57 protein-coding genes and 1 pseudogene (2 of these 58 cut by a window edge) are annotated in these 57,671 nt (G+C 42.2%); 47 read left to right on the top strand and 11 right to left on the bottom strand.

The genetic code is table 11. The features are described 5' to 3' along the window. The 9 genes from L870_RS16395 to L870_RS18260 all read left to right on the top strand — a co-directional run. On the top strand, nt 1–1,224 hold the 3' end of the coding sequence (locus tag L870_RS16395; RefSeq protein ID WP_051411364.1) for a CotH kinase family protein. Its footprint begins 1,908 nt before the window's first position; 1,224 of the gene's 3,132 nt are visible here — the last part of the coding sequence; its start codon lies off the left edge, out of view; the stop codon is at nt 1,222–1,224. A 212-nt stretch (nt 1,225–1,436) separates the two neighbouring features. After that, nucleotides 1,437–4,445: a glycoside hydrolase family 9 protein gene (locus L870_RS16390; RefSeq protein ID WP_028516832.1), complete on the top strand. Its 3,009-nt coding sequence runs from the start codon at nt 1,437–1,439 to the stop codon at nt 4,443–4,445. A gap of 408 nt (nt 4,446–4,853) precedes the next feature. Continuing rightward, complete coding sequence (locus tag L870_RS0102740) at nt 4,854–5,417, top strand: TetR/AcrR family transcriptional regulator C-terminal domain-containing protein (protein ID WP_028516831.1); 564 nt, start codon at nt 4,854–4,856, stop codon at nt 5,415–5,417. Nucleotides 5,418–5,563: 146 nt separating this feature from the next. Next, on the top strand, nt 5,564–6,022 hold the full coding sequence (locus L870_RS0102735; RefSeq protein ID WP_028516830.1) for a ferritin-like domain-containing protein: 459 nt from the start codon (nt 5,564–5,566) through the stop codon (nt 6,020–6,022). A gap of 5 nt (nt 6,023–6,027) precedes the next feature. Further along, nucleotides 6,028–6,423, top strand: coding sequence for a pyridoxamine 5'-phosphate oxidase family protein (locus L870_RS0102730; protein ID WP_028516829.1), 396 nt, complete (start codon nt 6,028–6,030; stop codon nt 6,421–6,423). A gap of 12 nt (nt 6,424–6,435) precedes the next feature. After that, complete coding sequence (locus L870_RS0102725) at nt 6,436–6,618, top strand: HTH domain-containing protein (RefSeq protein ID WP_028516828.1); 183 nt, start codon at nt 6,436–6,438, stop codon at nt 6,616–6,618. 57 nt (nt 6,619–6,675) lie between these two features. Continuing rightward, nucleotides 6,676–7,617 (top strand): MBL fold metallo-hydrolase, encoded by a 942-nt coding sequence (locus L870_RS19845; RefSeq protein WP_028516827.1) that lies wholly within the window; start codon nt 6,676–6,678, stop codon nt 7,615–7,617. Nucleotides 7,618–8,070: 453 nt separating this feature from the next. Beyond that, nucleotides 8,071–8,781, top strand: coding sequence for a type II secretion system protein (locus L870_RS18265; protein WP_051411363.1), 711 nt, complete (start codon nt 8,071–8,073; stop codon nt 8,779–8,781). A 477-nt stretch (nt 8,782–9,258) separates the two neighbouring features. Continuing rightward, nucleotides 9,259–12,381, top strand: coding sequence for a carbohydrate binding domain-containing protein (locus L870_RS18260; RefSeq protein WP_051411361.1), 3,123 nt, complete (start codon nt 9,259–9,261; stop codon nt 12,379–12,381). Between the two features lie 118 nt (nt 12,382–12,499). Here the strand turns inward: L870_RS18260 and L870_RS0102705 are convergent, their stop codons facing one another. The 5 genes from L870_RS0102705 to L870_RS0102685 all read right to left on the bottom strand — a co-directional run bounded on the left by L870_RS0102705 (nt 12,500) and on the right by L870_RS0102685 (nt 16,753). Next, nucleotides 12,500–13,114, bottom strand: coding sequence for a hypothetical protein (locus L870_RS0102705; RefSeq protein ID WP_028516826.1), 615 nt, complete (start codon nt 13,112–13,114; stop codon nt 12,500–12,502). Between the two features lie 48 nt (nt 13,115–13,162). Then, on the bottom strand, nt 13,163–13,612 hold the full coding sequence (locus L870_RS0102700) for a DUF3021 family protein (protein WP_242836474.1): 450 nt from the start codon (nt 13,610–13,612) through the stop codon (nt 13,163–13,165). Continuing rightward, nucleotides 13,609–14,058, bottom strand: a complete 450-nt coding sequence (locus tag L870_RS0102695; RefSeq protein ID WP_028516824.1) for a LytTR family DNA-binding domain-containing protein — start codon at nt 14,056–14,058, stop codon at nt 13,609–13,611. Before L870_RS0102695 ends, L870_RS0102700 begins: the two co-directional genes overlap by 4 nt. Nucleotides 14,059–14,109: 51 nt before the next feature. Next, a complete protein-coding gene (locus L870_RS0102690; protein WP_028516823.1) occupies nt 14,110–14,883 on the bottom strand; it encodes an MBL fold metallo-hydrolase in 774 nt (257 codons plus the stop codon). A gap of 145 nt (nt 14,884–15,028) precedes the next feature. Beyond that, nucleotides 15,029–16,753 (bottom strand): substrate-binding domain-containing protein, encoded by a 1,725-nt coding sequence (locus L870_RS0102685; protein WP_028516822.1) that lies wholly within the window; start codon nt 16,751–16,753, stop codon nt 15,029–15,031. Nucleotides 16,754–17,050: 297 nt separating this feature from the next. Here L870_RS0102685 and L870_RS0102680 point away from each other — a divergent pair, with 297 nt between their 5' ends. From L870_RS0102680 to L870_RS0102620, 12 genes are all read left to right on the top strand, one after another. Continuing rightward, nucleotides 17,051–18,337 carry a hypothetical protein gene (locus tag L870_RS0102680; protein ID WP_028516821.1) on the top strand — a complete coding sequence of 429 codons (1,287 nt, stop codon included), beginning with the start codon at nt 17,051–17,053 and terminating at the stop codon, nt 18,335–18,337. Nucleotides 18,338–18,738: 401 nt separating this feature from the next. After that, nucleotides 18,739–20,397 (top strand): alpha/beta hydrolase-fold protein, encoded by a 1,659-nt coding sequence (locus L870_RS18255; RefSeq protein ID WP_051411359.1) that lies wholly within the window; start codon nt 18,739–18,741, stop codon nt 20,395–20,397. A 270-nt stretch (nt 20,398–20,667) separates the two neighbouring features. Continuing rightward, nucleotides 20,668–20,970 (top strand): hypothetical protein, encoded by a 303-nt coding sequence (locus L870_RS0102670; protein WP_028516820.1) that lies wholly within the window; start codon nt 20,668–20,670, stop codon nt 20,968–20,970. A gap of 61 nt (nt 20,971–21,031) precedes the next feature. After that, a complete protein-coding gene (locus tag L870_RS0102665) occupies nt 21,032–22,057 on the top strand; it encodes a metal ABC transporter substrate-binding protein (RefSeq protein ID WP_051411357.1) in 1,026 nt (341 codons plus the stop codon). A 375-nt stretch (nt 22,058–22,432) separates the two neighbouring features. Further along, nucleotides 22,433–26,257 carry a leucine-rich repeat protein gene (locus tag L870_RS0102655; protein ID WP_028516818.1) on the top strand — a complete coding sequence of 1,275 codons (3,825 nt, stop codon included), beginning with the start codon at nt 22,433–22,435 and terminating at the stop codon, nt 26,255–26,257. A gap of 207 nt (nt 26,258–26,464) precedes the next feature. After that, nucleotides 26,465–27,460: a dockerin type I repeat-containing protein gene (locus L870_RS20180; RefSeq protein ID WP_028516817.1), complete on the top strand. Its 996-nt coding sequence runs from the start codon at nt 26,465–26,467 to the stop codon at nt 27,458–27,460. A 478-nt stretch (nt 27,461–27,938) separates the two neighbouring features. Continuing rightward, nucleotides 27,939–28,862, top strand: coding sequence for an ABC transporter substrate-binding protein (locus tag L870_RS0102645; RefSeq protein WP_028516816.1), 924 nt, complete (start codon nt 27,939–27,941; stop codon nt 28,860–28,862). Between the two features lie 15 nt (nt 28,863–28,877). Then, nucleotides 28,878–29,639, top strand: a complete 762-nt coding sequence (locus L870_RS0102640; RefSeq protein ID WP_028516815.1) for an ABC transporter permease — start codon at nt 28,878–28,880, stop codon at nt 29,637–29,639. Next, on the top strand, nt 29,639–30,409 hold the full coding sequence (locus tag L870_RS0102635; protein WP_028516814.1) for an ABC transporter ATP-binding protein: 771 nt from the start codon (nt 29,639–29,641) through the stop codon (nt 30,407–30,409). The genes L870_RS0102640 and L870_RS0102635 overlap by 1 nt, the downstream gene beginning before the upstream one ends. Before the next feature lie 105 nt (nt 30,410–30,514). Further along, nucleotides 30,515–32,638, top strand: coding sequence for an anaerobic carbon-monoxide dehydrogenase catalytic subunit (gene cooS / locus L870_RS0102630; RefSeq protein ID WP_028516813.1), 2,124 nt, complete (start codon nt 30,515–30,517; stop codon nt 32,636–32,638). 12 nt (nt 32,639–32,650) lie between these two features. Further along, nucleotides 32,651–33,043 (top strand): hypothetical protein, encoded by a 393-nt coding sequence (locus tag L870_RS0102625; RefSeq protein WP_028516812.1) that lies wholly within the window; start codon nt 32,651–32,653, stop codon nt 33,041–33,043. Beyond that, nucleotides 33,040–33,366: a hypothetical protein gene (locus L870_RS0102620; RefSeq protein ID WP_028516811.1), complete on the top strand. Its 327-nt coding sequence runs from the start codon at nt 33,040–33,042 to the stop codon at nt 33,364–33,366. Before L870_RS0102625 ends, L870_RS0102620 begins: the two co-directional genes overlap by 4 nt. 29 nt (nt 33,367–33,395) lie before the next feature. Here the strand turns inward: L870_RS0102620 and L870_RS0102615 are convergent, their stop codons facing one another. After that, nucleotides 33,396–34,001 (bottom strand): class I SAM-dependent methyltransferase, encoded by a 606-nt coding sequence (locus L870_RS0102615; RefSeq protein WP_037270964.1) that lies wholly within the window; start codon nt 33,999–34,001, stop codon nt 33,396–33,398. A gap of 271 nt (nt 34,002–34,272) precedes the next feature. Between L870_RS0102615 and epsC the strand changes: the two genes are divergently transcribed. From epsC to cysK, 12 genes are all read left to right on the top strand, one after another. Beyond that, nucleotides 34,273–35,217, top strand: coding sequence for a serine O-acetyltransferase EpsC (gene epsC / locus L870_RS0102610; protein ID WP_028516809.1), 945 nt, complete (start codon nt 34,273–34,275; stop codon nt 35,215–35,217). 198 nt (nt 35,218–35,415) lie between these two features. After that, complete coding sequence (locus tag L870_RS0102605) at nt 35,416–36,873, top strand: ubiquitin-like small modifier protein 1 (protein WP_080676324.1); 1,458 nt, start codon at nt 35,416–35,418, stop codon at nt 36,871–36,873. A 121-nt stretch (nt 36,874–36,994) separates the two neighbouring features. Next, nucleotides 36,995–37,948, top strand: a complete 954-nt coding sequence (locus L870_RS0102600) for a family 2A encapsulin nanocompartment shell protein (RefSeq protein ID WP_028516807.1) — start codon at nt 36,995–36,997, stop codon at nt 37,946–37,948. Then, nucleotides 37,935–39,656, top strand: a complete 1,722-nt coding sequence (locus tag L870_RS0102595; protein WP_028516806.1) for a cysteine desulfurase — start codon at nt 37,935–37,937, stop codon at nt 39,654–39,656. Before L870_RS0102600 ends, L870_RS0102595 begins: the two co-directional genes overlap by 14 nt. A 74-nt stretch (nt 39,657–39,730) precedes the next feature. Further along, nucleotides 39,731–40,957 (top strand): O-acetylhomoserine aminocarboxypropyltransferase/cysteine synthase family protein, encoded by a 1,227-nt coding sequence (locus L870_RS0102590; protein ID WP_028516805.1) that lies wholly within the window; start codon nt 39,731–39,733, stop codon nt 40,955–40,957. A 12-nt stretch (nt 40,958–40,969) separates the two neighbouring features. After that, nucleotides 40,970–41,215 carry a sulfurtransferase TusA family protein gene (locus tag L870_RS0102585; protein WP_028516804.1) on the top strand — a complete coding sequence of 82 codons (246 nt, stop codon included), beginning with the start codon at nt 40,970–40,972 and terminating at the stop codon, nt 41,213–41,215. Nucleotide 41,216: 1 nt separating this feature from the next. Beyond that, on the top strand, nt 41,217–41,534 hold the full coding sequence (locus L870_RS19685; protein WP_028516803.1) for a thioredoxin family protein: 318 nt from the start codon (nt 41,217–41,219) through the stop codon (nt 41,532–41,534). Beyond that, nucleotides 41,535–41,741, top strand: coding sequence for a sulfur carrier protein ThiS (gene thiS / locus L870_RS19680; RefSeq protein ID WP_028516802.1), 207 nt, complete (start codon nt 41,535–41,537; stop codon nt 41,739–41,741). Continuing rightward, the gene (locus tag L870_RS0102570) at nt 41,741–42,553 is read left to right on the top strand and encodes a HesA/MoeB/ThiF family protein (RefSeq protein ID WP_028516801.1); all 813 of its coding nucleotides are present in this window, start codon (nt 41,741–41,743) and stop codon (nt 42,551–42,553) included. The genes thiS and L870_RS0102570 overlap by 1 nt, the downstream gene beginning before the upstream one ends. Beyond that, nucleotides 42,550–42,963, top strand: coding sequence for a M67 family metallopeptidase (locus tag L870_RS0102565; protein ID WP_028516800.1), 414 nt, complete (start codon nt 42,550–42,552; stop codon nt 42,961–42,963). Before L870_RS0102570 ends, L870_RS0102565 begins: the two co-directional genes overlap by 4 nt. Nucleotides 42,964–42,967: 4 nt before the next feature. Further along, a complete protein-coding gene (locus L870_RS0102560; RefSeq protein ID WP_028516799.1) occupies nt 42,968–43,873 on the top strand; it encodes an NAD(P)/FAD-dependent oxidoreductase in 906 nt (301 codons plus the stop codon). A gap of 174 nt (nt 43,874–44,047) precedes the next feature. Further along, the gene (gene cysK, locus L870_RS0102555) at nt 44,048–44,980 is read left to right on the top strand and encodes a cysteine synthase A (protein WP_028516798.1); all 933 of its coding nucleotides are present in this window, start codon (nt 44,048–44,050) and stop codon (nt 44,978–44,980) included. Between the two features lie 98 nt (nt 44,981–45,078). On the opposite strand, the gene L870_RS0102550 is transcribed toward cysK, so the two are convergent. Together L870_RS0102550 and L870_RS19180 are read right to left on the bottom strand one after the other, a co-directional pair. Beyond that, entirely contained in the window at nt 45,079–45,525 is a 447-nt protein-coding gene (locus L870_RS0102550; protein WP_028516797.1) for an RrF2 family transcriptional regulator, read from the bottom strand. 406 nt (nt 45,526–45,931) lie between these two features. Continuing rightward, a pseudogene (locus L870_RS19180) lies at nt 45,932–46,054 on the bottom strand (tRNA threonylcarbamoyladenosine dehydratase); the annotation flags it as partial. Nucleotides 46,055–46,230: 176 nt separating this feature from the next. On the opposite strand from L870_RS19180, the gene L870_RS0102540 reads away from it, so the two are divergent. The 3 genes from L870_RS0102540 (at nt 46,231) to L870_RS0102530 (ending at nt 47,722) form a co-directional block, all read left to right on the top strand. Further along, entirely contained in the window at nt 46,231–46,473 is a 243-nt protein-coding gene (locus L870_RS0102540) for an ACT domain-containing protein (RefSeq protein ID WP_028516796.1), read from the top strand. Nucleotides 46,474–46,587: 114 nt separating this feature from the next. Then, nucleotides 46,588–46,797, top strand: a complete 210-nt coding sequence (locus tag L870_RS19175) for a hypothetical protein (RefSeq protein ID WP_028516795.1) — start codon at nt 46,588–46,590, stop codon at nt 46,795–46,797. Nucleotides 46,798–46,987: 190 nt separating this feature from the next. Continuing rightward, complete coding sequence (locus tag L870_RS0102530) at nt 46,988–47,722, top strand: N-acetylmuramoyl-L-alanine amidase (protein WP_028516794.1); 735 nt, start codon at nt 46,988–46,990, stop codon at nt 47,720–47,722. 111 nt (nt 47,723–47,833) lie between these two features. Here L870_RS0102530 and L870_RS0102525 read toward each other — a convergent pair whose 3' ends face one another. Next, nucleotides 47,834–48,094, bottom strand: coding sequence for a TIGR03905 family TSCPD domain-containing protein (locus L870_RS0102525; RefSeq protein WP_028516793.1), 261 nt, complete (start codon nt 48,092–48,094; stop codon nt 47,834–47,836). Between the two features lie 213 nt (nt 48,095–48,307). Here L870_RS0102525 and L870_RS16370 point away from each other — a divergent pair, with 213 nt between their 5' ends. Then, the gene (locus L870_RS16370; protein ID WP_037270960.1) at nt 48,308–49,279 is read left to right on the top strand and encodes a glycoside hydrolase family 25 protein; all 972 of its coding nucleotides are present in this window, start codon (nt 48,308–48,310) and stop codon (nt 49,277–49,279) included. A 146-nt stretch (nt 49,280–49,425) separates the two neighbouring features. Here the strand turns inward: L870_RS16370 and L870_RS0102515 are convergent, their stop codons facing one another. After that, nucleotides 49,426–49,671, bottom strand: a complete 246-nt coding sequence (locus L870_RS0102515) for an IreB family regulatory phosphoprotein (RefSeq protein WP_028516792.1) — start codon at nt 49,669–49,671, stop codon at nt 49,426–49,428. A 224-nt stretch (nt 49,672–49,895) separates the two neighbouring features. Continuing rightward, entirely contained in the window at nt 49,896–50,432 is a 537-nt protein-coding gene (locus tag L870_RS0102510; RefSeq protein WP_028516791.1) for a 4'-phosphopantetheinyl transferase family protein, read from the bottom strand. A 169-nt stretch (nt 50,433–50,601) separates the two neighbouring features. Here L870_RS0102510 and L870_RS0102505 point away from each other — a divergent pair, with 169 nt between their 5' ends. From L870_RS0102505 to L870_RS0102460, 10 genes are all read left to right on the top strand, one after another. Further along, a complete protein-coding gene (locus L870_RS0102505) occupies nt 50,602–50,817 on the top strand; it encodes a hypothetical protein (protein ID WP_028516790.1) in 216 nt (71 codons plus the stop codon). Nucleotides 50,818–50,831: 14 nt separating this feature from the next. Beyond that, nucleotides 50,832–51,050, top strand: a complete 219-nt coding sequence (locus L870_RS0102500) for a hypothetical protein (protein ID WP_028516789.1) — start codon at nt 50,832–50,834, stop codon at nt 51,048–51,050. An 18-nt stretch (nt 51,051–51,068) separates the two neighbouring features. Further along, nucleotides 51,069–51,491: a hypothetical protein gene (locus L870_RS0102495; protein WP_028516788.1), complete on the top strand. Its 423-nt coding sequence runs from the start codon at nt 51,069–51,071 to the stop codon at nt 51,489–51,491. Between the two features lie 15 nt (nt 51,492–51,506). After that, the gene (locus L870_RS0102490) at nt 51,507–51,722 is read left to right on the top strand and encodes a hypothetical protein (protein WP_028516787.1); all 216 of its coding nucleotides are present in this window, start codon (nt 51,507–51,509) and stop codon (nt 51,720–51,722) included. 32 nt (nt 51,723–51,754) lie between these two features. Next, nucleotides 51,755–52,027 (top strand): hypothetical protein, encoded by a 273-nt coding sequence (locus L870_RS0102485; RefSeq protein WP_028516786.1) that lies wholly within the window; start codon nt 51,755–51,757, stop codon nt 52,025–52,027. A 12-nt stretch (nt 52,028–52,039) separates the two neighbouring features. After that, complete coding sequence (locus L870_RS0102480) at nt 52,040–52,282, top strand: hypothetical protein (RefSeq protein WP_028516785.1); 243 nt, start codon at nt 52,040–52,042, stop codon at nt 52,280–52,282. A 42-nt stretch (nt 52,283–52,324) separates the two neighbouring features. Then, nucleotides 52,325–52,591: a hypothetical protein gene (locus tag L870_RS0102475; RefSeq protein ID WP_028516784.1), complete on the top strand. Its 267-nt coding sequence runs from the start codon at nt 52,325–52,327 to the stop codon at nt 52,589–52,591. 166 nt (nt 52,592–52,757) lie between these two features. After that, the gene (gene secA / locus L870_RS0102470) at nt 52,758–55,520 is read left to right on the top strand and encodes a preprotein translocase subunit SecA (RefSeq protein WP_028516783.1); all 2,763 of its coding nucleotides are present in this window, start codon (nt 52,758–52,760) and stop codon (nt 55,518–55,520) included. A gap of 97 nt (nt 55,521–55,617) precedes the next feature. Continuing rightward, nucleotides 55,618–56,592: a membrane lipoprotein lipid attachment site-containing protein gene (locus tag L870_RS0102465; protein WP_028516782.1), complete on the top strand. Its 975-nt coding sequence runs from the start codon at nt 55,618–55,620 to the stop codon at nt 56,590–56,592. A gap of 93 nt (nt 56,593–56,685) precedes the next feature. Beyond that, nucleotides 56,686–57,671, top strand: partial view of a hypothetical protein gene (locus tag L870_RS0102460; RefSeq protein ID WP_028516781.1) — the 5' portion only. Its footprint extends 193 nt past the window's final position; 986 of the gene's 1,179 nt are visible here — the first part of the coding sequence; the start codon lies at nt 56,686–56,688; its stop codon lies off the right edge, out of view.

Raw genomic sequence — 57,671 nt, 5'->3', positions numbered from 1 at the left:
CTTGCAAATTATAACTTTACTCCCGAAAGAACGAAAAAGGTCATAGAAAGCTACAGGAACAATTTCAGACAGCAGATAATTGATACATATTCACGTTTCCATTCGGGCAGCTTATCAGGCTCAAACGCCGAAAGACGCTTTGACGGCGATATTAATACCGTTATCGAGTTCTATGCTCAGCGTTATTCCCATGCTGAACGTACACTGCGTTCTGCTGCAAAGCTTTCTTCCGAGCCGCGCAGACTTACTGTAGTGAACTCTGCCGACAACGGAAGCATAAAGCTCAATACTCTTGAGCTCGGAAGGATAAGCAGCTGGAGCGGCAAATATCACACGGATTACGATATTTATATAAAGGCGCTTCCGCTTGAAGGCAAGACCTTCTCACACTGGAAGGTTAACGGCGCAAGGATAACAAACGGCGATACTACTACAGCTTCTATCAAGGTAAGACTTGAAGGCGATGCAACAGTAGAAGCAGTTTACGTAGGTTCTGAAAATGAACAGCCAACTACTACAACAACTACTATTAAAACTACCACAAAGACTTCAACAACTACCACAACCACAAAAACTACTTCAAAGACAACGACCAAGACAACTTCAAGCACACCGACTGTAACTACTTCATCATTCAAGCCGGGCATCGTATCTCTCGGCAAGGTTGTGCAGGCTGAAAAATATGACATAAAGTCTGGCATAGATACCGAAAACTGTTCAGAGGGCGGACTTGATGTTGCATATGCCGAGAACAATGACTATATCGGCTTCAAGGACATTGACCTTACAGGAGTAAAGAAGATCGACTTCCGTATTGGTTCAAACGGTGCAAGAGCACAGCTTGAAATACGAGTTGACGATCCTAACGGCAATGTTATAGGCAGAATGGATATCAAGAGCTCAGGCGGCTGGCAGACATGGAATACACAGGCTTGCTCGATACAGGAGACCAATGGCAAGCATGATATTTACTTTAAGTTTGTGGGCGGAGACGGTTATCTTTACAATATCAACTGGTGGAGAACGGATAAACGTGATGAGAAATACGCTCTCGGAGATGTCAACGGAGACGGAGAAGTTGATGTTTATGACCTTTGCGGTATGAAAAAAGCAATTGTAAACGGTGACGTAAAGAATTTCGGTGCCGCAGATATGAACGGCGATGATGTTATAAATGAGACCGATCTTGAACTGCTCAGAAAGTTCATCAAGGGCGAGTGTTGATCTGTTTTAACTAATAAAAGGCAGCTATGCTGCCTTTTATTTTTTATGTACCTGTTTCTTTTATTCTGCTTTTGAAAGTGAATTTTAAAAATGGAGATTTCTGATCACATTTTTACCAAAAGTCTTGCACTATTCAACAAAAAATCTTGACTATTCACTCTTAATAATGTATAATAATTGTATAATGCATATATTAAAGGGAGGGTTAAAAAATGCATAAAAAAACAAAAAAAATGATCTCAGGCATTATGTCAATGGCAATGTTAGCAACATCAACTGCTGCTTATCTTGCCCCCTTGCAGTCGTCGGCTGTTCAGGTACTTGGTGAAACTTCGTTTGAAAGTAAATCTTTGCCGTGGAATATCTGTTCAGCAAGTCCTGCAAGGCAAAATTTTGATATCAAGGACGGGACGTTCCATATCCAGATATTAGTGCCTACAGGTGCTGATAAGGAAAAATGGGATCTTCAGTTCAGGCACAGAAACTTGAATTTCAAACAGGGTCACGAGTACAAAGTAAGCTTTAAAGTCAAGGGAAACAGATATGGCATGGAGCTTTGCTCATATATCGGTGCTCTCAATGGTCAGGAAGAGTACTTCGAGCTTGACGGTGGATCAATGGATATGCACATGGGACCTGATATGGAAGGTCAGTGGCCGCAAAAAGCATTAAATCTCACAACTGAATGGCAGACAATTGAGGGTGTATTCAAGCCTACTAAAGATCTTGAGGGATGCCAGTGGGTATTCCAGTATGCAAGGGGTACACAGTATCAGGGAAATGCTAAGGAGGGCGATGAGATATGGTTCGATGATATGTCTATCGAGTGTCTCACCTGTGATGAGGATCCCGCCAATGCAGTCTGCGGCTGGCCTGCTGACAGCACTTTGGGCTTAACTATACCCAAAAGTGATGTGCGTCTTAATCAGGTCGGATATTACACAACAGCAGATAAAAAGGCTACATATGTTACCGAAAAGGATAAAGAAGCTATTGGTTTCGAGCTTGTCGACAAGGACGGTGAGACTGTATATACAGGTAAGAGCGAGCCTGCCGGATATGATGAGATGGCTGGTGAGTACTGCCATATAGTTGACTTTTCAAAGTTCAATACTCCCGGCGTATATAAAATAGTTATGGACGATAAGAAGGACGACGGTAAAAATATCAGTCATGAGTTCAGCATAGGTGATGACATCTATAAAAACGTCCTCAGAAACGCACTTAATTACTACTATCAGAAACGCTCGGGTTCTGATGTGGAAGCGAAGTATGTTACCTCAGGAGATAAGAATACTATTGCCCATAAGGACCCTTTTAAGAAAGATGTTGCATACGTTCAGTCAAGATGGCATAATGAATATTTTGTTCGTAGCTATTATGTAGATTCATCTATAGATAAATATGTCTCTCTGGACGTTTCCGGCGGTTGGTATGACCCGGACAATCATTGCAAGAGTATTTCAAGCGGCGGAAATACTGTATGGCTTCTTCAGAATATGTACGAAAGATCAAAGGAAAACGGAACTGAAGGCAAATGGGCTGATGGCAAGACCATTTCTGTTCCAAGCGAATACAGTATATCAGGCAAAAGTGTGAGCTGTGCAGGTACTCCCGATATCCTTGACGAAGCAAGATACGAACTTGAATTCATGTTCAGAATGATAGTTGATCCCGAAAAGGACAGCATATGGGGCGAAGAATATGCGGATTTTGTTTACGACAGGGTAAAGAACGTATATTACGAGCCTGTACCGTATTCTCCTTTGAATTACATCGGCGATTATGAGATGCCTCGTATTATTTGTCCGCCTACATACAGTGCTACGTTTAATATGATAGCCTGTGCAGCACAGGCTGCTCGTTTGTGGAAGGGAATTGATGATGACTTTGCGCAGGAATGCCTTGAACATGCAAAGAAATCATGGGAAGCCGTCATAAAATACAAAGCTGATTTTGAATACAAAGAAGGTATACACAGTGACGATGCATGGAGGTCAGATGTTCATTTTGTTCCTTTTACTTCCTATCATGATACTGATTCATACAATTCTGATGTTGATGATGATGCTTACTGGGCAGCTTGTGAGCTCTTTGCAACTACAGGCGACGAAACCTACTATGATTACCTGAAAGAATTCAAGAGCTTGGAAACATCTGATGAGGCTAAGCAGTGCTATGCTTTTGGTGTTCCGACCTATCTTCCTATGATCGAATCCGATGGTGAATTCTGTTCATTTGACAGAAACAATAAGATAGGCTGCGGAACTCTATCGCTTTATCTCAGCGATAAGACAACAGATGCTGATAAGGCAACGATAAAGAAAAACCTTACGTCTACCGCCAATAAGTATCTTGATCTTGAAAGCGATACGAAAAATAATGGCATGGGCGTTCCGTACAAGAATGTACAGTGGTATGACCCATACACCTATCCGCAAGATTCATATGCAGGCTACGGAATCGGCTCTAACAGTACAATTGCGAATAATGCTTTGATAATGGCATACGCTTATGATGCAACAGACGATAAAAAATACCTGAACGGAGCTTTGCAGGCTTTAGATTATATTTTCGGCAGAAACGGACTTGGTTTCTCATATGTTACAGGCTGCGGTTCATATCATGCGCAAAATCCTGTTGATGAATACTGGGGATATGAGCTTGACAAGAACTATCCGAAGGCTCCCGACGGAGTTATGGTAGGCGGCCCTTATACTTGGGTAGCTGACCAGTATGTACGCTCTTTGGGACTTGCTCCCGATAAAACATCTCCGCAGAAATGCTATGTTGATTCCATTGAAGCATGGTCGGTAAACAGTCCTGCTCTTGACTGGCAGGCAGGCTTGGTATGGAATATGGCGTTCTTTGAGGAGATACTGGATAATGCTCCCGAAGTGACGACCACAACGACCACGAATACAAGCACTGTTACTACTACAACTACGACTGTAACAACAACTGTGTCCACAACTGCTGTCACAACAGTTGATACACCTGTCCCAATGGTTATGAAAGGTGATGCTAACTGTGACGATCAGCTTGATATGAGCGATGTAGTTCTCATTATGCAGGCTCTTGCAAATCCGAATAAATATGGTGAAAACGGTACAGACAAGAACCATATTACTCCACAGGGTATAGCAAACGGTGATGTTACAGGTGACGGTCTGACTGTCGGTGATGCACAGGCTATACAGAAAATGTTACTTGGACTTTAATAAAAGTTCCGCATCTGCGGTTGGCTTCAGGCATGATATTATCTTTCAGCTTCTCCTTCAATAGTAATTTATTGCCTGAAGATGAGGATTAATTTTTATATCAAAATATTTTGGCGGCGAGTGTAGTATGAATTACACTCGCCGTTCTGCTTTTTATTTGTCAAATCCCACAAAAATTATTAATCGGCTTAGTATTAAAGTATTTTAATCTCAGCTTGTTCATTAATACATCTGTTTTTTCTGTACAGAATATAGTGATCGTTCGGTTGCATTTTCTTATTGTATCACGTTCCTTTCTTTGTGTGATTTTGATATCGGCGGCAAAATCGGGCTTGCTTTGGGGATAGATTGACTTATACAGCGACTTATGGTAAAATAATAAAAAAATAACTTTTCAAGGTGATAGCAATGAAAAGGAAAACCACAAAAGAGCTTCTTGCCGAATCTTTTCTTGAGCTTGTGCAGACAAAGCGTATCGACAGGATAACAATAACCGATATAACGAATAACTGTGGTATGTCGCAGCCAACCTTCTACAATCATTTCAAAGACAAGTACGATATGATCGTATGGATATATACAAACCATGTGCGTGAGATCATGTGTAGGATCGACAACAAGACTTTTCTGTGGAAGGATTGCCTGCTTGGTGCCGCCTTATACTATTCCGATAACTCCGAGTTTATCAAAAATGCTCTGAAACACACAAGCGGTCAGGATTCGTTCATTGAGAACGTCCGGAGAATCAATACAGCAGCTTTGAAAGCAGAAGTTCAGAAACACCTGATGACTGAGTATATCCCCGATGAGACCATGGGAATAATAAAGTTCTATTCTTATGGACTCGTGCAGTTTATGCTTGAATGGCTGCTTGGAGATATGCACTTCTCGCCGCAACAGGTCGCTGAAATATGGGATAAGAGCCTGCCCGAACCGCTGAAACAGTATCTATATCCCGCTGAAAATGATTGAATTTTTGTAATTTACCCCATTTTATAAAATCCTTTTGTAAAGTGGGGGGGATTTCTAAATTGACATATCCTGCCTTGTCTGTTAAGATTTTACTATGGCAGGCAGAAAGCTTGCCGAAAATCATAAATAAACGGAGGTATGTCATCATGGCAGATACAAAAAGAATTCTTGAAGGTTTACAGATCATAGTTACCGATCTCGCACAGCAGGCGGACGGTCACGCTATCCAGTCGAAGATATTCGCAGCACAGGGCTTTTCCAAGCTCGGAGCAAAGTACGCAGGACACGCAGCAGAAGAAAGAGGCTATGTTGACAAGTGCATCGACCGTATCCTCGATCTCGGCGGTGAAGTTAAGAACGGCGCGAAGAAAGAAGAACCCGTTTTCACTGATATTGTAGAGTATATCAAGTATGATCTCCAGACTTCTAAGGACGGTCTTGCTTGGCTGAAAACTCTGGTAGAGGAAGCAAGAGACGATTACTCCACCTTTGATATGCTGAAGACATATTATCAGGACGAGGAAGAAGACCTGTACTGGGCTGAGCAGCAGCTTGAACTGATCGAAAAGATCGGTCTCCAGAACTGGCTGAACCATCAGCTTTGATCGCAATGTTACCCGACAATGTAAAAAAGGTTTTCAATGAAAATCTTTGGTATATAGCGACCTGCGGTGATGAGCCGAATGTTGTTCCCGTCGGCTTCAAGCGTGTATGTGATGACGGAAAACTTGTGTTAGGCGCTCTTCTGCTTGAAACCACTCTGGAAAATATAAAGTCAAACGGCAAGGTCGCTGTTGCCTGTGCAAATCCGCTGACGGGCGAAGCCTACCAGATAAAGGGGACGGCGGAACTTGTGAATGAGGGCGAAGCCTATGAGCATTACTGTAAGCTTACGAAGGACACTTTCAAGGGCGCTATGGAACTCAAATGCGTAGTTCTGATCACGCCTGAAAGACTGATATGCGCTTCTTCCAACGAGCATAACAAAGAAGAAATCGAAATATAGGAGGTTACACAAATGGCAGAAAAGGAACAGATACTTGAAGCAATGAAAAAGGCTGGTGAACCGCTGAATGCAGGCAAGATCGCTGAGCTGACAGGTCTTGACCGCAAAGTGGTTGACAAAGCAATGGCTGATATGAAAAAAGACGGTTCTATTGTTTCTCCCGTAAGATGCAAGTGGGAGCCTGCTGAAAAGTAATATAAAAAGGCTGTCGGTATGACATCGGCAGCCTTTTCCGTAACAAGGAGGAAAACTATGGAGATCAAAGCAGTTAAATTCAGAAAAGACGGATTTTATACACAGCCTTTTGTTATGGGCGGTGAGGACGGTGCGGAGAAATATGACAAGAATATCCGTTATCGCGGCAGTTTGCAGAACTATCTGATTGACACAGGCGATGAAGTCATTCTTGTGGATACAGGTCTTCCTGCGGGAACGCCCGAAGAAGTGCCCGATGAGAACTCACCGATCTTTACAGGTAAGGATATTTGCAGCTATATGGAGGCTTTTGCAGCTCTCGGCTATCAGCCCGAACAGGTCACTAAGATTCTGCTGACTCATAAACACAACGACCATTCGGGCGAGTTAAAGTCTTTTCCCAACGCTAAGATATATGTGAACGAAGATGAAGTATCCGCAGCTGAATTGCAGGGGCTTGAAAACATAGTTACCGTGAAGTTTACGGACGGCGCATATCATAACTTCCCCGAAAGCCAGAAGATAGCCGAAGGCGTTTATCTTATCAAAGCGAAGGGACATACTAACGGCAACAGTATTATTATTGCCGAGAATGACGGACTGTTCTATATGCTTCACGGTGACATCACCTATGTGGACGAAGCGCTTTGTGAGAACAAGCTGTCTGTTGTATATGATGACTTATCTGCGGCTCGTGAAACTCTTGACCGTGTGCGTGAATTCGTAAGGAACAACCCGACTGTTTACTGTGGTACACATACACCGCAGGGCTATGAAAACCTTGAAGCAAAACGAATTATGGACTTGGATAATCCTGTGCCTACTGTTCTTGCAGAGGTGGATTTCTCGGAAAAGAAAGCGACAGGCAAATATGTATGTTCTATATGCGGTTATGTCTATGATCCTGCGGAGCATGACGGCGTTGCGTTCGAGGACTTGCCCGACGACTGGAAATGTCCGAGGTGCAAGCAGGGAAAGGATAAGTTCAATCCTGCGTAAAGGATACGCCCGAATCGGATAAGTTTCCGAGAAAGAACTGTATGCATTGCGATACGATAGAGTAACAAATCAGGAATATGATAAAATAGAGGCATTCGTTTTAGTGCCTCTGTTTTGTCCTGTTCAGTTCATTTTTTCAATATTTCCGACAATAGCAGCACACTTTGCGCAGCTTTTAATTCTTTTGAATCACTTCATATGAAAATTGTTTTTAACTTTTTGGAGATATTATACATATTTTGTATGCTAATTTATAAATTCCGGAATGTATAATATACGCTGATTTGCATTCGTTATTTTTTACAATCAGTAATGATGCGCACTGTTTAAAGCCACGAAAATACGCAGATATGGTGCAATGTTCATAAATTATACATCATTTTTGTTGAAATGTGTAGTATTATATAACTAAGGAATAATATGTTTATTTTGATAGAGAAGGAGGCTGCGGATATGAGAAAAACGAAAGGATTTACATTGATCGAGCTTATAGTAGTCCTTGCAATAATCGGCGTTCTTGGAGCCGTGGTCGTTCCTTCTATATTGGGATATATCAACTATGCCAAAAAGAAGGCTACCGTTGAAAACGGCAGAACCATCTATATGGCAGCTATGCAGGCGCTTGAGGACGAAGATGCGTATGCTTCTTTCTATACTCCCCAGAATAAATGGGTCGCTTATGAGGCAACTGCGGACGGTCATGTTATAAACACTACGACCGAGTACAAAGGCGTTTCGAGCACTTATTCACTGAGAATAGACAACCTTAACACACCTCTTGCTCAGGAAGGAAATTATCGTTTTACCGTTGTTGCAAGAGTTGACGGCTGCACACATTCCACAGGCAGTGACTGGAAGAATCCTTCGCATATTACTCACGTTTTCAGAACATGGGATTACTCGGACAAGAGATATAAAACATTCGTGCAGAGAATGTGTTCCGAGCTTGATATGAAAATGGGAGAGCAGAAGGGGGATAATTTCCAGGTTAAAATGCCTTATAATAAGCGTGAGGATGGCGGAAGCCTGCCGCTTGTACGCTGGCTGATAGTTTATCGTCTTGATGATCCAGCACAAGTAGAAGTCTGGGCAGGTGACGGCTATAAGAGCGAAAACGGTCCTGCATACCGAGTTTATCCTAATCCTGCAAGTAATTATAGATAATAACTGCGAGGCATAAAATAAGTGCAAAACCTATATGAACGCTTACGTTTTTTCGTAAGCGTTCATATTTTTTATCGGTACAGGTTAATAAAATGCTATTTGTTTTAGAAATAGGTAAAAATGTTGTCACAAATCAGTTAAAAACAGCAAAATATTGCGGTTTTGTTGACCGCTTATTGCTAAAATGTGACCAAAAATTGCCGAATTTGATATTACACCTTTACTTTTTTTGATATATATTGTATAGTTGTATTGAAGATATTGTGTAAATCTTACAAACAATTGTCATAAAAACAACTTTGGGTGTAATATGTTAAAACACAATAACCTGTTTCGTTTTTTCGCTTCGGAGATAAGTCAGTTCCCTCTATTCATTTGCATGACAAAAACTGATCGCTTTCCGATGCGGAGCATTGTACTGTTCTGGCTTTTTGGCATTAAGCTCGGAACCGTTAAAAAACAAAAGGAGTGATCGAAGTGAAAAGTTCAAGAGTAAAAAAGATCATCAGCGGAACCGTATCTGCAATGATGATCGCAGCAAGTATTCCGTTTTCATCTTCAGCTGCTGTCGGTAATATTGATACAGGCAGTGTTACAGGCGGCAATGTAGGCGGCGGCTTCGGAGGCTGGGGCGGCAACGGAGGCGGCATGGACTGGAGCGGCTTTGCAGGCGGCTTCAACGATACTAATAACACTATAGGCGCAGATGCAGGCAGCGGCGGAAATGCAAAGTCAGGTCTTAACGCTGAGATAAAGAACGATATGCCTACAACTGTTCCAAACGGAGCAGAGCAGACCAGCAAGTGCAAGGTCGAGAAAAAGACCTATATGTGTAAATTCACAGGCAAGCAGAAAACTTGTAATGTGATCCTGCCTCCTAACTATGATTCAAGTAAAAAATATCCTGTAATGTTCGTTCTCCACGGTATCATGGGCAGCGAAAACGACATGGTAAACGGTATGGGCGTACAGGAGCTTATGACAGGTCTTATGTCAAGCGGCAAGGCTGAGGAGTTCATCGTTGTAACACCTAATATGTTTACAAGTAAGACTATGAGCGGCCCGAGCGGTATCAACCAGCAGACCTGTGCAGAGTACGATAACTTCCTCTATGACGTTACAGACAGTCTTCTTCCTTTCATCAAGGAGAACTATCCAATAAAGGAAGGCAGAGAGAATACAGCTATCACAGGTTTCTCAATGGGCGGCCGTGAGGCTATCTACTGCGGACTTATGCGTCCTGACGTATTTGGCTACGTAGGCGGTGCTTGTCCTGCACCGGGTATTACACCGGGTTCGGATATGTATATGCAGCATCCGGGCTGTATGCAGGAGAGCGAAATGAAGTTCAGAGACGTTGGTCCCGAGCCTGCTGTATTTATGATCACAGGCGGCACAAATGACACAGTTGTTGGTACTTTCCCGTCACAGTACAGCAGTATACTTACAAAGAACGGCGTTGAGCACGTTTACCAGTCGATACCCGGCGGCGGACACGGTGCTGACTCTGTAAAGCCTCATCTCTATACATTCTTCAGATATGTTTTCAAGGGCAATGAGTCACAGACCGTTACAACCACAACAACAGCTACAACCACCACAACAACTACTACCACAGCAGCTCCTGTTGTTACAACAACTGTTGACATCAAGGCAGCACTTGAAGCTAAGGTATCAAAGTGGGGCGACGCTAACAACGACGGCGACGTTGATATGAGTGACGTAGTTCTCATAATGCAGTCACTTGCTAATCCTAATAAATACAAGCTTGGTGATCCGGGTATATATAATGCAGATGTAAGCGAAGCAGGCGGCGGTATCACTTCAAACGACGCACTTGCTATCCAGAAGTTCCTCTTGGGTACAGTTCCGAGACTCCCTGAGAGCTATTCAAGCAATGCTTCAGTAGGAACAACTCCTGCACAGACTACTACAACTACTGCTCCTGTAGTTACTGCAACTACAACTGCTCCTCCGGCAGCAAGCACTTTGATAAAAGAAAACTTTGATTCAGGTGTTGGCGACTGGACGGGCAGAGGCGGAGCTTCTGTTGCAGCATCAGATACTGCGTACTATGGCACTTCGGGCAAGTCACTCTTTGTTTCAGACAGAAGTGCAGAGTGGAACGGTGCAGCTATCGCACTTGGCTCTGACTTCAAGGCTGGTCAGACATACAGCGTAAGCTTAGGAGCTCTTCAGCTTTCAGGCAGCGATGCAACTATCCAGATCTCACTCCAGCAGGGAGGTAACGGCGGCGGAAGCGCTGTATATACATCTATCGCTAAGGCTTCATGCAAGAGCGGTGAGTGGACAAAGATCGAAAATACATCATTCACAGTGCCCGATAACGCAGGTGATATGACACTCTATGTTGAGACAGTTGAGTCCTCCGGCGATCTTATGGACTTCTACATCGACGATGTTCTGGTTGCAGCAGAGGGAACACAGTCCTCAGTTGTAACAGGCGGCACAGGTCTGGTTCCTGAGATAATCATTCCTGAAAAGCCTGATATCGACACATCAAAGTGGGACAACTATCAGGAGACAGCTTCTGCTCAGTATATTGACTTCTACAAGAGCTCGATAAAGCATTTCGGCAATACCTACAGACTTGACAGCAAGCTTGCAGCAGCTGAAGCTGGTTCACCTCTCACAATAGCTTACCTCGGCGGTTCCATCACAGAGGGCAAGAACTATACAACACCATTCTCAAATTATGTAAAGTCTACATTTGCAAAGGGCAGCTTCAAGGAGATCAATGCAGGCCTTTCAGGTACATCTTCAGTTGTAGGACTTGTCCGCAGCGAGCAGGAGATCGTTTCACAGAAGGCTGACATCATCTTCCTTGAATTCTCGGTTAACGACCATGAGGACATCATGTACAAGAAGTGCTTCGAGAGCTGTATCAAGAAGTTCCTTGATATGCCTAACGAGCCTGCTGTAATCGTTCTTATCACACGTGCAAAGGGCGGCTTCTCAAGCCAGTCACAGATGTATCCTATCGGTAAGAACTTCGATATCCCTGTAATCAGTATGGACGATGCTCTTACAAAGGCGTTCAACAGCGGATTCCTCCAGCCGGGCGACTATTACACAGATGAGTATCACCCGCATCAGAAGGGCGGACAGCTTGTTGCAGATTGTCTCGCATATTACTTCCGTCAGGCAATGAAGAGCGAGCATCTCTCAGCTTCATATGAGCTTCCTACAAAGGCTGTATATGGTATGGAGTATGCTAACTGCGTAAACGTAAATCCAAAGGATCTGGGTAACTTCAATGCAGGTTCATGGAGCGCAGGTTCAGGATATAACAGCAGCAAGTCACTCAACTACTCATACAACCTCAACGGCGGTAATCCGATGAAGTTCAAGACTCAGGGCAAGGGACTCATCATCGTATTCAAGGCTAACAGCAGCGGTATGGGCAGCATCAATGTTACTGTAAACGGCAAGACCACAAAGGTAAACGGCAACAAGCAGTACACATGGGGCGGTCCTGACGCAGAGCTTGGCTACTATCAGGAGACTTCTGGAGATCTCGATGTTTCAATCACAGGAAGCGGCAGCTTCACTATCTGGGGCATAGGTCTCATAAAGTAAGAAGTATTAAAGCTGAAATGTGAGCATAAACAGTTCACATTGAAATGATAATACGTCTTTTCAACGAAAAGTGAATATCAAGATAAAAAGGATATAAAGCAGCTGCTTTATATCCTTTTTAAATTATGTCGTATTTCAGTGCGTTATCGCCTGTGTTATAGTATCTGTGCCATGCAGAACGGTAGCACAGATATGCCTGATAAAGCTTAATGTCCTCATCGGGATCAATTTCGGGATTAGTTATCCAGAGCCCGCGTTTCCATTCATAGTTTGTTGCTTTATCATTGAGCTTGAATACCTTGCCCGAGAGAAGATAAAATATGATCTGTGAGCGGATCTTTGGAACAGCCCGAAAGTCCGCATCAGCACATTGAGTTAGTATCGAATACGGATTATTCTTTTCTTCCGTCCTGTCGTAATAATGCCTGTATTTCGCATCTGCGATATCATCAAAGCTGATTTTTCTGTGTCTCAGCAGCATTTTCACTTTGATATGGTCACTTTCAATGATCAATTTGGTACCGAATATTTTTTCGGCTATATACAATAATATGGATATTATCTCGGCTGCACCGCAAAGAATAAGTATTCCGAAGAATATTTTTGCAGGCAGCTCGTCAAATATTGTAAAACCCAAAAATATAAATAACAAAAGCGCTGCTGCGGCGATTCCCCACGGGATAATGATACCATACAGGAAGGCTCTTGTTTCATGTCTGATCCTGAATTTCATTTCTCTCACCTCAGTATATCAGTATTCTGAACTGACATGACATAAAGATCATGGTTTTTCTTTTTTTATCTGTTCATCATCGGAATAACGTTTTTTCAGCTGCTGATTCATCCATGCTGTGTGTTTTCTTGCCACAAGATAGTGTACGCTGCAAGTAAATACGTAAATAAATACAACAGCAACAAAGGTCAGGGATACGGACAGAGGAGTTATCCTGCACCAGCCGAACATTTTCAGCAGCATAACTGTAATTAAGAATATCAGCAGAAAATGTAGTCCCCACAGGATCGCTGATATCCTGCCGCTTTTAGGGTCAAAGCAAAGAAGCACGGCTGTTGGCAGAGCGGTAATAAAACCGCTGAAAAGTATCTGCCACAGTATAGCATTTCCCACTTGCTGTCCCGAGAATGTAAGATATACCGCAGCAGCTATTATAACAGCTGTAGTTATGTCAACAAAATAATGCAGCAGTGAAACAAAAAATTCCTTTATCATCATTCGACCTCCTCAATACCGAGCTTTGCTTTAAGACTGCGTACATACTGCCGCGAGATAAGGACTTTCTCGCCGTTTTTCAGATGAGCCTCAAGCTTGCCGCTGAAAAGCGGTGACAGGTATTCTATTTTTTCCATATTAACGATCATGGATTTTGAACAGCGTAAAAAATCCAAAGGATTGAAAAGCTCTTCAAGCTCATAAAGCTTATATTTTACTTCGTAGACATCTGAATGGCAATAAGCAAAAACGCGGTTTTCATTTGCTTCAAAATAGTATACGTCATAGTATTTCAGACGCACTATCTTGTCGTCAAGATATCCTGTGAGTTCAGTTTTAGCATTCTGAAATGAAAGCAGCATAGAGATGAGGCGCTGATCTGGTGAGGCGCACCTGACTATTACAACGTCTTCATCGTTGGGCTGAGGGGATTCGATTATTATTCTCATTATCTTCCTCCGCTTTAGTGTTTTTTAGTATATCAAGGCAAAATCATCTTGTCATATCTCAAGTGTGCTGCCGTGTTTAAGCTTATATACGGCTGCACGTTTTTTTATATATTCTTCAAATCCTGATGTGTCTATCTCCGAACTGAACGGTGGAAATGTGTCATCAAAATGCGTCAGCAGAACAGCCTTAGGCTTTAGCTTATCGCAGATATTCGCTGCAACTTCGCATATATTCTTTGCTCCCTGATATGGAAAAAAAGCAAGATCGACGCCTGTAGGATAATCAATATCCTCTGCAAGTGCGAGGCTGCCGAGTATAAGTATACGCTTTCCGTACACCTCTGCAAGATAACATAGAGTTTCTTTTTTTTCAAGGCAGGATGATATCTTCCGCAGCTTTCCTGTAATACCTTTCAGGTTTTTAATGACGCGCCTGCTGCATATCGCATTTAAAACATCAATGGCATTTAATCTGATATGTTTTCCTTTGTATGCAGTAATATGGATATCTCCTATGTTAAAGGAAGAGCCTGCTTTTATAAGGTGCAGATTTTTTTTACTTACGCCTTTTCTGCAAAGAGTCCTGTACGGAGCATTCGTGCAGTATACAGTAGTGTCGTTCCGCACGATCTCGCTGATACTGCTTATATGATCGAAATGGCCGTGTGACACAAGAATATGACTGCAATCGGCATAAGCGTTTGCTGCTATCTTTATCCTGCTGTCGGGAAATGGGAAAAACGGATCTATCAGGAGCTGTGAACTGCCTGCGGTAATTCTTACCGAAGCCGTTCCGTACCATGTGATATTTATTCTTTCATTCATAAACAAGCTCCTTTGCTGTATGTTCACAGCCTTGAGGGCATAATATATCCTCGCGTATTATTTGCATCATATATATGATAACACATATCCGAAACCAATGTCAATGCAGCTTACCCCGTTAAAAATGCAGCTTACCTGATCATCGTCAGGACTCAGCAAGTTTTTTCTTGAAGCTTTCACCGTACATTCTTGATACATGGAGCTCCTCCTTGGTGGAAAGAACGGCAAGAAGAGTGCGGTTGAAGCCGTTTTTGTATCCGACTGTACGTTTCATATTTATAAGTGTTGAGCGTGATATGCGGAAGAAATCCTTTTCCGAAAGCATTTCCTCAAGCTCGAACAAACGCTGTTTTATCTCGTACTTTCCGCTTTTCAGGGCTGCAAAGACCTTTTTTTCTCCCGATTCAAAGTACAGTATGTTTTCAAGCGGCACTTTTGTTATAGAGCCTTTATTTATCACCATGACCGCAGCAGCTGATTTTTTTGTATCAGTATCATGGCGGCTGACGTCTGGTTTTGCATCGTTCTTTTGGCTTTGAGCATATTCAGTATACTGCTGACGTATACGTAGCATCTCAACTCCTATGGCTAACCTGTTAGCGAACTGCTTGGCGTGAAGTGTATACACATTGGGTTCGGCATAGCCGATAGTCATAAAGCCGCAGATATGCTTGTCGAATATCAGCGGCAGAACGTGGATATTCTGTATCGGACCGAAGGAAACCATATCGGGGTATATAGCCGTGACAGGGAATACAGCTGTTTCGCCGTTGATAAGGTAATCCTTGAGGAAGATGCATTTTGCATTTTCGTCGTTCTGTCTCATAAGATTAACGCTTACGCTGATCTGATTGCGGATAAGGTATTTATGGTTTTTTATGAAGAGAGAAAGCTCCTCCTGTGAGTTGACTTTATACAGCTTTTCCTCAAAGCAGCTGTTTCTGAACTCCATGTCAGCTATTTCCTGTTTATGCAGTTCATCAAACTTTGCGCGGACATTCAGCTTACTTTTTCTGCCGCAGCCGCAGCTTTCACCTGTGATGACACAGTGATTTTTACGCTTCAGCTGTTCTGTATCCTTGCCTGTTATAAGTGAATGGAGCAGTGCAACAGCCTTCTGACCGCAGAAATGAGTATCTGCTGTAAGGGTAGTTATGGATACAGCAGGATTTGAAGCATATGGCGAATCATCAAATCCCGTAACGAGGATATCCTCGGGAACTCGAAGTCCCACGAAAAACAGCTGCTTTATCAGCGCGTATGCTATTTCATCGTTAAGGCAAACTATAGCGTCGGGTTTTTCAACTGTGCCGTATGCGATATCCTTTGCAATGGCTTCCGCACCGGATATCCAGTAGCCTCCGTAAAGGAGATTTTCCTCACCGCAGGGAAGTCCGTACCTGTTCATAACATTAATAAATCCGTCTATGCGTTCATCGGGGATACCTTTTTCGCCGCCGAGGCAGCAGACCGACTTACAGTCGTGTACTGTTATGAGATGCTCCACTACTTTTTCAAAGTTTTTCCTGTTTTCAAGGCCGATGACATTGGGAAGCATATTTGATTCGCCTATTACTACCACAGGGCAGTTGCAGTTTTCGCGCAGTGCTTTTTCAATGGGGGGGATAAGGCACTTATGCGTTGAAAAAGTGTGCTCCACAAAAATAATGCCGTCATATCTGTTATAGTCGATAAGACTGTATATCCATTCCTCATTGCCTGTATACAGTTCACTGGTCTGAGGCATTGAGAAAGTAAAGGTGCGGTATCCATAGTAGTTAGACTGATTTTGTATACCCATGATAAAGCCGTCATTGTGGTCGTTTTTGAAGTCTGAAAATATTACGGCGATTGATTTGTCTGATGACATAAAATACCTCCTTATATTATTTGTTGAGCAGAGTGCGGACAAGATACAGATTTATTTGACGAAGTGTACATTCTGAGCGATGAAGTGCATATATTGTCAGCTTGTCATATGGCTGGCAGCTTAGTTTTGTTTTTGTACATTTCGTCGCCGATTTATACCTTTTATCTGTGAAATAATCGTCTTATCCCGAAAATATTGAGTTATTACGTGGGGTATGTTAAACTATGATCACAGTCAGAGAACACAGAGTTCCCTGAAACGCGAAAAATATATCAATACAAATGGAGGAAAAACACTATGAAAAAACTGGCAAAAGTTATTGCAGCTATATCTGCTGCAGCAATTCTCACTGCCCCTGTAAATATGACAGCATATGCTTATACCATCAGTTCAAGAAACTTTAAAGACGGAAAGCCAATGGTAAACAAGAGTACAGACGCCGGAAAAGGACAGCGCTGGGATTATTTCAGTTATCAGGATGATCTTCCAAAATTAGAGCAGGGTTTTTTGGACTGGAAGGGGAACTATACATTTCTTGCGACCGTTGATACAAATGGAAACGAATACGGAAACTGTGATATGTTTGCAATGCTTGACCGTAATGTAGCATTAACACCAAACATTGCAAAAGCAAGAGATTATGTAGACAATATAACTGTAAAGAGCCAGAAAAATCTTTACTATGCAGTTGTTATGGAATATAATAACAATTCGTCAGAAGATTCATACAGGGGCACAAGCAAAGAAAACCGTATAAAATACGAGCTTGGAGATTATGCTCTCAGAATGCTTGAAGGTCCGTATTTACAGAATATTCTGAACAAAATGTACTGTGAGACATCTGACGAATTAAACTACAGCTACATGAAGAAAAACAACGGATATGACTGTATATATTATCTTGATAATTATTATATTGCAGGTATGAGACTTACAAGCTCGGATCCTTACACAAGATTTGAAGAGCCTGTTCTTGAGCCTCATCCGAGCGGAAGAGGATTCCGTACAAAGATAGAATGTCATATCAGTACACCTTACAGAGAAGGAGATGCTGTATTCGGTTCAACATCAGGTAATTACAGCTTTAATGTTCTGAGCAATGTAAAAATGACCTGCAACGGAAGCGGCACAAGCGGAAATTGTATTGATGACTATACCAAATTAAATATAGGTCAGCGCACAATTTCAGTGCCAAAGTCTGAGTTTGACAAGGAATATACACTTTATGCAGGCTTGATCGGCAGTTATGACCTTGAGACCAGAATAAGCGGAAATGTGAAGAGTCGTTTCCTTGAAAACGCATTTACAGCTGCAAAGGTAAGCAACGGTGTGCTAAATATTTATATCGGCAAAAAGACCGACTTCGGCGATCCTAAATGGGACAACGGAACAACTCAGGAACAGTTTGAGGTATTCTTCAGATGCGGCGGTAGAGATAATTTGGGACACAGCAGATGGGTAAGGAATCAGCTCAGCAGTGTAACTCAGGTTCGTTTCTACCGTGACTGTACACCAACTTATGCAGGCAGACAGTTCTATTCTTACACTCCGAGCAGCCTTCTTGACAGACTCAATAACGGCTGATATAAGGTGAAAAGAGTATAACATCAGCTTTGAAGCGTCATATGCATAAACCGAATTTGCTGTATAAATATATGATATCATAAATAAAAAACTGCTGTCAATGCAACTTACCCTATGAAAAAAGCATTTTACCCACTGAAAAATACAACTTACTCTTAAATAAAAAAGGCGGCTTATGCCGCCTTTTTATTTGCATAATAATTCATAGAGATCAGATATACAGAATTCTCATGTCAGCAGTTATCGATAACAAAATAAATATGTGAAAAATCCGTTTTTTATCCACCAAAGCTGAAAAAAATGGGTTTAAAAACGGTTTGAAATGTTATATTATATATAGTGGATTAATGTATATTTTTCGATTCTCAACACAATATGTTACATCAAAGGAGGAATAGACAATGAGTAGGTTAAGATCATTCAAGGCTGTGATTGCAGGTATTATGGCAGGAACAGTTTCGCTTTCTGCTGCTTTGACAATGCCTGCGGCTACATTGGCTCTTACACCTGATGCAAACGGCTTTTATTACCATGACACGTTTGAGAACGGTACAGACGACTGGGAAGGAAGAGGAGGCGCTTCTGTTTCCACAGGCGGTACAGCTTTTGCAGGCAGCAAGGCTCTAACAGTCACCGACAGAGGCAGTTCATGGCATGGTACACAGAAAGCTCTCGATGCAGACTCGTTCAAGGCAGGCGAGGAATACAGCTTCAGCGTTGCAGTTTCAGGTTCGGGCAATATGATGCTTTCGCTTCAGTATACAGATGCTTCCGGCAAAACGATTTATGACCATATTGCTGACGGGGAGTCCTCAGGCGATTATGTAAAGCTTTCAAATCAGGCTTATAATCTTCCCGAAGGCTCGGGATATATTCTTTATGTTGAGACAGAGAGCGGTACAGGCGATTTCAGTATAGACGAGGTCATCGTTGCAAAGGCAGGAGTACAGACAGATGTGAAGCCTGTTGACGTTATACGCGGAGATTTCGACTCGGACGGTGATATTACAGTTTTTGACCTTATTGAAGCAAGAAAGGCTCTGATAAGCTATATGTCAGGCTCGACCGCAGGTATAAGCATGGGAATCGCAGATGTTGACGGTGACGGCAGCTTTGCAGTAAATGATCTTGTCCTTCTTTCAAAGTTCGTTCTCGGACAGACAAAGGAGTTCCCGAAAATAGTTACGACCACAACTACTACAACCGCTCCTCCTGTGACTACAACTACGGTCGCAGTGGACTATATGGCAAGTATCCGCGACAAGATAACTGTAAATGTGCCTTCTTCCGTATTGAAAAATGCCGAGGGTACAGTAGAGCATATCACATATTTCTCCAAAAAGGCAAATCGCAATAAGGGAGCAAACGTATGGCTGCCGCCGGGATATGACAAGAGCAAGAAATATCCTGTATTCTATGTAAATCACGGCTACGGCGGCGATGAATCCTCAATGATGAACGGCATGGGTGTGCGTGAGATAGCTACAAATCTTATCAAGAGCGGCGAAGCAGAGCCGATGATAATTGTATTCACAAACCAGTATACAGACCCTCAGCATGAAAAGCAGACAGGTAACGGACAGGCAGATGTTCCCGGATACGATAATTTCGTTGAGGATCTTCCCGACAGTCTTATGCCTTATATCGAATCACACTATCCTGTAAAAACAGGACGCGAAAACACTGCCATAGCAGGATTTTCTATGGGTGGAAGAGAATCTCTCTACATAGGAATGAAGTGCTGTGACAAGATAGGATATATCGGCGGAGGCGCACCTGCTCCCGGTATCTTCCCGACAAAGGATCAGTTCATGACTCACCCCGGTGTTATGAGCAAGGACGAGATACGTATTGATCCGCCGTATTCGCCTTATCTGCTCATGATAGCAGGCGGAACCAGTGACAATATGGTCAATGATTTTCCGAAGCAGTACAGCGATCTGTTTACTCAGCACGGTACAGAGAATATTTACATTTCCGTACCCGGCGGCGGCCATGACAGCAGCACTGTAATTCCGCTTATGTATAACTTCATAAGATTTATATTTAAGGCAGTATAAAGAAAACAGGAGTATGTTCAATGGACATACTCCTGTTTTTATATTAGTACTTTAGCTTTTACGACAGTTACTGATAAGATGTTTTTTTGAATATGATAACCATTCTCAAATATGAAATGGCAGTGAAATTTCTTTTGAAGATATTGACATTTCAAATGCTTGTGATATAATATATAAGGCAAATATGAAAATGATTATCATTTTGATGCTTGAGACAAAATACTTTAATGGTATTGCATATATAAATACTGATTAAAAGGAGATAGTCCTTTGAAAAAGAACATAAACAAGGGCATTGTTTTTATAATGCCGTTTATATTGATGCTTGTACTTATAAGCTCCGCTTTTTTTATAGCTCAGAACATTGATCATCAATGTGAAGGGGATAGTTGTCCTGTATGTACAGAGATTGCTTCGTGTCACAGTAATATACAGAATTTTGGCTGTACGGGTGCTGAAAGCACTTGTTCAACAGCTTTAGTCATAGGATTTATAGCGTATATAATTTGCGCTGTATTTTCTGTGTCAAATAATACTACACTTATTTCTCTGAAGGTGGAGCTTCTGGATTAGAGATTGCTGATGTATCCATATATTAGAAAGCAATCATTATTCTGATTCGGAGGTTCAATTTATGTTTAATAAAAAAATAACAGCGGCAATGTTCGGCATTGCTATGGCTGCTTCATGCCTTACAGGATGCAGCTCTGATAATAATTCTACAGATAATGCTGTTAAGGTAAAGACTTCTTCGCCGAAAGCTTCTAAGTCTTACAGTATAGTTTGTACTATTTTCCCTGAGTATGACTGGGTAAAGGAGATAATAGGCGATCATTCGGACAATATTGAAATGTCATATCTTCTTGACAGCGGTATTGATCTTCACAATTATCAGCCTACTACTGACGATATCATCAAGATATCGAACTGTGATCTGTTCGTATACGTTGGCGGAGAGTCTGATAAATGGGTAGAAGATGCTGTTGCTCAGGCGACAAACAAAGATATGAAGGTTATAAACCTCATGGATATTCTCGGTGATTCTGCAAAGGTTGAGGAACTTAAAGAAGGAATGCAGGGAGAAGAAGAGGAAGCCGATGAAGAAGAGGAGGAAGAAGGACCTGAATACGATGAGCATGTTTGGCTTTCTGTGAAGAATGCAAAGCTTCTCTGTGCAGAGATCGAGAATAATGTTGAAGCAATGGATACTGCCAACGCTTCTGATTATAAATCAAACCTTGACAGCTATATTTCAAAGCTCAATGAGCTTGACAATAAATTTCAGGCACTTGCTGACTCAGCTAAAGAAAATACACTTATATTCGGAGACCGTTTCCCGTTCCGTTACTTTGTTGACGATTACGGCTTTGATTATTTTGCTGCTTTTATCGGCTGTTCTGCTGAATCGGAAGCAAGCTTTGAGACAATAAAGTTCCTTTCCGACAAGATAAAGGAGCTTGACTGCAAAACTGTATTTACTCTTGAAAACTCAAATAAGGATATAGCTGATTCAATTATAACTAATTCTGGTCAAAAGGACGTAAAGATTGCTGAACTCAATTCGCTCCAGTCTGTCTCAAAGGATGATATAAAAAGCGGTGTAAGTTATATCTCACTTATGCAGAAGAATTATGACGTTCTTGAAAGTGCTCTGAAATGAATAAAAAAGATTTCGTTATACTTATCACAGGCTATTTCGGCTCGGGAAAGACTACAAAAAGGCAGATATTTTTGCAAAGCTTGAAAGCTGTCTGACTATATGATCCATCGCGCAATAACCGCAGTGGTATTCTTGGAGATATTGCATATCTAAATGGTACATCGTATCGTTAAAATGAAATTAAAAATCTGAAAAATAGTGTTTCTGATGTTTTATCAGAAGCACTATTGATTTTTTGTAAATAATATTATTAGATTATTAATAATATGTAAAATAAGTGACAGAATAGTTGACAAAAGATAGCCTTCTCTTTATAATATATAAAGTTGCAATATTGATTGTTGCAATATAATAATATTTTATAGGAGGATAACCATGAAAATCCAATTCAAAAAAGCGGTATCGTTTATGCTGTCAGCGGTAATGACGGTATCCGCGCTCACAAGTTTAGCTTCATCTGCGGAAATGGGGTATGAAACAGATGAAAGAACAGTTGCAGCTGAACAACAGCCTGCGGCAGGAAACGGTCTGTTCGGTTCGTTGAATTACAATGCCCCTAACGCAGCCGGTGATGAACCAACTGAAGCAGAGAATCCCGATTTCATAATCTACAAGGTAGAGCATGACCGGGATATGTCATCAGTAGTGGTCAATTACCATGCAAAGGAAGACTGTACTGTGTTTGTAGGAATCTACAATGACGAAGGAACAGAGCTTTATACATCAGTTACTTCAGAATTAACCGCTAATGGAGACGGCTATGCGGAGCTGACTATACTTGACGTACTTCCCGAGCATTATCTCGTTAAGGCATTTTTGGTAGGAAAAATGATTCAGGAACCCCTTTCCAAGCCTGCATATTATAATAAAGAGACCCAGGCTATGCAGAATATTCTCAGTTCAACTACTGAAGATTTTGAGGAAGATAATGTAGTAAATCTTGATGAAGATGAAACCAACAACTTTTTCGTATTGCAGGATGAAGTTAAGGAGATAAAAACGCCTGATGCTGCTGTTGAGCAGGGCGAAGACGGACGATTTACCTTTACAAAGTGCGATGAGATCAGTGCACTCCAAAAAGGCGATAAGGCTGTTGTATATGCTGAAAATGATATCGTTTCATTTGTTGTAGAAAAATCAGAAGTCAGCGGAGACAATATTATTATTACACCTGTTGCCGATGCTGATGTAAGTGAGATATTCAAATTTATCAAAATTGATACTACTGAGGTCGAAGAAATAGAGCAAGAGGCTGAACCTGAATCAGCTGATCAGGCAGAGCCTAAAAAAGCTCCTGATGCTTTTGGACCAGTATATCTTGATTCGCCGGAATGTCTTGATGAAGATGTTACAAAAACACGTCAGTACGAAATTGAGTTTAAACCTGACAATAGTAAAGATAGAGGCTTTTATGCCAGAATTACAATAGAATACAGCTTTGAAGTATATTGGAGTGTTTTGGAGCGATATTTAGGTGTTGAATGTGAGGCGAATGTTGCATTCTCACTTGAAGGAGAAGGAGAAATAAATTATCCAATTAAGGGATTGAATAAATTGTATGTTCCAGTTATTGGAACTAAATATTTTGGATTTGGAATTACCCCCGAATTTTATTTTTATGGAAAAGGTAATATTTCTATATCGTATAATCGCACTTATGAACTAAGTTATTATTTGGGAACGGGTTTTAAATGTGTACCTAAAGAACCTGGTTACAATAAATTTGAAGCATCTGTAGAAATAGGAATAAGAGTTGAAGCTTCTGTTGCAATTAGGATTTTGAAATTTGATTTAATATCTTTTAATCCTTATGTAGAATTAAAAGTGAAAATTGGAAGTGTATTATCTGATAATGCATCATGTGTAAGGGATGATTGTTCTTCATGTGTAGATTTTAATGTGGAACTGGTTTTTGGAGCAGAAAAAAATTATTTTAATATCAAAGATTTTACAGGACAAAAGATAAAAGCATCTGTTGGTGACAACAAAATAAAAGAAATAACTTTTGATTATGGAACATTCCATTATTCAACGGATTTAGGTTGGGGGCTTGGTCCATGTAAAAATAAAAGTTATAAAATAAAAGTAAAAGTATTGGATTATGAAACGCATAAGCCTATTCAGGGTGTTAAGGTGTATAATCTTAAAGAGAACAAAAATGATTATATCTCTACTGATTCAAATGGTGAAATACATACATTTGTTAAAGGCGAAAAATTAAATGATCCTAATTACTGCGTTACAGCTAAAACAAAAGATGGTGATGAGGGCGAGTGCTATATTGGCTGTCAGTGGAAGCCTGAGGAAGAGTGGGAGTATTATTTTAATTATAATACACCACAGGAATTTGTTATTTCAGTCTTTATACCAAAGGAGCATAAGACTGATGATAAAGATATAGAAGCCGATTCAGATTTAGACGAACCGGACGATGACTGTGTTGCATCCGGCAGATTGCCATATGGTATAGATGATGAGGAATCTGAAGAATATACAGGACCTTATACATATTATTACGTAAATAAGGAAGGAGAGTGCTATTTCTGGGGAGACGGAGTTTTACAGCTCCCGGATCTTAGTCAATATGGTGCAAAAAAAGCGATTGTTTTAAGTCAAAATATGAAGTTAAAAGAAATTGAAAAAGATACAAAATTGGCTATATTTTCTTATTCTGGGGGTAATTGGGAAAGCATTGATCTTAGTGCGATGAAATGTGAAGGAAATACCAAATTACCTGATTTCCTATTCGCTGATCAAGAAGAACTTAAAGAAGTAATTCTCCCTAAGAATTTAACGGAAATAGGAAAGTATTCTTTTATCAATTGTACCGCTCTTAAACATATAGATATTCCTGATAGTGTAACCAGAATAGATTATGATGCATTCTCCTATTCAGGTTTAACAAGCTTTACTTGTCCAAAAAATCTTGAGATGATTGAGGAAGGGGCATTTCTTAATTGTTTTGATCTTAAAGAAATTAATTTTAATAATGGCCTTAAGCATATCGGAGTTCGTGCATTTGAGTCGTCAGGAATACAGAGTGTTAATATCCCAAGGACGGTAAAAGAATTGGGTGAATATGCATTTGCAAGTTGTGAAAATCTTAAAACTGTAATAATAAATAATGATTATGATATAGTGAGATATGTTACCAGGGGTAATGTTTATTATGACTATGAAAAAATAAATATTCCTATTGATTCTTCTGGCAGGATGGTGATTTTTCCAACGGGAATAAAAAAAGTAATTCTTAATGTAGGAGTTACAAAAATTTATCCGTCTACATTTGTAAATTGTTCACTTATAGAAGAAATAAAATTCCCAATTTCCCTGAAATCTATTGGCAGATTGGCATTCTTTTCTTGTTTGATTGAAAATATAGAGCTTCCTGCAACTGTATCATATTTAGGTGAAAGTGCTTTTGGAGCTGCAAAAAATTTAAAAAGTATCACTATAAATAATTCTAATTGTTATATTTCAGAGCATATTATACCTGATAATAAAGATATAATAGTTTATGGTCATACAGGCTCAACTGCTGATACATTTGCCAATTCAAACGGCTATAAATTCGTATCTCTTGACCAGCCCACAGAAACACCTTCTGTAACTACAACTGTTAACAATACAAGCACAACAACTACCACCACAACTACAACGACTACCACCACCACAACTGTGACAACAGTGGTAACAACAGTTGTCGCAGCAGATACTGAATGTGTATTTATTGCAGTCAGGGACGCTGCATCAGCAATTGCAGATTCATTTGAACTTCTTGATATTGATAATGTAGCATTCTTTGACCAGCAGACAGCTGATTCTGACGGAAAGGTCTCATTCTCATATATTCCTGACGAAGAGGAAGAGTGGACATTTATATTTGTCGGTAAAGCTGTAAATGATGTGGTAACAAGGACAGTAGGAACACTTGATGGCATGACAAGAACAAGGTATTATGACAACGCACCTATAATAAATGGCGATGCAAACGGTGACGGTGAAGTAGATATGTCAGATATCGTACTTATCATGCAGTCGCTTGCAAATCCGAATAAATACGGTTTAGATGGTACAGCTTCGTCTCATCTTACTAAGAAGGGTTCCGTATTTGCAGATACAGATGAAAATGGTCTGACAGTAAACGATGCACTTAAAATCCAGCTTTATCTCTTAAATAAAATCAGTTCCTTAGACTAACATTAAAAAGCTCCGATCATATGGTCGGAGCTTTTGCATATTTGTGAACTTATATATATACATCTGAAACTGCATTTTGTGCCCTCTGAAAAATATTTCAGAAAAATTTTTGAAAACGTGTAACACTTGTTATTCTTGCTCCGAATATTGTTTATGAAAGATCGATCTCATAAACTTTATGAAAAAAATTTCGGAGGAGAATAAAAAATGAAAAATCTTGTTACTTTTATAGCTGCCCTTGGCATTATGTTTTCAGCAGTTCCTGCAATCCCTGCTTATGCAGCAGACGCTGCACAGACTTCCATAGTATCGGAAGCTTCACCTGAGACAACAGACATTGAACATCTCGCAGGTCAGTGGAAATATCAGATATCTGATACAAACCTCAATGTAAATATTAGTCCTACAGATTACGGAACATTCACTATAAACAAAGACGGAACATTCAGTTTTACAGGCAATGACGGATTAACATCGTCAGGAAAGGTTGAATTCAGCATTGAAACTATCGGCGGTACACCTTTCCAGTGCATAAGCTTATATGAAGGTCAGGAGAGAATATTCGGAGGCTATTATCACAGCAATGATCCCGACACTATCTATTACGGAAACAACTGGTTTTCACGTATAGTTCGCAAGGAAGCAGCCGAAGCAAAAATGTCTGATTTCGTTGGAAGCTGGAAGTATCAGGAGGCAAACGTCAACTGTACTGTTGATGTTTCTGCAAGCGATAAGGGCAATGTGGAAATAAATGCAGACGGCACATATAAGTTCACATATAATAACGGTGTTACAGAGACAGGCACAGTTTATCTTGGTGATGAAACTATAGGCGGAACACTTTTAACTGTACTCAGATTTTATAACGGTTCTTCCCAGAAATATACAGCTACTTATCTGCCCGAAAGAGCTGATGAGCTTTACATTGGCAATGGCGGCATGATGCGTCTTGTCAGAGACTCTGCTCCTGCTGCAAAGGTTAAAGGCAATGGCGATGCAAATTGTGACGGCAATGTAGATATGTCGGACGCAGTGCTTATTATGCAGGCATTATCCAATCCAAATAAGTACGGCACAGAGGGAACAGCTGCCGAGCATATAACCGCAGCAGGCGTTAAGAATGCAGATGTTGACGGTGACGGACTTACTGTAAATGATGCACTTCATATACAGAAATATCTCTTGGGTGAGATCAGTTTTTAAGAGAAATATTTAAAAAGAAAAAGCAGTATGAGATCATCATACTGCTTTTTTCGTAATTCAGTGACTGAATATCACAGAAGCGGAATACATCTCATATAAATGACGGTTAGAATTTGTTATAGGTTCTGCCTATAGAAACATAGTAAACATATAGATATAATCGTGAATATACACAAACCTTTTGGCGATAACCTAACAGGTTGTGTATAATGATCCGAAGTTGGACTTTTTTGAAATTACTTATTGACAAATGGCTTAAAATGCTGTAAAATAACATCATACTAAAACGATATGAATTATCTGATTGGAGGAACTGTATATGCTTTATATTATTAAAGGCCACTTTGAACTGAATATGATGTGCATGATGCAGCGCTCCGAACATACTGTATCATAGATTTGTCATGCACTATGAAAAACAGTACGTATCGGAGGATCTTTGATTCTCCGTTTTTTTATGAAAGGAAGGATATTTACTATGAAAAAAAGAATTATCACATCTGCACTTGCAGTTACTCTTGCTTTATCAGCAGCATCATGCGGCAAAAAGGACGAAAGCAGCGCAAACAGCGTTAAAATAGCATATCTGCCTATCACACATTCACTGGCTGTGCTTGAAGAGGCAGAAGAGCTTGAAAAGCAGTCGGGCTTAAAGGTAGAGCTTGTCAAGTATGGTTCATGGAATGAACTTCTTGATGCTCTCAATTCCAACAGAGTTGATGGCGCTTCAGTGCTTATCGAGCTTGCAATGAAGTCAAAGCAGGAGGGCATAGGCATAAAAGCCGTAGCTCTCGGACATCACGACGGAAACGTTATCGTTGTTTCAAATGATATCGGAACAGCTGCTGATCTTAAAGGAAAGACATTTGCTATCCCACACAGACAGTCCTCACATAATATTCTGCTCAACGACGCACTTGCAACTGCCGGACTAACGATAGATGATGTCAAGGTCACAGAACTGGCACCGACTGAGATGCCTTCAGCACTTGCAAGCGGTCAGATAGACGGCTACTGCGTAGCTGAACCATTCGGCGCAATGGGCGTATCTCTCGGTGTAGGAAAGGTACTTTTCACATCTGAGGAGCTCTGGGAAAACTCATTATGCTGCGGACTTGTCCTCACGGATAAATTCATTGATGAGCGCACAGCTGATGCAAAGTCATTTGTTGAGAGCTACAAGAAAGCAGGAAACTCACTGGATAAAGCAAAGGCGAAGGAAACTGCAAAGAAGTATTTCAGCCAGAGCGATGAAGTGCTTGATATCTCATTGCAGTGGATATCCTACAATGATCTTGATATAACAGAGGAAGAGTACAATACTCTTGCTGAAAAAGTAAAGGAATACGGTCTGTCGGACAATCCGCCGACCTATTCCGAATTCGTAAAAAATGATTTCTGATAAGGCGTGATACCTATGAAAAAGATACTTTCACTTAAAAATGTTGTGGTCTCGATCGCAATACTGATACTTATATGGCAGATACTGTTTTCTGTGAGCAGCTACAATAAAGCATTGTTCCCATCACCGAAGATGGCATTTGACGCATTGCTTGAAATGATAGAAAACGGCAAACTGTTTGAAAATATCAAAACAAGTATGTACCGTTTTGTAGTGGGATATTCAATATCCGTTGTATCAGCCGTTGTTCTCGGACTTATACTCGGCAGGATACCAAAGGTGTTTCAGTATGTCAATCCTGCATTGCAGCTGTTAAGACCTATTTCACCTACAGCATGGATGCCCTTTATCGTTCTTTTGTTCGGCATCGGTGATGTGCCGGCTATAGTTATAATCTTTATTGCAGCATTTTTCCCTGTGCTGCTTTCCACAGTTTCGGCAGTTGGAAATATTGATCCCATATATCTGAAAGTATCAAAGAATTTTGGCATAAAACAGCCGGCTCTCACATGGAAAGTGATATTCCCAGCGGCATTCCCGCAGATCGCAAACGGCGTACACCTTGCTCTTGGTACAGCTTGGATCTTCCTTGTAGCAGGCGAGATGGTCGGCGCACAGTCGGGACTTGGTTATCAGATAATCGACGCAAGAAACAATATCCGTGCGGATATCCTGCTTGCAACTATACTCGTCATAGGTGTTATCGGAATACTTCTTGACAGTATCCTTAAATTTATAGAAAAAGCCATAATGAGATCATGGGGAGGTGCTGAGTAATGTATATAGAAATAAAAGACGCCTGCAAGAATTATGTTCAGGACGGAAAAGAATTCACTGCCCTCGACCATGTTTCCCTTGACATTGAAAAAGGCGAGTTCATATGCCTGCTCGGTCCCTCGGGCTGCGGAAAGAGTACGCTGCTCAATGCCCTTGCAGGCTTTGAAAAGGTAAACAGCGGAAGTGTTAAGATAGACGGCAGGGAAGTAACTGCTCCGTCAATAAACAATATCACAATATTCCAGAATTACGGACTTCTCCCATGGAGAAACGTCCAGAAAAACGTTGAGCTTGGACTTGAATCCAAAAAAGTCCCTAAGTCGGAACGTGCGGCAGCAGCAAAAAAATATCTTGAGCTTGTGGGGCTCAGCGGCTATGAAAAGCGTTATCCCAAGCAGCTTTCGGGCGGTCAGCAGCAGAGAGTGGCTATTGCAAGAGGACTTGCCGTAGCCCCCGATATCATCTTCATGGACGAACCCTTCGGTGCTCTCGATGCTATCACACGTATGAAATTGCAGGAGGATATTCTCAGAATATCCCGTGAGGAGAAAAAGACCATAATATTCGTTACACATGATATTGAAGAAGCGGTATTCTTAGCTGACAGGATAGTTGTAATGATGGCTGATCCGGGCAGGATAAAGAGCGTGGTAAAAGTACCGCTCGGCGATCACCGCGACAGAACAAGCGAGAATTTTCTATATGTCCGTGACAAGATATTCGAGCTTTTCAACCTGAAATCGGACGAATATATCGAGTATTATATCTGATACTCAAATCAAAGGACCTGTTTCAGCACAGGTTCTTTTGATATGTATTGAAAAATTCATAGTAATGTGATATAATTAGTATAATATCGTTTGGGAGATGATACAATGAGCAAAAAAGACCACGATCACTGTCATGACCATGAGCATAAACACGATCACGATCATGCACACCATGAACATTCACCTGCACATATCCATTCACACAGAAATATCATAGGCTTTGATGAGCACGGTATACCTACAGTTATACTGAAAGCAAGCCACGGTGAGGGTGAACAGGACGATCCGCAGGCATTCATAAAGGATTATATGAATGCGGTATCCGAATACAGAAAGACATTCCCCACAAAGCAGGACGTTATCGAACAGACACCCGATCCTGCTGTAAGGGAAATGCTTCTGCGTATGGAACAGCTTGGCATAGATACCGCTTTTGACCGCTTCGATCAGCAGAAGCCACAGTGCAACTTCGGACTTGCAGGCGTCTGTTGCAAGATATGCAATATGGGACCATGCCGTGTTACGGCAAAGTCTCCGAAGGGAGTCTGTGGTGCGGACGCTGACCTCATAGTTGCAAGAAATCTTCTTCGTTCCGCTGCGGCAGGTGCTGCACAGCACGGAATGCATGCAAGAGAGGTAATGCTGGCACTGAAATGGGCAGCTGAGGGCAAGCTCGATGTGCCTATCCTCGGCGAGCAGAAGATACGCGCCACTGCTGAAGCATTCGGCATAAAGCAGAAGAACCGTCAGCTGAAAAACGTTGCAAAGGACCTTGCAGATGCACTTCTTGAAGATCTTTCGCGGACAGTTCCCGATGAGTACAAAACTATTTCCGCCTGTGCTGTTCCCGAAAGACAGCAGGTATGGAAAGACCTTGATATACTCCCTATAAGTGCATATCACGAGGTATTTGAAGCATATCACAAATCAGGGTGTGCTACAGACGGCGACTGGAAGTCGGTAATGCAGCAGTTCCTGAGATGCGGACTTGCATTTACATTCTCGGGAGTTGTGGGAGCTTCAATAGCTACAGACAGCCTTTTCGGCGTAGGTGACAGAGTTACTTCAAAGGTAAATATCGGCGCACTTGAAAAGGGCTATGTAAATATAGCAGTACACGGACATCTGCCTCTGCTTGTAAGCCAGATAGTTGAAGCAGGCAAGAGGGAAGACCTGATAGAGCTTGCAAAATCAAAGGGTGCAAAGGGCATAAGATTTTACGGTATATGCTGTTCGGGACTTTCTGCAATGTACCGCTATGCAGGAGTAATCCCCCTTTCAAATGCCGTATCTGCCGAGCTTATTCTCGGAACAGGCGCTCTTGATTTATGGGTAGCAGATGTTCAGGACGTATTCCCGTCGATCATGGAGGTCGCTCACTGCTTCAAAACTACGGTTGTGACTACCAGCGAATCCGCAAGACTTCCGGGTGCTGAGCGTTATGAGTACGATCATCACCATTCAAATATTGACGAGACAAAGGCACTTGCCGAAAAGATAGTCCGTCGTGCTATCGAGAGCTTTGAAGCAAGAAAGGGCATACCTGTTTACATACCGCCTTATGAGGTGGAAGCAGAGGTAGGCTTCTCGGTAGAATACATACACAAGCGCTTCGGAAGCATGAAGCCTCTTGCCGAGGCAATAAAGGACGGCAGGATACTGGGTATCGTAAATATGGTAGGCTGCAACAATCCAAAGGTGCTTTACGAAAAGTGCATTGTTGATGTAGCAGATGTTCTGCTGAAAAACAATGTTCTGATAATCTCCAACGGCTGTGCTTCGTTCCCGCTTATGAAGCTGGGCTATTGTGCAGTATCAGGCAAGGAAAAGGCAGGAGACAGCCTGAGAGAGTTCCTTGAACCGGATCTGCCGCCAGTATGGCACGTTGGCGAATGTATCGACAATACCCGTTCATCCGGAATCTTCGCAGGCGTTGCAGGAGCATTGGGACATAAGATGTATGAAATGCCCTTTGCATTTTCTTCCCCCGAATGGGGCAATGAAAAGGGCATAGACGCAGCTCTTGGTTTCAGACTTAACGGCATAAGCTCCTACCACTGCGTAGAGGCTCAGATATACGGCTCTAAGAATGTTATTGAGTTTTTGAAATACGGCACTCTTGAAACTCTCGGTTCTTCAATGAATGTTGATACTGATCCCGTTAAACTGGGTGAAAAGATAGTTGCTGATATGAAAGCCAAGAGAAAAGCACTTGGCTGGGATAAATAAGGAGGAATAAAAATGGCTTGTTTTATAGTACCTGCCACAGAAGCAGTGGTAACTACTGTTATTCAGAAAGTTGTAAAGAAGAATGAAGAAAAAAAGGACAGTAATGGCAGCGAGACTAAACTTCGCTTTTCCGAGAAGCTTAAATGGCTCAACGGTATGCTCTGGGGCGGCTCGGGACTTCTTGCTTTCGAGCACTTATGGCATGGTGAGATAACTCCGTTCTTCCCGTTTCTGACTGCGGCAAACGATCCTGCGGATACTGCGGCTATGCTTCACGAAATGGCTACATCTGGTTCGGCTATGGCGATACTTGTTACCGCTGTATGGGCGGTAGCGGCAGTAGCTGCGGATAAGATCACTGCGGTTCAGAAAAACGAAAAAAAGAAAGCATGTGCGGAAGCATGACATTACTTATCACTATAATTGCAGCTGTGATCTCCACGGTTATCTGGTATACAAGCTCAAAGGCAAGAGAACTTAAAGTCGGTATCCTGCTTTATATGTTCTGGGGAGCATCACTCATGTGGCTCGTTGACGCAGTTGTTGAGTATCTTGAGGTAGGTGCCGAGTATTTTGAGCCTGCCGCAAAGGATATGCTCAACGATGCTTTCCTCGGTATATCGGTAGTTGCACTGGCTTTTACAGTATGGATGGTATATCTCCTTATAAAGGATCCACAGAATACTGTAAAAAAGCTCCTGACTGAAAAAAGAACAGGGAATAAATGAGAAAAACAAACGGCAGCTTAACGCTGCCGTTATTTTTTTATTATTGCTATTGCACATGGCATTTTTCCTTCAACTATATCAAAGGTCACATTGTATCCGCCTTTAATAAAGAACGCCATATAACTCTTGTAATCAAATTGCTTCGTGAAATGTGCGCCTGCAAAATCAAACAGCTTTATCAAAAACTCACTTGACTGTTTACCCATACTGATATACGTTGGTATAATGACTTTTCCTCCTTTTTTGCATACTCTTAGCAATTCGTCCACAGCTTTGTACGGTTCATCAAGAAGATGTATCACATTGCCGGCGACAACTTTATCGAAAGTATCGTCCTTAGCATTGATCGACATTATATTTGCCTTTTTAAAAGTGATATTCCTGCATTCGGAGCAGTTTTCTCTTGCACGTTTCATCATATTTACAGACATATCCGTAGCAAAGAGTTTTCTGCATTTTTTTGCAACAGGCTTGCTTATAGAACCTGTTCCGCATGCACATTCAAGTACAACATCTCTACCGCCGATCTCCTGTGCAACTCTTTCGCCAGTGCTATCGTAGCATTTACGATTGTATGCTCTTTCAAAGAGATCATACACCCCTGCTATCTTATCCCAAAAGCTTTTCTTGATCATGTTTATCCCTCCGTTAATTTACATATTTTTTTACGGTATCATTTTCACTATGTATATATCCAGCATACGATTGAATATATGAGCATCTATTCATATGATATCATATTTCTTCTTATTTGTCAAGTTCTTTTATTATGATAATTTTGAAAAAATCTTATTGATCTTTTCTATAACCGACGATAAAAAAACGATATACAACGAAATATTGACTTTTATCACTTTAACACCTATAATATTGATATGATTTGATTGCAGAAAGGAGCAAATAAAAATGAGTACATTTGAAGACAATATAAACAGTATTGTAAACGATCTTATAGATGATTATAATATAGAAAAAAAGACGGACAAAGCAAGGATATTCAATCACCCCGATAAAGATGTGATAATAGATATTCTTTCAAGCCTGAGGAAGGTCATTTTTCCGGGATATTTCAAAAACGGCTCAACAAAAGTCTATACACTCAGGAATAACCTGTCTATGCTTATTGAGGACGTTATGTTCAAGCTTACCAAGCAGATAACAATTGTTCTTGGAGGTGAGCGAAGAAATGATGAAGACATAGTTGAAAAAGCCAGACAAATAACTCTCGATTTTACGAAGCGTCTCCGTAAGATAAGGGAATACATAGAGACCGATGTTCAGGCGGCTTATGACGGAGATCCTGCCGCTTACAGCAAGGACGAGATAATATATTCCTATCCCGGACTTTTTGCTATCCTTATCAACAGGATAGCGCATGAGCTTTATACTCTTGGAGTGCCAATAATTCCACGTATGATGACAGAGTATGCTCACAGTGAGACGGGTATTGACATTCACCCCGGTGCTACCATAGGTAAGTATTTCTTTATCGACCACGGAACGGGTATCGTTATAGGCGAGACAACGATAATAGGCGATAATGTCAAGATATATCAGGGAGTTACTCTCGGAGCTCTTTCTACAAGGGGCGGTCAGGCGCTGAAAAGCAAAAAGCGTCACCCAACGATCGAGGACAATGTTACGATCTATTCGGGAGCTTCCATACTCGGCGGAGATACTGTCATCGGCAAGGACGTTGTTATCGGCGGTAATGCTTTCATCACACGTTCGGTTCCTGACGGTGCAAAGGTAAGCGTAAAAAATCAGGAGCTCAGGTACAATTACGATGCTTCAAAGCCTGTTGAACGCGTAGAAATAGAGGAGGACGATAGCTGGTTCTATATAATCTGACCTCGGAAAGTGTATGCTATAGAAAACAACTATAACTGATACTAAATTATTTGTCAGGAAAAACTATTGTATTTTTTGTGACATTGTGCTATAATACATACATTGATGTTGTACATTAAAACCATAGTAATTATATATGAAATATATAAATTATAGTCTATAACCGATGACATAAAGCCGTTTAAAGGAGGACAAAAAATGGCAGTTACAGTTGTTATTCCCACAACTCTGAGGCTCTTTACCGAGCACAGATCAGAAATAGAGCTTGAAGGCAAAACAGTAGGCGAGGTACTCACTCTTCTTTCTGAGGAATACCCTGAAACTAAAAAAGCACTGTTTGACGAGGAGGGACAGCTCAGATCCTTCATAAATGTATTTGTAAACGATGAAAATATCAGAGACCTCAAAGACTTCGACACAGAGGTCAAGGACGGTGACGAGGTGATACTTATCCCCGCTATCGCAGGAGGTTCGGGCATTGAGAGCGTTATAGGCGACAGAAAGGGAGAAAAGCTAACCAATGACGAGATAACACGCTACAGCAGGCACCTTCTCTTGCAGGAGATAGGCGTAAAGGGGCAGAAAAGGCTTAAAGCCGCAAAGGTACTCATCGTAGGAGCAGGCGGTCTCGGTACTCCGCTTGCACAGTATCTTGCGGCAGCAGGTGTTGGCACTATTGGTATCATCGACAATGACGAGGTTGAGGAATCAAATCTCCAGCGTCAGGTCATACACGGCACAAGAGATATCGGCAGACCCAAGGTAGCTTCCGCAAAGGACAGTATCAAACAGATAAATCCGCTGGTAAAGGTCGAGACATACAATACGCGCCTTACAGCCGAAAATGCTGAGGACATAATTTCCGAGTACGATGTTGTTGCGGATGCTTCCGACAATTATCCCACCCGATATCTTGTGAACGACACCTGTGTACTTTTAGGCAAGCCCGATGTTTTCGGAGCTATGTACCAGTTCGAGGGACAGGTCTCGGTCTACTATGCAAAGGAAGGTCCATGCTACAGATGTATGTATCCCGCACCTCCTCCGGCAGGACTTGTTCCGTCGTGTGCAATGGGCGGCGTTGTAGGAGTTCTCCCGGGTGTTATAGGCACTTTGCAGGCTAACGAGGTCATAAAGCTTATCGTAGGCGGAGGCAAGAACCTCATCTGCAGAGTTGTCACCTTTGACGCTTGGAACCTCAAATGGCGTGAGCTGAAAATACATAAGAACGACAACTGCCCTATCTGCGGCAAGAAGAAAACTATTACCGAGATAGAGGATTTCGATTACGAGGACTTCTGCGGGCTTACTCAGCAGAAAGAGGAAGAAGCAGAGGTGGAGGGCATCGAGCCCAAGGAGCTCAAACGCCGCATTGACGAGGGCGAGAAGATAACCATAATTGATGTCCGCGAGCCTCACGAAAGAGCTATCGCAAAATTCCCGGAAGCTAAGGCGATCCCCATAGGACAGCTTGAAAGAAGACAGAACGAATTCGACACTTCCGTTGATACTGTATTTGTCTGCAAGGAGGGCAAGAGAAGCATACTTGCCGTGAACACTCTCCGCGAGGCAGGATACACAGGTCCGCTTTATAACCTCAAAGGCGGTACGAATGCATGGGCAAGGGAAGTTGACAAGGATTTCCCAATCTATTGATTATTAGGCAGAAAAAGCTTTGAAAAATATATATACATGGGAGCAATATCCATGTATTACGCCATACTAAAGCCTACTAAATCTGTCTGTAAAATATATATTATAATTGGAGGTAGACATTATGTCTAAAGAAACAAAAAATGACACCATAGTTGCACTTGGCAAAAAGGCTGCATATAACCTTGCCGACGTAAACAAAACAAGACCTCAGTACGGTGCGCTTACTCCAAAGTGGATCACAAAGGTACTTGAATTCAAGGGACTTGACTCAGGTATTTACAGAATAAATAAGGTAAAAGAGGGAGAAACACCGCTTGACGTTCTTTGCAGCGTTGAGAAGAAGTCTGACATAATCCCTCAGGGCTATGTTGAGTATGAGGAAAACCCAAGAGAGCTCCAGCTCGCTTCGATCTCAACTATCATCAACGTAAACACAGCAGTTGCTGATGTATACGGTTCACCATACGATCAGGTAAAGGAACAGCTCGACCTTGCTATCGAGAGCCTTCGTGAGCGTCAGGAGAGTCAGCTCATCAACAACGATGACTACGGTCTCCTCAAGAACGTTCCTGACTCACAGCGTATCCAGACAAGAAACGGCGCACCTACACCTGATGACCTCGACGAGCTCATCACAAAGGTATGGAAAGAGCCTTCATTCTTTCTTGCTCACCCAAGAGCTATCGCAGCATTCGAGAGAGAATGTACAAAGAGAGGCGTACCGCCCGTTACAACAAACATCGCAGGCGGCACATTCATCGTATGGAGAGGTATCCCGATCATTCCTACAGACAAGCTCCTCGTTGACGGTCTCAAGAATCCAAAGAGCAAGAGCGGCAAGACAAATATCCTTCTCGTTCGTACAGGTGAGGCTAAGAGAGGCGTAATCGGTCTTTTCCAGCGCAATCTCAAGAATGAACAGTCAAGAGGACTTTCAGTTCGTTTCAGAGGAATCGACGATAAGGGCGTTGCTTCTTATCTGCTTTCACTCTACTGCTCGGCAGCTATTCTCTCAGACGACGCTATCGCTGTTCTCGAGGATGTCGAGGTAGGTGAATACTATGACTACGACTAATTACGGAATACCATCTGAGTCAGAGCTTGAAAGCCTTGCAAATTCACTGTTTCCGGACTTTGATGCAGAGCGCTGTGCAGGAGGCATAGAGGCACTTGCAACAAGCGGCGATACTTCCGTTATAAACGATGCTTTCAACAAAGCAGCATCATACGGCGGCGGTACGAACTACGCTTCATCAGCAGAGCAGGCTTTCAGCGGCTACGGCAGCGTTTCCGAGTTCGAGCAGATAGCCAATGAGTATAACGGCGGCTACGGTAGTGTATCGAAGTACGAGCAGGCAGCAGACAGCTACGGCGCTTCACCTGTAGTCGGAGCTGCACAGCAGTACAGCACTTTCGATACATATACAGCTCCTCAGGAACAGCCCACATCAGGCGGATATGCACCTGTTGTGCTTTCACAGGGACAGGCTGACAGCTACGTTCCAAAGAATACTCAGCAGTCAGCTGCTGCACCCGCTGTTCCCACAGTAAAGTCCGACAGCCGGATAATCGTTGGTACAAAGACTCTCGCTCAGATAAGAAACGATTTCCCAATACTCAGCGAAAAGATAAACGGTCACGACCTTGTATGGCTTGACAACGGCGCAACAACACAGCGTCCGCAGCAGGTCATCGACAGGATCAGCTACTACTATACACACGAGAACTCAAACGTTCACAGAGGTGCTCACGAGCTTGCTGCACGTTCTACCGACGCATACGAAAATGCAAGGCAGATAACAGCTGACTTCCTCGGTGCTCCCTCAAAGGACAACATCGTTTTCGTAAGAGGTACGACAGAGGCTATAAATCTTGTAGCAAATGCTTATGTTAAGCCTCTTTTGCAGCCCGGTGACGAAATAATCCTCACTATGCTTGAGCATCATGCTAATATAGTTCCGTGGCAGCTCATCTGCGAGGAAACAGGAGCAGTCATCAAGGTAGTTCCTGTTGACAAGAGCGGTCAGCTTATCATATCAGAGTACGAAAAGCTGTTCACAAGAAGGACTAAATTCGTATCCGCAACTCACGTTTCAAATGCTCTCGGCACTGTAACTCCTATCGAGGAGCTTGTGGCTATAGCACACGCTCACGGAGTGCGCATACTCATAGACGGAGCTCAGTCCGTAGCTCATATTCCTGTTAATGTAACAGCTCTTGATACTGATTTCTTCGTGTTCTCGGGACACAAGATATTCGGACCTACAGGCATCGGCGCAGTATACGGCAAATCAGATGTTCTCGAAGCTGCAAGACCTTATCACGGCGGCGGAAATATGATAAAGGACGTTACTTTCGAGCGTACTATCTACAATCCCGCTCCGAACAAGTTTGAGGCAGGTACAGGAAGCATTGCAGACGCAGTCGGTCTCGGTGCAGCTCTTGAATATCTCAACTCTATCGGTATGACAGAGGTCAACCGCCACGAGCATGAGCTTCTGGTATATGCTATGAAGGAAATGCAGAAGATAAACGGTCTGCATCTCATCGGCACAGCAACAAACAAGGCAAGCGTACTTTCATTCGTTCTTGACGGCGTGGACAACGAAGCAGTCGGTCAGCGTCTCAACGAACTGGGCATAGCAGTCCGCACAGGTCATCACTGTGCACAGCCTATACTCCGCCATTTCGGACTCGAAGGCACTGTACGCCCAACACTTGCACTCTACAATTCATTCAATGATATTGACAGACTTGTACAGGGCATAAGAACACTTGCGTAAACCTGATATATATTTACAGGACGGTATTTTTGTATCGTCCTGTAAGCTATTTTTTCACGAATAGTGGTGATACAATGAAATTCAATACATCTTTGCTGCACAGCTCAAAGTTCAACGGCGAAGATAAGGGCGCGACACTGCCGCCGCTTTATCAGGTAAGCGCTTTTGCCTGTGAATCGGCAGAGCAGCTCGAAAAAGTATTTAACAATAAAGCAGCAGGTTTTTCCTATACAAGAGTAGGAAATCCGACCGTAAGTGCCTTTGAGAACCGTATAGCCGCGCTTGAAGGCGGTATCGGAGCAGTTGCCTGTTCATCGGGAATGGCAGCAATAGCCGCGGTGCTCCTCAATATACTTCGATCAGGAGACGAGGTCATAGTCAGCACGGGACTTTTCGGCGGAACTATCGACCTTTTCAACGACCTTAAAGCTTTCGGCATAACAGCGCATTTCCTTGAAGCAATAACCTACGACAGTGTTACTGCTGCGGCAAATGAGAATACAAAAGCTGTATTTACAGAACTTATCGGCAACCCCAAACTTGATGTAGTCGATCTGGACAGCGTATCAAAGGCTTGTAAAGAGAAAGGCATACCTCTCATAGTTGACAGCACGACCGCAACTCCATACATAATCAATCCGCTGAAGCACGGTGTTGATATAATAGTTCATTCCTCGTCGAAATATATCAACGGCGGAGGAAACTCCATAAGCGGCATAATCGTTGACGGCGGAAAGTTCAAATGGGACAAGGATAAATACCCTAATATGGTACCCTATCTTAAATTCGGTCCCTTTGCTTTCATGTCAAAGCTGAGGAATGGTTTATGGCGCAATACAGGCGGCTGTCTGTCGCCATTCAATGCATATATGAATATAGTCGGGATTGAAACTCTCGGTCTGCGCATGGAACGCTGCTGCGACAACGCACTTAAGCTTGCGGAGTTTTTTGAGACCATTGACAATATAGAAGTGAACTATCCCGCACTCCCGTCCTCTCCTTATTATGAACTTGTGCAGAGAGAGCTTTCGGGTAAGGGCGGTGCAATAGTAACAATAAGAGCAGGCAGCAAGGAAAAGGCGTTCAAGCTCATGGACAGTATTGAATTTGCTTCTGTAGCCACCAATATCGGTGATGTCCGTACCCTTGTCATTCACCCTGCAAGCACAATATATACTCATAATACCGAACAGCAGCGTATAAGTGCGGGAGTATATGACGATACTATACGCATAAGCGTCGGAATAGAAGATATAGACGATCTTATCGAAGATTTCAGACAGGCAATAGAGAGCCTGTAAAGGAGGATACACATGGCAGAGTTCAATATTACAGATTCGATCGACATCACTGATGTAAACTGCCCTATAACATTTGTTAAGGCAAAGATAGCTCTTGAAGAGCTTGACGACGGAGATATACTCTCCATAAAACTCAACGACGGCGAACCCGTACAGAACGTCCCCAAGAGCATCAAGGAAGAGGGACATAAGGTGCTCAGCCTTAAAGACAACGGCGACGGCACATTTGAGCTTATCGTGCAGAAGGTCGGTGACTGATATGCCTGCAAGGATAAGCAAAGACGAATTCGACAGCGAGGTGCTCGGAGCAGAGCTCCCCGTACTTGCTGATTTCTATTCTGACAGCTGCATACCATGCAAGCGTATGTCTCCCATACTGAGTCAGCTTGAAGAAGAGTATGCAGACAAGATAAAAATAGTGAAAATAAATACAAACTTCGAGAAGGAACTTGTGGAAAAATACAGTATTCAAGCCGCTCCGACGCTTATCCTATTTAATAAAGGTGAGGAAGTGTCACGCATAAGAGGTGCGGTAAAAAAAGACGAGATAATAACTCTTATAAAGGAGCAGATATAAATGAAGATCACAGTTGCAGGAATAAAAAAAGAAGTTGCCGACGGACTTACCGTTGCACAGCTGGTAATTGACGAAAAGGTGGAGACACCCGAATACGTAACTGTCACTGTCAACGATGATTTCGTTGACCACGGTCAGTTTGAAGAAACTGTACTGAAAGACGGTGACACAGTAGAATTCTTATACTTTATGGGAGGCGGTCAGTAATGGCATTCACAAACGAACAGATAGAACGTTATTCGCGCCATATCATACTCAAAGAGGTAGGAGCAAAGGGGCAGAAGAAGCTCCTTAACGCAAAGGTGCTCGTTATCGGTGCAGGCGGTCTCGGTGCACCTGTTGCAATGTATCTTGCAGCAGCAGGTATCGGTACTATTGGCATCGCAGACGCAGACGAGGTAGACCTTTCCAACCTCCAGAGACAGATAATCCACCAGACAAAGGACGTAGGCAAGCCGAAGGTACAGTCCGCAAAGGAAACTATGGAGGCAATGAACCCCGATGTAAAGGTCATAACCTACCATGAGTTCATTACCAGCGAGAATATCCTTGATATCATCAAGGACTACGACTTCATCATCGACGGCACTGACAATTTCCCTGCCAAATTCCTGATAAACGATGCCTGTGTTATGGCTAAGAAGCCCTTTTCACATGCAGGTATAATCCGCTTTCAGGGTCAGCTCATGACCTACGTTCCGGGACAGGGACCCTGCTACCGCTGCGTATTCAAGGAACCGCCCCCGAAGGACGCTGTACCCACCTGCAAGCAGGCAGGAGTTATCGGCGCAATGGGCGGTGTTATCGGAAGCTTGCAGGCTATGGAAGCAATAAAGTATATCCTCGGTGTGGGAGAACTCCTCACAGGCTATCTCCTCACATATGATGCACTTAAAATGCAGTTCAGAAAGGTAAAGCTTCCCAGCGATACTCATAACTGTGCAGTATGCGGAGATAATCCTACAATAACTGAGCTTATCGACTATGAACAGGCAGAATGTGACGGTGTTGGTCTATGATAAAACTCAGCAAAAGCGATTATGATAAAATAGTTGCACACGCACAAAGTGAAGCTCCCATAGAAGCCTGCGGACTGATCGCAGGAGAACTGAACGGCAATGACAAGATAGTGAAAAAGGTCTATATCCTTACAAATGTCGATCATGCCGAGGAGCATTTCACACTTGATCCAAAGGAGCAGCTCTTTGCGGTAAAGGATATGAGAGCCAACGGTCTTACTCCGCTGGGCAACTGGCATTCCCACCCTGTTTCGCCTTCACGTCCTTCCGATGAGGACAAGAGACTTGCCTACGACAGCAGCGCAAGCTATATGATACTCTCACTTATGGACGATGAGCCTGTTCTCAATTCATTCCATATCGAGGGTGACAAGGCTGAAAAGGAAGAGCTTGTCATAGTACAGGACTAAGGCTATGTATGATGTTATGATTCTCGGCAGCGGTCCTGCGGGACTGTCTGCTGCTGTATATGCCAGCCGCGCAGGACTCAGCTTTGCCGTTATCGAAAAGGATTACATGGGCACGGGGCAGATAGTCTATACCGAACAGGTGGACAACTACCTCGGCTACTTCGGCATCGGCGGCTTTTCTCTCGGTGAGAAATTCCGCGAACACGCTGAAGCTTTAGGTACTGAATTTATCGAAGGCGAGGTAACGGAGCTGTCCCGTACAGACAGCGGCTGGAAAATACTGCTGTCTGACGGCAATAATGTTGAGTCAAAGACCGTTATATATGCTCTTGGTGCTTCACCTAAAAAACTTGGTATTTCGGGCGAGGAAGAATTCTCAGGCAGAGGCGTTTCCTACTGTGCCATATGCGACGGAGCATTTTTCGAGGGTAAAACAGTAGCTGTCATCGGCGGCGGAGATACCGCACTGGGTGACGCTCTGTATCTTTCAAAAACGGCAGAAAAGGTGTATATCATACACCGCCGCAACGAGTTAAGAGCCAATGCTTCACTTGTAAAAAAGGCAGAGGAAACAGAAAATATCCAGTTTGTTCCTGAATCAGTTCCGCTTGAAATTATCGGAGCAGAGTCAGTTACGGGCATTAAGTATACTCAGAAAGGCACAGAAAAAAATATGAATACGGACGGAGTGTTTGTTGCAGTGGGATCGCTGCCGAATACTTCTCTGCTCAGCGGCATAGCCGACCTTGACAACAGAGGATATATCATTGCAGATGAGAACTGCATTACTTCGGCAGATGGACTGTTTGCCGCAGGAGATGTGCGTACAAAGGTAGTCCGTCAGGTCATAACCGCAGCAGCAGACGGTGCAAACGCTGTTGTGTCCGCACTTGACTATATTAATAAATGATAACGATGCACAGGCTCAACGGTCTGTGCATTTATGTATTTAGGCTATAGTTTCAATCTATAGCTCAGAATAAATAAATACGATTAAAAAAGATATTGCATTTTTCTGCGTCAGGGTATATAATATACTTAACAGATAGGAATTATAGTTTACTATCAGAAGGAGGAAATTAATATGTCAAAAATTTATAAAGGTGCAACAGGTCTTATAGGTAATACTCCACTTGTTGAGTTCACAAACATTGAAAAGTCACAGGGGGTTAATGCAACTGTACTTGCAAAGCTTGAATACTTCAATCCCGCAGGAAGCGTCAAGGACAGAATTGCTCTTGCTATGATCGAGGACGCCGAGAAAAAGGGCGTTCTTAAAAAGGGTTCAACTATCATCGAGCCCACATCGGGCAACACAGGTATCGGTCTTGCATCTATCGCAGCTGCAAAGGGCTATAGGATAATCCTTACAATGCCCGAGACCATGAGCGTTGAGAGAAGAAATATCCTCAAGGCTTACGGTGCCGAAATAGTTCTCACAGAAGGCTCAAAGGGCATGAAGGGCGCTATTGCAAAGGCTGAGGAGCTTGCAAAGGAAACTCCCGACAGCTTCGTTCCCGAGCAGTTCGAGAACCCTGCAAACCCTGAGATACACAGACTTACAACAGGTCCGGAGATATGGAAGGATACTGACGGAAAGGTAGATATCTTCGTTGCAGGCGTAGGTACGGGCGGTACAGTAACAGGTACAGGCGAATACCTCAAATCGCAGAATCCAAACGTTAAGGTAGTTGCAATTGAGCCTGAGGATTCTCCTGTGCTTTCAAAGGGTACGGCAGGTCCTCACAAGATTCAGGGTATCGGCGCAGGCTTCGTTCCAAAGACTCTCAATACCGATGTATATGACGAGGTAATCGCAGTCTCAAACGAGGCTTCATTCGAGACCTCAAAGCTCATCGCAAAACAGGAGGGCATACTCGTTGGTATCTCAGCAGGCGCTGCTTACTATGCAGCTTTAGAGCTTGCAAAGAGACCGGAGAACAAGGGCAAGACAATAGTTGCTCTTCTTCCCGACAGCGGCGACAGATACTACTCCACACCACTTTTCAGCGACTGATAATAAAGAACAGCTCAGGCTCACAGGTCTGAGCTTATTTTTTACGCAGGCATAAAAATGTCCCGAGGAAGCTAAATACTTCTTCGGGACAAATAAGCTCATATATAATACATAGGTTCGAGTGATGCTGTCTGCTTCTCGGTGAATCTGTCTGCAAGCTCCTTCAATGTCAGGTTTTGTGAGAACTTCTGAAGAAAATCATTGACAGGCTTCCACAAGCACTCGGATATTGTCTCGATAGCTGTTTGTTCAAGCTGATCGTTGAATTCCGAGGGCGCAAGGATACTGCTGTCAAGGGCGTTTACTATCTCGTTGATAGTTATATCAGCAGGGTCACGGGCAAGAACATATCCGCCGCCTGAGCCCTTGACGCTTTTCAGAAATTCTGCGTGTTTCAGAAGCGGTATGATCTGTTCAAGATATTTAGCCGAGATATTATTCCTCTTGGACACCGCGTTCAGTTTGACTATATTATTGTTTTTGGAATTTACGGCTATATCTACAAGTGCAATAATACCGCATTCGACCTTTGATGATACTCTCATTTTGATCCGCTCCTTTATGTTTACAATTCCTATCTATATACTAAGTATAACATAAATAAATGACTTTTGCAAGTATTTCCGCTATAATTTTTGTTTATAAAGAGCTATAAGCAAAGCTCCGCCCGAACCTAATGGAAGTTCGGGCGGATTTTTAATGGTATAATAATTCTTAGGAGTATTTATTAGTCAGTCAGACGTTCAACATCGTCCTGCTTTCCACATTCGCTCTGTACAAATGAGTACTGAGCGGAAAATGTGGTGTATGGGATACTTATTCGTTACCATTTGTACAGCTCCTTTCCTGTTGGGTATGTATATATTATAACCTGTATTTCAGCTTTTGTCCAATCCCAAAAAGTCATAGCAAGCGATAGGAAATACTTATAGCTTTACTGCGGATAATATATTATGTAATCATGATCAGGTCTTTTACGGCTTCACCTGCGGTAAGCAGACCTGCCACAGCAGGCATAAAAGCTGTGCTGCCCGGGATATCACGGCGCTCCGTGTATTTATGCTGTGTCCTTGGAAAATGATTAAGCATTATTAATCTCACTTATTTACATTAAATCCGTGTATATAGTATGAATATATATCGTATAATCAAAAATGTCAATAGCTAATACATATAAAACATATTGACAAAATATGCTTATCATGATATATTATAAACATAAAAATACAGTATATCTGCGGAGGTGTGAAATGAAAAAGGTAGAAGTTATTTCCATTGACAGGATAGGTCTCGTGGGCGAGATTTCCAAAATATTGAGCCGTGTAAACGGCAACATAATCTCTCATACAGCCAATGTATCCTCGGACGGCATAACGGCAGTGTCTCATTTCAGCGCAGATGTTGATCTGGATAAGGAGCTTGACAATGAAGCCCTTTCAAGGAGACTGAAAAAGATAAAAAACGTCAGACAGGTAAAAATTACCGATATATAAGGCGAATATGAATGTAAGTGAACTGAAACAGGCTGTTATCACTAAAAATGTAATTGCTTTTTCATATAACGGCAGTGATTATCTGCTCTATATATTGGATCAGTGCGACGGCTTGTGCAGGGAAAGTCCTACCATATCAGCTGTAAAAATGATGTATGCAGGGAAGTGCTTAAAGAAAATCTTTCTGACAGGGAAAAGCTTTTTGAGGCTATTGACTTTGCTAATAGAAGTGTTAAAACGTCAGGAGATATGTTGCTTGTGAAGCTTGATCCCATCGAGAATTATATTATAGATACCTATGATTATCTCGCACAGCATATCTGAAAACTATTGCCATAGTGAATGACGGTGTTTGCGCAAATGTGCTTATCCGGCTTTATCTATTAAATAAGATCATCTCATCAGACTAACATTAAAAAGCTCCGATCATATGGTCGGAGCTTTTGCATATAATATCTTTTTTTCTCATATAATTCAGTGACTGAATATCGCAGAAGCGGAAGGAGAACCTGAAATGAGAAAAGTACACAGAAAGATAGTAAGCGGAGCGCTTTTATGCGGCTGCGCGGTATTTACACTTTACGGAGCATCACGCATAGCCGAAAGAGCAGAGAACGGCGCAATACCTGTTTCGCTTACAGATATGGAAAATGAGTCGCCCATAATAGTGATCGACGCCGGTCACGGAGGCATAGATGGCGGGTGCACATCTGCCGACGGAGTACCCGAGAAAGGGATAAACCTTGATATATTGCTTAAACTGAGGGATATGCTTGAAGTAAACGGATTTGAGGTCAGAGTTACAAGAGACACCGACCGCTCAATACATGACGAAGGAGTAGAGGGTATAGCGGCGCAGAAAAGCTCGGATATGGATAACCGACTTGCCATATTCAACGAGAGCGATAATGCTGTATGTATATCAATACATCAGAATCAGTTCACCGACCCGAAATACAGCGGCGCACAGATGTTTTACTCAGGCAGCAACAGTACCAGTGAAGAACTTGCACGTGCGATACAAGGAAAGTTCAGGGAGTTTTTACAGCCTGATAATGAAAGGGAGATAAAGCTTTGCGGAAAGGAGCTTTTCCTCTGCTATTACAGCAATAATCCTACAGTTATGGCGGAATGCGGTTTTTTGTCCAATCCCGATGAGGCTGCGCTTCTGAATACGGATGAGTACCGTTCAAAGGTGGCTTTTACGCTTTTTTCGGGGATAAATGATTATCTTAACAGCAAAAAATAAAACAACGGGAGCTATTTCGGCTCCCGTTGTTGTTACGTTTTTATCTTTCTAAGTGATATTATTATATATCATAAGCTCATATGCTGAGAAGCTTATAGCTTATCGTATTTTTTACTGATTTTTCAGCTTTTCATATGCCTCGCGGACTGCAATGCAAAGCTGATCTGCACAGGAAGTAGGTCTTCTGCCGCAGGTGTTGCCTTTTACCTTAGCCTCTATCTGTTCAACGGTCCAGCCATCGAGTATTTTTGAGATAGCCTTGAGGTTTCCGTTGCAGCCTCCGACGAAGGAAATATTTGTTATAACGTTGCCTTCGATATGAAAGCTTATTTCCTGTGAACATACCATATTTGTCTTATAAGTGTAATCCATAATATCCTCCTTATTGACATGGAAAGTATTTTTAACTGTTTTGATTTTATACTATAAAATCGGATTTGTCAACATGAATATGCTGAAAACTTTGTGAAAAAACGTTATATGACGAAACTGTTATTTTTTACAGCAAAAAATAATGTTTACAAATAGCGAAAAATGTGATATTATATACATAAAGACAAAAAGAACATAAAAATGGAGGAAACAATGTCAGAACCCAGAAGAAGGATACGCTTCAAAAGTATCGCTATACTTGAAGCTGTTATAATTTTGATACTTACGGTTTTGCTGATATGGATAGCGTTCATACGCGGCAAGGACGATGCGGTTCCTGCAAATTCTAAAGGAACAGATGTGCGCAGAAGAGCGGTAATAGAGAAAGAAGAGACTTTTTACCAGCTTGACGGCAAGAAGATACTCATGTATGACGGTTCATACGGTGAAGTATTCGTGCCTGTTTATGCAGATGTTCCTGCAAGTACCGTCAATGTAAATAACATTACTATGAGGAACGGCTATGCTTATTATACGGACAACGGCGAGGTAACCTCTGAAAACGGTATAGATGTTTCGGAATTTCAGGGGGAGATCGACTGGGAGCAGGTAAAGCAGGCAGGTATCGAATTTGCTGTTATACGTGTTGGTTACCGTACTTACGGCGGTGGAGTCGTTACATATGATGAACAGTTCAGAAACAATATCGAGGGAGCTCTTGCACAGGGTATAAAGGTGGGAGCATATTTCTATTCGCAGGCAACTACGGCAGAAGAAGCTGTTGACGAGGCTGATGCGGTCATAGATGCTCTTGCAGGCTATGATATCACATACCCTGTAGTATATGACTGGGAGCTTGTTTCTGGAGATGCTGCCCGTACAGATGCTGTAAGCGTAGAAGCTCTTGCAGACTGCTGCGTTTCGTTCTGTGAAAGAATAAAGGATTCGGGATATACTCCTATGGTATATCAGAACAAGGCAACAGCTATGCGCAAGCTCGATCTGCCGAGAGTCAAGGACTATGATTTCTGGCTGGCTGAATACGGTGAAAAGCCGTCGTACTACTATGACTACAAGATATGGCAGTATTCGGATTCGGGAAATATCCCCGGTATCGAAGGAAAAGTTGACCTTAACATATGTTTTTCACCTTATGGCGATAAAAAAGAAGATAAATCAGAATAAAAAAGGCGGATCAGTGATCCGCCTTTTTGTCATGCAGGGGCGGATTTTATCCGTCCGCCGAGGACAGCGTTCTATACGCTGTTTTGTACATATAAAACGACAGGGACGACCTATGGTCGTCCCTGAACTAATTTATGCACTTGAAATCATGCATTTAAATATGATCTTACAAGTACCTGTAAAAGCTCGTCACGGTCGATGTGACGGATAAGGCTTCTTGCATTGTTGTATGTTGTGATATATGTAGGATCCTCTGAGAGGATATAGCCTACGATCTGATTGACAGGGTTATATCCCTTTTGTGTGAGAGCATCATAAATTATAGTGAGATTTTTTTTCAGCTCTGCTTCCCTGTCCTCATTAACTGAGAATGTCATGGTTTTATCGAACATAATATCAGCCTCCCGATTTGTGGAATACTTCTGGTGAAACGCGAATGGATCAAACAAGAAGCTTATAATTATTATAACCTAAAATCAGCGGCGATGCAAGGGGATAAGAGAATTTTTCCCGATTTGACCGAATTTCACTCTTTATTTTATGGATTTTGCACATCTGAGACAGTTTGAAAGCAACATTTTCCACAGAAATCCTGTCAAAAATACAGGGTTCGACATTAATTTTGTTTTATTATTTCGCATACGGATACTACAAATCGGTTTTCGCCGATGATATATTGTCTGAAACGGCAGTTTTCAATATTTGAGACTATCTCAGTTCCTGAAAAGCTGAATTCAACAGTATCCATAGGGTAGGATATACCAATACCGACAGCCTTAACATAGGCTTCCTTGAGAGTCCAGAGCTTGAAGAAAAGCAGGTTCTTTTCGTTTTCGGGAGTATTATCAAACATTTTCTTCTCATTATCCGAAAAAACACGCTTTATGACGTTGGGACGGAAGTCCCTGACCTTTTCGCAGTCTATCCCGCACTCATAGTCGGATATGATACAGGCTGCAATACCCTCTGCGTGGGAAAGATTGTAATGAATGTCGGGGCGCTCTGTGAGGGAGGGCTTTCCCATTTTGTTTTTTGTTACAGGTGTATCTTCGGTATAGTTTATGTTCCTGAGCTTCATGGCTTCTCTCAGCATTTTGTGAACATAGCTGTGGAGCTGTTTTTTATCGGTATTCGTTAAAGATATCATAAGCATAATCATCACCGTTATCATTATATCATGTTTCGAAGTGCCTTTGCAATAGATAATGACAAATGTCACTGAAATAGTGACAAAAGATATCTTGTGGAATTATTGACGAAATGATATTATTATCACACAGGGAGCTCATATGAGCATGGTTTAAGGTGAGAAAGGAAAAGATATGGAAAGTATTATTGATATGTTTACGGTAATGATCTTTTTAGGTGGAATGATAATGCTCATATTGGGCATAGACTGGGGATGGTATTCTGACGAGCCGAAGAGAAAGATCAAAGGAAAGGTCATATTCGCTGTTTCGCTGATAATTTGTGTTAGTATAATTTACCTGTGGATAAAGTGTATTGCGCATGGCTCGGTTTTGAGAACTTGTTGTTGATAAGGAGAAAAATTATGTTGTATATAATAGCGGTTGGGATTATTTGTATAGCATCAGTGGTCAGTTTTGTGCTTAATGAGAAAGTTAAAGGCAAAACAGGAGGAGAGATCGCTGCAAAGCTCGTTATAGAGCTGATAATTGGCGGTATACTTTTGCTGATACTGGGATGTATAGTGTTTGGCTGGCTTAAATCCTGTGATGATTGCGTTGTCGGTGTCGGAAAAATTGGCTGATGAGAAAGGAAGTTATTTATGACAGTATTATTTGTGATAATTTTAATGATAATTGGAATATGGCTGGCTGCTGATTACGCAAATGATAAAACCAATAAGGCTGAATTGGTAGGAGCGATATTCCTGATAGGCATAGCGGCAATTATCATTGGTGCATGGCTGGTATTTCTGCCTGTGACGGGAAAATTCGGTCAAAGTGAAAGGAGCTCTTATATGATCTTGTTTTTTTCAATTATTTTAATGATACTTGGAATACGTCTGGCTGTTGATTACAGCGATGATAAAACTCAGAAAGCTAAATTGGTGGGAGCAATAATCATGATAGGTATTGCTTTGGCTTTGGGCGGTACATATCTGGCACTTCGTGCTATGGCTGAAGCGTTTGGTCAGTGTTTTGATCTTGGCTGCGAAACAGCTGAGGGTGTCGGAAGAATAGGTTAAGGAAAGGATATATTTATGTTTGCTGCATTTTTGATCACTATAGCGTTAGTTGTGGTGTTTATAGCTGTCGCATTTGTTCTGGAAAGCCTGAATGTTGACCATGAAAGGCTGAAAAATGCCGTGCTTTTTATAATTGTTCTGGCAGGTGCTGTGTTTATATACTACATAGTAGGAAAGTTCCTCATATCAGACCTGAATTCGTGTATGCCCTTTGAAGGCAGAATGCACTGATATGGCTTAAATTCAAGATAGGAGGGAATAAGATGGTATTGTTTGTTCTGATCATAGTTATTTCTGTATTGGGAGTTATTGTTTTGTCTGATAATGGTGCGAATAATAAATGCATCGGAAATGAAGATAAGTACAGCGTCAGAGAAGAATTAATAAGTACAATAAAAGCATTTATTATAATTGGAATCATCATTGCTTTGATAGTCTTTACAGTTTATACGTTTTTAAAGGCGATGGGAGAAGGAATGTTTGCGTGGCTCGATCCATTTGTTGATGCTATGCATGAAAGTCATAAGTACGGATAAGGATGGGAAAATATGGAGATTATTTATGTTGGAGCAGTAACTTTAGCGATAATCGGTATATGGATATTTTTAGCTTTTAAAGATACCTCTGAGAAGAAACCCGGCAAAGATAATAAAGGTATATGTATCTTTAAGATCGTACTGATAATTCTGCTGATAGTCCTTATTGTTGGAATAATCGGTTTTATACAAGCTTTGAATGAATTGGGTGATATGTTCAATTCCTGTTGTGAGGATATGCATGATCTGAGCTGAACAGAAACCGCATCAGGGATACAAAGGATAAGGAGTGGAGCTATGAAAGTTATATTGAGCATGACTGTTATTTTGCTGCTCATAGTGGCTGCTGTGGTATTTGTTATATATATAGTTACAAAGTCTGACGGCGGTCTAAGACTGAGCGAGAGGACAGAAGAAGAGAAAAATGATATCTGCAATGAGATAGCTCAGAAATTCGGGATATTTCTTATCACATTATTGATATCGGCAATTGTAATTTACTGCATTTCATTTATGATAAATCATTCGGTGGAAAACATTCTTTTCAGATGCTTTGAAAAATAAAAAATCTTAGCATCAACGGAATATCGCCAAAAAGTGATTCGTGCCGAGCTCTGTTAGGCAAATATTTTCTGGGTATTGACAAATACTGCCGTTTGTTGTACAATATATTATGTGTATTTATACTATCAAGACCTACACTATTAAAATGTAAAGGCGGAATAACAAAATGGGTTTATTCAAAAACATTTTTGGTTCTAACGCTTACTCCAACAGAGAATTAAAGCGTATCGAGCCTATTAAAAATAAAGTTCTTGAACTGGACGAAGAGTATCAGGAGCTCTCTGACGCAGAGCTTAAAGCTAAAACTGCGGAATTCAAGGAGAGACTTGAGGACGGCGAGACACTCGACGATATCCTCCCCGAGGCTCTTGCTACAGTAAGAGAAGCCGCATGGCGTGTACTTGAGAAAAAGCCTTATCCTGTACAGATAATCGGTGCTATCGTTCTTCATCAGGGACGTATCGCCGAAATGAAAACAGGTGAAGGTAAAACTCTCGTTGCCTGCGTAGCTTCATACCTTAACGCACTTTCAGGTCTCGGCGTTCATGTCGTTACCGTTAACGATTACCTTGCAAAGACTCAGGCTGAGGAAATGGGTAAGGTACTCCGCTGGCTGGGACTTACAGTAGGCTGTATCCTTCACGGCCTCAACAACGAGCAGCGCCGTGCGGCATATAACTGCGATGTAACCTACGCTACAAATAACGAGCTCGGTTTCGACTATCTCCGTGATAACATGGTAACTCACAAGGAAGAGCGTGTTCAGCGTGCTCCTAACTTCGCTATCGTGGACGAGGTAGACTCTATCCTCATCGACGAGGCTCGTACTCCTCTTATCATTTCGGGACGCGGTGATAAGTCCACTGACCTCTATGCTATTGTTGACCGCTTTGCAAAGACACTTACTTCAACAACAGTTGTTGAAATGGACGATAAGGTAGATCAGGAGTCTATCAATGATACTGCTGACTATATCATCGACGAAAAGGCTAAAACAGCTACCATCACACAGCGCGGTGTTAAGAAGGCTGAGGAAGCATTCAGAGTCGAGAACCTTATGGATTCCGAGAATATGACACTTCTTCACCACATCAATCAGGCTATCAAGGCTAACGGTGTTATGAAGAACGATATAGACTACGTTGTTAAGGACGGCGAGATCATCATTGTAGATGAGTTTACAGGCCGTCTTATGATGGGACGTCGTTTCAATGACGGTCTCCATCAGGCTATTGAGGCTAAGGAAGGCGTTAAGATCAAGAGCGAGTCAAAGACCCTTGCTACTATCACTTTTCAGAACTTCTTCCGTCTTTACACAAAGCTGTCAGGTATGACAGGTACTGCTATGACAGAAGAGGACGAGTTCAAGGAGATCTACAAGCTCGATGTTATCGCTATCCCTACAAACAAGCCTGTAATACGTATAGACCACAACGATCAGGTATATACTACAGAAAAGGGCAAGTATGCCGCTATCATCGATAAGATAATCGAGTGCCACGATAAAGGACAGCCTATCCTCGTTGGTACGGTTTCTATCGAGAAATCAGAGCTTCTCTCTGCAATGCTCAAGAGAAAGGGCATAAAGCACGAGGTCCTCAACGCTAAGCAGCACGCAAAGGAAGCTGAGATCGTTGCTCAGGCAGGTAAGTACGGTGCAGTTACCATCGCTACCAACATGGCAGGACGTGGTACTGATATCATGCTGGGCGGTAACGCTGAGTTCCTTGCAAGAGCAGAGCTGAGAAAGCGCGAGATCCCCGAGGAGGTCATCTCCGAGGCTATCGGATTTGCTGATACTGAAGATCAGGAAGTTATCGAAGCAAGAAAGCTCTATCGTGAGCTCTATGATAAGTACAATGCTGAGGTGAAGGAGAAGGCTGTTGCCGTTAAGGAAGCAGGCGGTCTCTATATCCTCGGTACGGAAAGACACGAATCAAGACGTATCGACAACCAGCTCCGCGGACGTTCGGGCCGTCAGGGCGACGAGGGCGAAAGCTGCTTCTTCCTCTCTGTAGAGGACGATCTTATGCGTATTTTCGCAGGCGACCGTCTTGAGAATATGATGAGAACTCTTAACGTTGACGAGAATACTCCTATCGAGAGCAAGATGCTCACAAGGATCATCGAATCCTCACAGAAGAAGGTCGAGGGTCAGAACTTCAGCGTAAGAAAGAACGTCCTCAACTACGACGACGTTATGAATACTCAGCGTGAGATCATCTACAAGCAGAGATCACAGGTACTTGACGGTGAGGATCTCCACGAGAGCATTCTCAAGATGATGGAGGATCTTATCAAGTCTACAGTTGATACATATCTCGTTGACGATGAGGTAAAGGACGACTGGAACCTTGTTGGACTCAAGGATCACTTCCTCGGCTGGCTCATCGGTCCTGAGGACCTTACTTTCGAGGAAGGCGAGATCGAAGATATCAGCAAGGAAGATATCGTAAATGCTCTCAGCACTAAGGCAGGAGAGATCTATCAGGCTAAGGAAGAGGAATACGGCGCAGAGATCATGCGTGAGCTCGAGCGTGTTATCCTCCTGAAGGTAGTTGATACAAAGTGGATGGCTCATATCGACGATATGGAAGAGCTGAAGAAGGGTATCGGTCTCCGTTCATACGGTCAGAAGAACCCTGTTATCGAGTATCGTTACGAGGGCTTTGAGATGTTCGATGCTATGGTAGAGTCTATCCGTGAGGATACTATCCGTATGCTCCTTACAGTAAAGCTCCAGAAGAACGAAGCTCCCGAGCGTGAGCAGGTAGCTAAGCCTGACGCTCCTAATGCAGGTGCAGGCGACGGAAGCTTCGGTGACGAGCCTGTTCGTGTAAAGAAAATAGGCGATAACGATCCGTGCCCCTGCGGAAGCGGCAAGAAATATAAGAAGTGCTGCAAGGCTAAGGACGCAGCAAATAAGTAATATATAGGGGCGGTATCCTCCGCCCCTTTTCTGCGCTGAACAGAAAATGCTTATATAAGGCTTTTTATGAGAAAGAAAGGATCTATGAGGTGACATTATGAAGAAATATATTTTTCCTGTTCTTGCACTTGCTCTTCTTACAGGCTGCGGCAAGGTCAGCGATGTAAAGGATACAGACAAGCCTATAAATATAGTTTCGGGCACTGTTGAGGGTACAACAAAGGATATCTCCACTACTGATACAGAAGCTGATGAGGATACCGTTTCGGGTACTACAACAAAGAATGCAGGAAATAAAGTATCGGGCACTACAACGACTACAAGTGCAGGTTCAAAGAAGTCTGCTGTTACACGTGCAAACGGCGGCAGCGGCGGTGTTTACGGAACTACAAGAGCTGTACCTGTTGCTCCGAAAAGCAATAATACAAAAAAGACAACAACTACCGCTGCACCTACAACTCAGCCCGCTACAGAGGCTCCGCATTTTGATCCTAAGGATTGCAGCTCTATCTCATTCGGTTATTCTAACAGCACACCTAACAAGATAGATGTATCAAGACAGTACAGCGACGGAAAAGCTCGTTCTTATCAGGTGCTCAGCGCCGATACTTCCGAAATACAGAAGGCTATAGAGAAGGATTCTTCAAAGACCATAAACGATTTTGTTATAAAGAGCGATTATGATTTTGACGGCTACCCTGATATCTTCATCATCGAAAAGCCTGATGATCTCAACAAAACAGGTAAGTATTATCACTACGATCCTGAAAACGGCAGCTATCAGCCGTGGTCAGAGCTTAACAGCATACGCTGTGAGCTCAGCGGAAATGCCGCCGAGGATATGCTGACTGCTGTTGAGAAAAAAGATGATATCGAGTATGAGGAAAGAATATATAAGTGGAATGCACAGGATCAGCTCGTTCTTAGAAAATATACTCACAAGTATAAGTCGGGTGATACAATCCTTATAGATTATGTTGATTATGATGAAAATGGAGCTGAAGTGCTCAGAGAGACACGTGATGAGAACGGAAGTCTCGTAGGCGGAAATATTGAGGAGAATGCTCAGTAAGAATAAAGTCGCCGCATTTGTTTAATGTTATTGTGGACTGTACCTTATAGGGTACAGTCCTTTGCTGTAATGAAAACGGAGGGAAATCCCATTATGAGGTCATATAAGATATTTACGCTGCTTCTGACTGCTGCACTTTTTGCAGGCTGCGAGGATAATGTAAAAAAGCGTGACAGTGAAATGATCGGCAGCAATATGCCGGGAATCACTTCAGTTACCGGTGTAGCTGAGCCGACGACTAAGAGAGATGCATCGCAGTACAACACAGTTAAGTTCAAGCACGAAATACTTGACGACTGTATTGTATTCTATCTTGATTCAGTGGAAAAGGGCAGGATAAATATTGATAAGAAAGTTTATGAAACTGAGCTGATAACAGAGGATTACAATTTCGACGGATATCAGGACGTGTTTATAAAGGACAGGGGGTACTGGCTTTATGATCCTGATAACGAATGCTTTGCCGAGTCGGATCAGTTCCCATACAGACGCGGTCGGCTTCTTAACGTTGAGGTAAAAAACGTGAGGGAAAAGACTTTAAAGTCTGAGTTTTCTTCGTCAGGAACAGAAGTGACGGTCTATAAGTGGAAGGAAGGCAAGCTTGTCCCACAGAGCTTTGAATATGATTCTCCTATAGAGGGTATAAGATACAGCTGTATATTTGATGAAAATAATAATAAGATAATGACCAAAAGAGTTACTTACGATAAGGAGACAGGAAAGACTGTCAGCACTGATGATCACCCTGAATATTTCAGGTTTACGGATCACTCCATTGACCATATGAAGGGCAGTGATATCGTTCAGATCATAGATGTGAGCTTTACTCCCGAAGAAATACGCATGGACGAGAGATATATCTTCGACGACAAAGACTATAATTTTGACGGACATAATGATCTGAGGTGCGAGATAAGGGAAAAGGATAAGGACATAAAGTATCTGTACTTCTTTTTTGAGCCCGGCAGCGGTATGTATGTGAAAAACAATGTTCTGACAGATCTCAACAAGAACGTTTCGATAAGGACAAATGAAGAAGAGGAAAAAATTCTTTGCTATGAGACTGGCGGCGATCAGGA

It is taken from the genome of Ruminococcus flavefaciens ATCC 19208, from assembly GCF_000518765.1.
In the GTDB taxonomy this organism is placed as follows: domain Bacteria; phylum Bacillota; class Clostridia; order Oscillospirales; family Ruminococcaceae; genus Ruminococcus; species Ruminococcus flavefaciens.
Note: the sequence above shows the minus strand (reverse complement) of the source record. Positions and strands in the feature narration are given on the sequence as shown.

What these genes read in the sequence shown, in the direction of transcription:
- cooS (WP_028516813.1), top strand. Translation starts at nt 30,515, where the DNA reads ATGAGCAAAAAAGACCACGATCACTGTCATGACCATGAGCATAAACAC.
- thiS (WP_028516802.1), top strand. Translation starts at nt 41,535, where the DNA reads ATGAAGATCACAGTTGCAGGAATAAAAAAAGAAGTTGCCGACGGACTT.
- L870_RS0102595 (WP_028516806.1), top strand. Translation starts at nt 37,935, where the DNA reads ATGACTACGACTAATTACGGAATACCATCTGAGTCAGAGCTTGAAAGC.
- L870_RS0102620 (WP_028516811.1), top strand. Translation starts at nt 33,040, where the DNA reads ATGACATTACTTATCACTATAATTGCAGCTGTGATCTCCACGGTTATC.
- L870_RS16370 (WP_037270960.1), top strand. Translation starts at nt 48,308, where the DNA reads ATGTCAGAACCCAGAAGAAGGATACGCTTCAAAAGTATCGCTATACTT.
- L870_RS0102740 (WP_028516831.1), top strand. Translation starts at nt 4,854, where the DNA reads ATGAAAAGGAAAACCACAAAAGAGCTTCTTGCCGAATCTTTTCTTGAG.
- L870_RS19685 (WP_028516803.1), top strand. Translation starts at nt 41,217, where the DNA reads ATGCCTGCAAGGATAAGCAAAGACGAATTCGACAGCGAGGTGCTCGGA.
- L870_RS0102565 (WP_028516800.1), top strand. Translation starts at nt 42,550, where the DNA reads ATGATAAAACTCAGCAAAAGCGATTATGATAAAATAGTTGCACACGCA.
- L870_RS0102540 (WP_028516796.1), top strand. Translation starts at nt 46,231, where the DNA reads ATGAAAAAGGTAGAAGTTATTTCCATTGACAGGATAGGTCTCGTGGGC.
- L870_RS0102700 (WP_242836474.1), bottom strand. Translation starts at nt 13,612, where the DNA reads ATGATGATAAAGGAATTTTTTGTTTCACTGCTGCATTATTTTGTTGAC.
- L870_RS18265 (WP_051411363.1), top strand. Translation starts at nt 8,071, where the DNA reads ATGAGAAAAACGAAAGGATTTACATTGATCGAGCTTATAGTAGTCCTT.
- L870_RS0102605 (WP_080676324.1), top strand. Translation starts at nt 35,416, where the DNA reads ATGGCAGTTACAGTTGTTATTCCCACAACTCTGAGGCTCTTTACCGAG.
- cysK (WP_028516798.1), top strand. Translation starts at nt 44,048, where the DNA reads ATGTCAAAAATTTATAAAGGTGCAACAGGTCTTATAGGTAATACTCCA.
- L870_RS0102645 (WP_028516816.1), top strand. Translation starts at nt 27,939, where the DNA reads ATGAAAAAAAGAATTATCACATCTGCACTTGCAGTTACTCTTGCTTTA.
- L870_RS20180 (WP_028516817.1), top strand. Translation starts at nt 26,465, where the DNA reads ATGAAAAATCTTGTTACTTTTATAGCTGCCCTTGGCATTATGTTTTCA.
- L870_RS19845 (WP_028516827.1), top strand. Translation starts at nt 6,676, where the DNA reads ATGGAGATCAAAGCAGTTAAATTCAGAAAAGACGGATTTTATACACAG.
- L870_RS0102585 (WP_028516804.1), top strand. Translation starts at nt 40,970, where the DNA reads ATGGCAGAGTTCAATATTACAGATTCGATCGACATCACTGATGTAAAC.
- L870_RS0102490 (WP_028516787.1), top strand. Translation starts at nt 51,507, where the DNA reads ATGTTTGCTGCATTTTTGATCACTATAGCGTTAGTTGTGGTGTTTATA.
- L870_RS0102485 (WP_028516786.1), top strand. Translation starts at nt 51,755, where the DNA reads ATGGTATTGTTTGTTCTGATCATAGTTATTTCTGTATTGGGAGTTATT.
- L870_RS0102725 (WP_028516828.1), top strand. Translation starts at nt 6,436, where the DNA reads ATGGCAGAAAAGGAACAGATACTTGAAGCAATGAAAAAGGCTGGTGAA.
- L870_RS0102500 (WP_028516789.1), top strand. Translation starts at nt 50,832, where the DNA reads ATGTTGTATATAATAGCGGTTGGGATTATTTGTATAGCATCAGTGGTC.
- L870_RS0102655 (WP_028516818.1), top strand. Translation starts at nt 22,433, where the DNA reads ATGAAAATCCAATTCAAAAAAGCGGTATCGTTTATGCTGTCAGCGGTA.
- L870_RS0102640 (WP_028516815.1), top strand. Translation starts at nt 28,878, where the DNA reads ATGAAAAAGATACTTTCACTTAAAAATGTTGTGGTCTCGATCGCAATA.
- secA (WP_028516783.1), top strand. Translation starts at nt 52,758, where the DNA reads ATGGGTTTATTCAAAAACATTTTTGGTTCTAACGCTTACTCCAACAGA.
- L870_RS0102695 (WP_028516824.1), bottom strand. Translation starts at nt 14,058, where the DNA reads ATGAGAATAATAATCGAATCCCCTCAGCCCAACGATGAAGACGTTGTA.
- L870_RS0102475 (WP_028516784.1), top strand. Translation starts at nt 52,325, where the DNA reads ATGAAAGTTATATTGAGCATGACTGTTATTTTGCTGCTCATAGTGGCT.
- L870_RS0102590 (WP_028516805.1), top strand. Translation starts at nt 39,731, where the DNA reads ATGAAATTCAATACATCTTTGCTGCACAGCTCAAAGTTCAACGGCGAA.
- L870_RS0102705 (WP_028516826.1), bottom strand. Translation starts at nt 13,114, where the DNA reads ATGAAATTCAGGATCAGACATGAAACAAGAGCCTTCCTGTATGGTATC.
- L870_RS0102680 (WP_028516821.1), top strand. Translation starts at nt 17,051, where the DNA reads ATGAAAAAACTGGCAAAAGTTATTGCAGCTATATCTGCTGCAGCAATT.
- L870_RS0102735 (WP_028516830.1), top strand. Translation starts at nt 5,564, where the DNA reads ATGGCAGATACAAAAAGAATTCTTGAAGGTTTACAGATCATAGTTACC.
- L870_RS0102615 (WP_037270964.1), bottom strand. Translation starts at nt 34,001, where the DNA reads ATGATCAAGAAAAGCTTTTGGGATAAGATAGCAGGGGTGTATGATCTC.
- L870_RS0102560 (WP_028516799.1), top strand. Translation starts at nt 42,968, where the DNA reads ATGTATGATGTTATGATTCTCGGCAGCGGTCCTGCGGGACTGTCTGCT.
- L870_RS0102480 (WP_028516785.1), top strand. Translation starts at nt 52,040, where the DNA reads ATGGAGATTATTTATGTTGGAGCAGTAACTTTAGCGATAATCGGTATA.
- L870_RS0102550 (WP_028516797.1), bottom strand. Translation starts at nt 45,525, where the DNA reads ATGAGAGTATCATCAAAGGTCGAATGCGGTATTATTGCACTTGTAGAT.
- L870_RS0102525 (WP_028516793.1), bottom strand. Translation starts at nt 48,094, where the DNA reads ATGGATTACACTTATAAGACAAATATGGTATGTTCACAGGAAATAAGC.
- L870_RS0102635 (WP_028516814.1), top strand. Translation starts at nt 29,639, where the DNA reads ATGTATATAGAAATAAAAGACGCCTGCAAGAATTATGTTCAGGACGGA.
- L870_RS0102505 (WP_028516790.1), top strand. Translation starts at nt 50,602, where the DNA reads ATGGAAAGTATTATTGATATGTTTACGGTAATGATCTTTTTAGGTGGA.
- L870_RS0102515 (WP_028516792.1), bottom strand. Translation starts at nt 49,671, where the DNA reads ATGTTCGATAAAACCATGACATTCTCAGTTAATGAGGACAGGGAAGCA.
- L870_RS0102530 (WP_028516794.1), top strand. Translation starts at nt 46,988, where the DNA reads ATGAGAAAAGTACACAGAAAGATAGTAAGCGGAGCGCTTTTATGCGGC.
- L870_RS0102510 (WP_028516791.1), bottom strand. Translation starts at nt 50,432, where the DNA reads ATGCTTATGATATCTTTAACGAATACCGATAAAAAACAGCTCCACAGC.
- L870_RS18255 (WP_051411359.1), top strand. Translation starts at nt 18,739, where the DNA reads ATGAGTAGGTTAAGATCATTCAAGGCTGTGATTGCAGGTATTATGGCA.
- L870_RS16390 (WP_028516832.1), top strand. Translation starts at nt 1,437, where the DNA reads ATGCATAAAAAAACAAAAAAAATGATCTCAGGCATTATGTCAATGGCA.
- L870_RS0102730 (WP_028516829.1), top strand. Translation starts at nt 6,028, where the DNA reads ATGTTACCCGACAATGTAAAAAAGGTTTTCAATGAAAATCTTTGGTAT.
- L870_RS0102690 (WP_028516823.1), bottom strand. Translation starts at nt 14,883, where the DNA reads ATGAATGAAAGAATAAATATCACATGGTACGGAACGGCTTCGGTAAGA.
- L870_RS0102600 (WP_028516807.1), top strand. Translation starts at nt 36,995, where the DNA reads ATGTCTAAAGAAACAAAAAATGACACCATAGTTGCACTTGGCAAAAAG.
- L870_RS0102685 (WP_028516822.1), bottom strand. Translation starts at nt 16,753, where the DNA reads ATGTCATCAGACAAATCAATCGCCGTAATATTTTCAGACTTCAAAAAC.
- L870_RS0102570 (WP_028516801.1), top strand. Translation starts at nt 41,741, where the DNA reads ATGGCATTCACAAACGAACAGATAGAACGTTATTCGCGCCATATCATA.
- L870_RS0102465 (WP_028516782.1), top strand. Translation starts at nt 55,618, where the DNA reads ATGAAGAAATATATTTTTCCTGTTCTTGCACTTGCTCTTCTTACAGGC.
- L870_RS0102665 (WP_051411357.1), top strand. Translation starts at nt 21,032, where the DNA reads ATGTTTAATAAAAAAATAACAGCGGCAATGTTCGGCATTGCTATGGCT.
- epsC (WP_028516809.1), top strand. Translation starts at nt 34,273, where the DNA reads ATGAGTACATTTGAAGACAATATAAACAGTATTGTAAACGATCTTATA.
- L870_RS0102495 (WP_028516788.1), top strand. Translation starts at nt 51,069, where the DNA reads ATGACAGTATTATTTGTGATAATTTTAATGATAATTGGAATATGGCTG.
- L870_RS0102625 (WP_028516812.1), top strand. Translation starts at nt 32,651, where the DNA reads ATGGCTTGTTTTATAGTACCTGCCACAGAAGCAGTGGTAACTACTGTT.